This is a genomic window from Duganella sp. GW821-FHT01E12, from assembly GCF_059422325.1.
This window is the reverse complement of sequence record NZ_JBWKWR010000001.1, coordinates 1,014,140-1,070,529: the sequence shown is the minus strand read 5'-3', so window position 1 is coordinate 1,070,529 and position 56,390 is coordinate 1,014,140. Positions and strand designations below refer to the sequence as shown.

The window sequence follows — 56,390 nt, the reverse complement described above, 5'->3', positions numbered from 1 at the left end:
CCGAACAGCCAGCCGCCGTGCGGCGTGGCGCCGCCCAGCAGTTCGCCGGCGGCTGCGGCGTCCAGCCAGCGCACGTATTCGTCGGGATAGCCCCATGCCGCCACCACGTCCCGCTGCACCGTCGCGTGCTCGGCGTCGCGCGCCAGTTGCAGCACGCCGCAGCTGGCGCCGTCGAACACGCGGCCCACACCGCCCAGCCGCCGCCACTCGCGCAGCGCGAAGGTGTAGGCGGCGCGGCTCAGGCGCGTGGGGATGTTGTCGTCCTTCGACAGCAGCGGCATGAAGATGCCGGCCAGGTTGCCGGACGCCTCCTGCGCCGGCGCCGCGTGGCGTTCGATCAGCGTGACCTCCCAGCCGCTGGCGCACAGGCGTTGGCTGGCCGCCGATCCGGCCACGCCGGCGCCGATCACGATCGCGCGGCGCACCGGTTCCGCTGGCGGCGCGGCTTGCGGCTTGCGGCTTTGGTAGACCGCGTTGATGTCGCGCGTGGCGTCGATGGCCTTGCAGGCGAAACCTGCCGCCGTCAGCGCCCACGCCAGTTCCTCGTCCGGCGCCTGCGCGTGCAGGGTGGCGCCCAGCACGGCCAATTTCGCCAGCCCGCGCGCATGCGCTGCGGGGAACGACGCGGCGACATGGAAGGCATCGACCCGCGCGGCGATCTGCGGCAGCACGGCGTCCAGCGCGCCGGCCAGCAGGTCCAGCGTGACGCGGCCGTCGTCGAGCAGGATGCGGTGGAAGCCCGGCACGTCCAGCGGCCACAGGGCGCGCAGCTGCGGGTCGGCGATGATGTCAGCGCTGGGGACGCGCGGCGTCACCGCCAGGTAGTGCAGCACGCCCAGCGGCGGCAAGGCGCGCCACTCGGCCATGAAGCGTTCGCCGTGGCCGAAATCGGTGTCCAGCACCACGCGCCGCGTCATCGCTTGCGCGCCCGGCAGAAGCAGTCCGGCGCATGGTCGTTCACCATGCCGATGCCCTGCATGTAGGCGTAGATGATGGTCGAGCCGACGAACTTGAAACCCAGCTTGGCCAGGTCCTTGGAAATGCGATCCGACAGCCCGGTCTTGGCCGGACGCGGCCCCTCGGCGGCATCGAGCGGCTTGCCGCCGACGTAGGCCCACAGCCACTGGTCCAGCGTGGTGCCGCTGGCGCGCAGGCGCAGGTAGGCCTGCGCGTTGGTGATGGCCGCCGCCACCTTCAGGCGGTTGCGCACGATGCCGGCATCGGCCAGCAGCGCGGCCACCTTGTCGGCGTCGTAGGCGGCGATCTTCTCCGCGTCCCACTGGTCGAAGGCGGCGCGGTAGTTCTCGCGCTTGTTGAGGATCGTCTCCCAGCTCAAGCCAGCCTGCGCGCCCTCCAGGTTCAGCATCTCGAACAGACGGCGCTCGTCGTGGCAAGGCACGCCCCATTCCTTGTCGTGGTATTCGAGGTAGAGTGGATTGGCGGGATTGGCCCAGCTGCAGCGCGTCTTGGTCATGGCGGAGTGAGATCGGGGAGAAGCCGACAGTATAGCAAGCGGTGGGCTATCATATGGGCCCCTCACCTCGACGGAGCTTGGCATGCAATTCGAAGCGAAGATTGAATGGAACCGCAACGGGCAGGACTTTCTGGGGCAGCGCTACAGCCGCGCCCACGCATGGCAGTTCGACGGCGGCGCCACCGTGCCCGCCTCGTCGTCGCCGCTGTCGGTGCCGCTGCCGATGTCGGACGCCGCCGCCGTCGATCCCGAGGAGGCGCTGGTGGCCGCCACCTCCAGCTGCCACATGCTGTTCTTCCTGTCGATCGCCGCCAAGCGGGGGCACACGGTCGACAGTTATCGCGACCACGCCGTCGGCCAGATGGGCAAGAACGCAGCGGGGAAAATGGCGATGACGCGCATCGCGCTGCGGCCGGTGATCGCCTTCGCCGGCACCGCGCCGCCGGGCGCCGACGAGCTGGAAGCCATCCACCACGAGGCGCACGACAAGTGCTACATCGCCAATACGCTCAACTGCGAGGTGGTGGTCGAAGCGGTCTAGGTTTCGAGGTCGCTGGACAGGCCCACGCGGCGGCGCTCGCCGCCCAGCACCAGCGGCCCGGTCAGATTGCTGACCAGCCGCACCTCGCCGTCCGCCACCGCCTGGTCCAGCTGCTGCATCAGGCGCGGGAAGATGCCGTCCGGGCGCGTGGCGGCGGTGCTGTACAGCGCCGCCCAGGCATTGCGGCCGGAGCGCTTGGCGATGTACAGCCCCTGGTCGGCCAGCTCCACCACCTGCGACCATGACAGCAAGCGCGGTTGCTCCGTCAGGAAGGGGAAGCAGGCAAACCCGATCGAACAGGTCTTGGACAGGCGCGCGCCATCCGGCAGCAGGAAATCGCGGTCGGCCACGGCGCGGCGCATGCGCTCGGCCACCACATGGGCCTCGTCGCGGTGCGTGGCGCGCGCCAGCACCAGGAATTCCTCGCCGCCCCAGCGGATCACATAGTCCGATTCGCGGAACACTTCGCGCAGGCGCTCCTGCATCTGCACCAGGATGGAATCGCCGGCCGCATGGCCGTAACGGTCGTTGACCTCCTTGAAGTGGTCCAGGTCGACCATGAAGAACACCAGGTCGTTGGGCGCCAGCAGGTCGCACTCGGTCAGCTCGCGATGCTGGCAGGTGTCGTAGCCGCGCAGGCTCATGGCCACGTCGGCGTCGACGTTCTGCAGGAAGAAGCGGCGGTTGCGCAGGCCGGTCAGCTGGTCGGTCAGGCTGACCTCCTCCAGCGCCTTGTAGGCCTGCTCCAGTTCCAGGTTCTTTTCCAGCAGCTGCTCCTGGGTCGCGCTCAGGGTCTTGAGCGTGGCCGCCACCTGGCGGTAGGCGCTGGCGTTGTCGAGCGCGATCGCGCCGTAGGCGCACAGCGTGCGGAAGATCAGCCGTTCGCGCTCGCCGTAGGCGCGTTCGTGCAGCGACTGCACCGTCATCACGCCCAGCACGCGCTCGCCCACGCGCAGCGGCGCGAAGATCAGGCTCAGGGTCGGCAGCGTGCCGGGGATCAGGTTGGGCGTGAGGTCGGCCTCGCCCAGTTCGAGCAGGATCTCGCGCCGCTCGCGCACGCAGCGCGCCGAGTTGGCGTTCGGGTCCGACAGCGGCACCCGCACCGGCGGCACCGGATTGCCGGCCTCCACGCCGAAGGCGCAGGCCAGCCACTCGCCGCCCGGCTCCAGCAGGAACACCGAGAAGTGCGTGGCGTCGAGCAGGCCGTGCACGTGGCGGTCCAGCGCGCGGAACACCGCCGCCGCGTCCAGGTGGGCGGTGATCTCCTGGCCGATGGCGCTCAGGTGCTCCAGCGTGGCGCTGGTCTGCTGCAGCACCTCGGCGCGCTGGGCCTCGGCGGCGGCCAGCTGGCGGTGGTGCTCGCCCTCGGTCTGCGCGCGCTCGGTCTGGTACTGCACCTGCATCGCGATGGCGCGGTTGGTGGCCTGCTGGCTGTGGGTTTGGTCGCGCGCGGCGCTGGCCTGCAGCGCGATCGCGTAGGCGCGCGCGTGGTCGCCGATGGCCGCGTACTCGCGCGCGGTGGCGTCGAGCAGCGCACCGGGCACGGTGTAGCCCTCGATGGTGGCGGCGATCTCCAGCGCCAGCTGCAGGTAGTGCAGCACCGGATTGGCCGCCTTCATGTCGGCCGGCGGCGGCAGCCGGTGGCGCGCGTGGATGTCGGCCAGCACATTGAGCGCGGCGATCTGGCTGGAGGCGTCGGCGTGTTCGCGCGCCAGCGCCAGCGCGCCCTGCGCGGCGGCCAGCGCCTCCTCGGGCCGCGCCAGGTGCGACAGCGCGTGCGCCTGGCCGCGCCGCGCGCTGCTGCGGAAGTCGGTCTGGCCCAGCGCGTCGCCGCGCGAGGCCAGGCGGGTGAAGCTCTCCAGCGCGGCCGCGTGGTTGCCCAGGTCCAGCGCCAGGTCGCCCTGGTATTCCAGCGCCACCGCGTAGGCGCGCGAGCCGGACAAGGGCGCCAAGGTGTGGAGCGCCTCGCGCAGCAGCGTCTGCGCCGCCTCGCGCTGGCCCAGCTGGCGCAGCGTTTCGGCCGTCTGCATCAGGCACATGCCGATGCTCAGCGGCCAGCCGGTGGGGCGCGCCAGATCCAGGCCGCGCTGCATCCAGTCCAGCGCCGCCTCGTGCGCGTTCAGGCTGGTGAAGCCGTTGCCGATGTTGGTGGCGACGATGATGGCGCGCCGTATCTGCCCGGTCGCCAGCGCGGTTTCGTAGCTGAGCATGAGGTGGCCGATGGCGCGGCCGTAGTCGCTGCGCTGGAAGGCGCAGGTGCCGAAGAAGTCGCTGATCCAGCCGGCCGCGACCGGCGGGACGTCGCTCAGGTCGGTGCCGAAGCGCCCGCTCCAGCGCTGCTGCGCGGCCTTCCAGTCGCAAAAGGTGTCGCAGATGCCGGAGGCGGCGTCGATGACGTCGATGCGCACCGGGTCGCCGGCGGCGCGGGCGGCCAGCGCGGCCTGCTCCAGCCAGCGGTCGCCGGCGCTGCTGCTGCCGCGGTCGTTGGACACCCAGGCCAGCACCCAGCAGGCGTCGGCGCGCACGCGGTTGGCCCTGGCCGGCAGCGCGGCGGCCTGCTCCAACAGCTGCAGGGCTTGTTCGGCCTGGTATTGGGCGGGATCGAGCCGGCCGTTCAGCCATTCGGCCTCGGCGCCGATCAGCAGCAGGCGGGCGCGCTGCAGCGCGGCCTCGGCCTCGGGCAGCACGGCCAGCAGCGGCGCGAGCTCGGCGGCCAGGATTTGCGCACGCGACGGGTCGCGCTGGCGCAGATGCCAGGCCAGCGCCGACAACAGGGGCAGACGCGACGAGCCTTGCGCTTCAGACAACTCCGCCTGCCAGCGCGCCAGCTCCACATCGTGCGCAAACATATTCACCAAATAACTTCCCTTTACTGTGTGCTACCCGCTCCCGGTCGGAGCGGCAGGCGCCATTGCCTTAGCGCATGTAGGCGCTGTTACAGCATTATTCCACAGTTTACGGACTGCCCTGCCAGCCCTTTTTAAGTCCCTGAAATCAAAGGGATTTTAGTTCCCAGTGGAAATTATTTTAACCCAGAGAAATGTTGCGGCGTGCCGACAGCCGTGGCTCGCGGTTTGGGCGTAGGATGGCAAGGTTCGCCGATCGGAAATTTATTTTACGGTCGAGGGAATAATCCGGTCGTACCTTACGTATACGCAATGACAGCGCCGCTTTGCGCCGCCGTTCCACCCAACCGTAAAGGACCCATGCCATGAAGATCGCCATCCGCCTGTCCACCCTCGTCGCCGCCGCGCTGCTGGCCGGCGCCGCCCACGCCGACACCGTCATGAAAAAAGACGGCATCCTGGTCAACTCGGCCGGCATGACCGTGTACACCTTCGACAAGGACGCGGCCGGCGGCGGCACCAGCGCCTGCAACGGCCCGTGCAGCGAGAACTGGCCGGCCGTGGCGCCGTCCACCAGCGTGGCCCCGCCGTATTCCGTGATCACCCGCGAGGACGGCGCCAAGCAGCTGGCCTACAAGGGCAAGCCGCTGTACCTGTTCAAGAAGGACGCCAAGCCGGGCGACCGCAACGGCGACAACTTCAAGGACATCTGGCACGTGGTCAAGGACTAAGCGCCGCCCATGCAAGACGAGCGCGACCGCCTGATCGCCTGCATCCCGCGCCTGCGCCGCTATGCGCGGGCGCTGCTGGGCGGCCGCGCCGACGCCGACGACCTGGTGCAGGACACCGTCGAGCGCGGCTGGGACAGGCTGGCCAGCTGGCGGCGCGGCAGCGACATGCGCGCCTGGCTGTTCGGCATCATGCACAATCTGCACGCGGACCAGCAGCGCCGGCCGGCGCTGGCCACCGAGCCGCTGGACGACGCGCTGGCGCCGGCCATGGCCGACACCACCTCGCACGGCCTGGCCCTGCGCGACATGGACAAGGCGCTGCGACAGCTGCCGCCGGAACAGCGCGAGGTGCTGCTGATGGTGGCGCTGGAAGAGATGCGCTACGACGAGGTGGCGGCCGCCCTCGATATTCCGCTCGGCACGGTGATGTCGCGCCTGTCCCGCGCCCGCGAGCGGCTGCGCCTGATCCTGCAGGGCCAGCCCCTGCCCTCCACGCTGAAGGTCGTCAAATGAATCGCCCTGTTACCGAAGCCGAACTGCAAGCCTGGGTCGACGGCCGCCTGCCGCCCGAACGGCGCGGCGCGGTCGACGACCACCTGGCCCGGCATCCGGCCGACGCGGCGCGGCTGCAAGCCTACCGCGAGCACGGCGCCGCGCTGCGCGCGCTGTACCAGCCGGTGCTGGAGCAGCCGGTGCCGCCGGCCCTGACCGCGCGCATGACGCCGCCCGTCCAGCGCCAAGGCTGGCGCGGCTGGCTGGCCCCGGGCCCCGGCCCGGCCTGGCCGCCGGCGCTGCGCGCGACCGCCATGCTGGCGCTGAGCGTGGCCGCCGGCGGCGCCGGCTGGCTGCTGCGCGGCGCCGCCGGCGACGACGGCGCCCTGGGCGCCAACGCCGGCCTGGCCGCGCTGCCGCGCCGCGCCGCGCTGGCGCACGTGGTCTACACGCCGGAGATCCGCCACCCGGTCGAGGTGGGCGCCGACCAGCAGGCGCACCTGGTGGCCTGGCTGTCGAAACGGCTGGGGGCGCAACTGAAGCCGCCGCAGCTGGCGGCGCTGGGCTACGCGCTGGAGGGGGGCAGGCTGCTGCCCGGCCAGAGCGGGCCGGTGGCGCAGTTCATGTACCGCGACGGCGCCGGCGCGCGCCTGACGCTGTACGTGTCGACCGAACAGACCCACAACCAGGAAACCGGCTTCCGTTTCGCGCAGGAGGGGCAGGTGGGGGTGTTTTACTGGATAGACGGGCGCTTCGGCTACGCCCTGTCCGGCAACCTGGACAAGGCGGCGCTGGCCACCTTGTCCAGCGCCGTCTATGCCCAGCTGGAACCGGCGCAGTGAACGCTTACGAAGCGTGCTTGCTGATCTCGATCAGGCGCGTGCGCATGACGTCGGTGGCGGCGGGGCCGGGCGCGAACATATAGTCCTCGTCGTTGATGGCCAGGCCGCTGTTGGCGTCGACCAGCACCTGGTCGGCCGGCTTGCCGGTCTCGCGGCTGACCACCAGCAGGCTGGCGCCCTCCGGTGCCAGGTGGTCGTTGCCCCAGGCGATGAAGGCCAGCAGCACCGGCTTGAAGGCGCGGCCGGACTTGGTCAGCACGTACTCGTAGCGCGGCGGACGGGCGCTGTACTGGCGGCGCTCCATCAAGCCCCCTTCGACCAGGCCGGCCAGGCGGCGGGTCAGCATATTGGGGGCGATCTTCAGGCTCTTTTCAAATTCGTCAAACCGCGACAGGCCGTAGAACGCATCGCGCAGGATCAAGATACTCCACCACTCCCCCACCTTCCCCAGGCTGCGGGCGATAGGGCAAGGCATACGGCCAAAATCGGTATGTTTCATTTTTCGACTCCTCGGTTCCAGGGTTAGCACATCAGAGCGGACTTGCTGCACCCGCGTCACGGCTGAATTCATTATTATCTATCCAAGAAACATGTGCTTTTGCTATAGGAGACTACAGTTTTGATTGCGTAGAAATCTATTAAAAAAATTGTGAACATAGGAAAAATATGCAACAGCCTTGCAAGCCGGACGGACCAATCCCGTACCGCCGCCTGTGTCGCGGCGGCGGCTAAATCTATTAAAAATTTTTAAAAGATAGGCATAATGCTCACAGGCGTGATAAAACCTTATCAACCCGGTATCGAAGGTGGGACCATGACTGCCAGCGACACACAACAGAGCATCTTGATCGTGGACGACTCCGCGTTCGAACAGCGCATGCTGGTCGACCTGCTGAGCGAACTGCCGTACAAGGTGTCGGTGGCCGTCAACGGCCTGCAAGGCTACCAGCTGGCGCTGGCCCAGCATCCCGACCTGATCCTGCTCGACGTGCGCATGCCCAATATGGACGGCTACACCGCCTGCCGCCTGCTCAAGGCCAATCCCGTCACCGAGGACATCCCCATCATCTTCCTCAGCGGCGCCGACGCCGACGAGGAGCGCATCATGGGCCTGTCGATCGGCGGCGTGGATTTCGTCGCCAAGCCGTTTTCGCCGGGCGAGCTGGCGGCGCGCATCCAGGTCCACCTGAAGCTGGCCCGGCGCGCCAGCCGCCAGCGCGCGGCCCCGGCCGCCGCGCCGGCGCCGGCCCTGGGCCGTCCGGCCGAGGCCGATCCCGACGCGGTGCTGGTCAACGCCGCCAGGCGCCTGATCGCCGACAACCTGGCCTCGCTGCCCGGCCTGGCCGAGATCGCCCGCAGCGTCGGCACCTACCGCGAGAAGCTGTCGCAGGTGTTCCGCGAGCACACCGGCATGACGGTGTTCGCCTACATCCGCGAGGCGCGCATCCGGCGCGGCGAGGAGCTGCTGCGCGACACCGACATCGACGTGCAGGACATCGCCCTGATGATAGGCTTTAACAACGCCGGCAATTTCGCCACCGCCTTCCGCGAGCGCCTGGGCGTGACGCCGAGCGCCTTCCGGCTGTCGATCCAGCATAAAAAAACGCCGCACGGCTGAGGCCGGCGGCGTGGTCGGGCGAGGCGGGCGCCCGTCAGCGCAGGCGGAATACCGCCACCACGCCGGCCAGCTTGGCGGCCTGGTCCTGCAGCGAACCGGCCGCGGCGGCGGCCTGCTCGACCAGCGCGGCGTTCTGCTGGGTCACCTCGTCCATCTGCACGATGGCCTGGTTGACCTCCTCGATGCCGGTGCTCTGCTCGCTGCTGGCGGCGGAGATCTCCGCCACCACGTCGCTGACCCGGCGCACGCTGGCCACCACCTGCTCCATCGTGCTGCCGGCCTGCTGCACCAGCGCCGTGCCGTTGTCGACCTGCTGCACCGAATCGTCGATCAGGCCCTTGATCTCCCTGGCCGCCGCCGCGCTGCGCTGGGCCAGGTTGCGCACCTCGGACGCCACCACCGCGAAGCCGCGGCCCTGCTCGCCCGCGCGCGCCGCCTCCACCGCCGCGTTCAGCGCCAGGATGTTGGTCTGGAAGGCGATGCCGTCGATGACGGAGATGATGTCGACGATCTTGCGCGACGAGGCGCTGATCGATTCCATGGTGGCGATCACCTCGCCCACCACCTTGCCGCCGTCGGCCGCCGTGCCGGACGCCGACTGCGCCAGCTGGTTGGCCTGGCGCGCGTTGTCGGCGTTCTGCTTGACGGTCGAGGTCAGCTCCTCCATCGCCGACGCGGTCTGCTCCAGCGAGCTGGCCTGGCCCTCGGTGCGGGCCGACAGGTCCAGGTTGCCGCTGGCGATCTGCGCCGACGCCGTGGCGATGGTGTCGGTGCCGCCGCGCACCTCGCCCACCACCCGCAGCAGGCTGTCGTTCATGGCCTTGAGCGAATGCATCAGCTGGCCCGTCTCGTCCTTGCCGTGGCTGACGATGTGGCCGGTCAGGTCGCCCTCGGCCACGCGGCGGGCGATGCCCACCGCCTCCTCCAGCGGCCCGGCCACGATGCGCGCCACCATGGTCGCCAGCACGCCGCTGACCACGATCAGCAGCGCCAGCGTGCCCAGCACCATCTTGCGCGACATCGCATAGGTGTCGGAGGCCGACTTGTCGGCGGCGGCGCTGCCGTCGTCGTTGATCTTGACCAGCGCGTCGAGCTGCTCGTTGACCTGCCGGAACAGCTTGTTGGAGCCGGCGCGGAACAGCGCGCGCGCCTCGTCCTTCTTGCCCTCGCGCGACAGCGCCGCCAGCTTGTTGCTGGTGGCCAGGTAATCGTCGAGCGACTTCTGCAGCTCGGCGTAGATGCGCTTCTCGTCCGGCTCGGACACCAGCGCCGCGTACGACGCCTGCTGTTTGCGCAGGGTGTCCAGGCGGGTCGCCATCGACTTCTCGGTGGCGACCATTTCAGCGTCTTCGGCCAGCAGGATGTGGGTGGCCTCGGAGATGCGGTAGCGCGACAGCGAGGCCTGCATCTGCCCCAGGTAGCGCACCGCCGGCAGCCAGTTGGTGGCGATGTCGGTCGACGCCTGGTTCACCCGCGCCAGCTGGCTGAGCGTGAACACGCCCAGCACGCAGGTCAGCGCGATCACCACACCAAACGATACGATCAGCTTCTTGCCGATTCTTAAATCATAAAACCATTGCATGGTATCTCCTCAGGTCATTCCTTATGGAAATATCATCATAGATCGGGTGCCGGTGAATGTCACCCTTTCATTGCATGCAGGGTGGCGGGCTCGCCGGCCCGGCGCATCTGGCGCTGCCAGAAAAACCACGACACCAGCGCGTTGACCCAGTAGGCCGCGTACAGCAAGGCGGTCAGGCGCAGGCCGCGGCTGGCGTACAGCGGCACCGAGATGGTGTTGACCAGCAGCCAGAACGGCCAGGTGTCGAGGCGCCGCCCCATCAGCAGCAGCTGGGCCACGATGCTGAACATCAGCACCGCCGAATCGATGAAGGGCGCGTAGGCGTTGGTGTAGGCCTGCAGCATCAGCCCGTAGCCGACGGTGGCCGCGGCGCCGACCCCGACCATCCAGCCCAGCGCGCCCAGCCTGGCGCGGCTGATCGGCAGCGCGCCGCCGGCGTCGCCGCGCAGCCAGCGCAGCCAGCCGATCAGACAGGTGACGATGAAGAACAGCTGCAGCGCCACGTCGGCGTACAGCTTGACGCTGTAGAACAGCGCGGCGAACATCGCGCAGCCCAGCACGCCCAGCCACCACGAATGCACGTTGTTGCGTCCGGCCAGGACGATGGAGACCGTCATGACGGCGTTGGCGGCGATTTCAAGGGATGAGGTCAACAGGGGCTTCCAGTCCGGCGCTTGGTGGTGCTAGTTGCGGCAGTCCGCCGGCAGCACGCGGGCGGGGATGTCTTCGCTGCCGCAGTGCCAGGCAACGCGCTTATTCTCGTCCAGCCTGGGCGTGAACGCAATAGCCTTGCCGCGATAGCCGGGGTCGGACGGGAACACGCGCACCACGCCGTTGCCCGGATCGACGGTGATCTCCTGCACCACGTGGCTGGGATCGTCCATCGCATAGCCGGCCTGCGCCAGCGTGACCGGGCTGCGGCCGTTGGCGTAGATGTAGCGCTCGACCGCCGCCGCCGCGTCCTGGCCGACGCCGGCCGCCTGGGCCATGCGGGCGCGCGCCAGGTAGTCGTTGTAGGCCGGCAGCGCCACCGCCGCCAGCATGCCGACCAGCGCCGCCACGGCGACCAGCGAACCGAGGCCGCCGCCGCCCAGGCGCGGCACGCACAGCGCCAGCGCATAGGCCAGGCCGTGGCGGGCCGGCGGGTTGGCCTCGTGGCCGGCCGCCAGCGCCCTGACCGCCGCCATGCGCTTGACCAGCCACGGCCGGTCGCCCACCAGCTCGTGGAACGACATCCAGAATCCGGACGCGGCGCGCGCCTGGTCGGCATACGCCGCCGTGTTCATCTGGCGCCAGCGCTGGCCGCCGGCCGCCAGCGCGGCCAGTCCGTGCTGGGCGCTCTGGAGGTCGTCGCAGGCGTGGAAGCCGTGGCGGTCGCAGGTGTACTCGCGGGCGCGCGCATACGCCGCGCCCAGCAGCGGCATCAGCGCGGCCGGCGCCAGCAGCGCCGACCAGCGCAGGTGGCGCCGCTTGATATGGCCGAGCTCATGGCCGATGTGAAAATTGATCGCGTCCGGCTGCGCCGCCAGCGCCTCGACCAGGTCGGCGTCCAGCACGATGATGTCGGCGCCGAGGAAGCGGGTGGCGCAGCTGTTAAAGCGCCCGCCCGCCCGCAGCAGATAGGCTTCCGGCGCGGCGTCCAGCGCCAGCCGCTGGCGGCACAGCTCGACGCGCTGGTGCAGGTCGGGAAACTGCCGCGGCGTGATGCGCACCGCCGTGCCGCGCAGCCGGGACGCCAGCGACGCTTGCGCCAGGCACCAGGACAGCAGGAGCAGCAGCAGATAGGCCAGCGCCAGGCCCCGGATGGCCAGCAGCAGCGCGGCCCAGATCAGCAGCGCCACCGCCAGCATGATGCCGAACAAGGCACTTTCGTTCTTATAAACCAGTTCCACCGCGCTCCCGGATAAAAAGTTTCCACGCGGCTATTTTAATGGCTGGTTTGAGAAAAACATAACTATTTATGATAACTTTACACCGGCATCCATCTGTAACACGGCTTGCAGCTCGGCCAGATCGAGCGGCTTGACCAGATGGGCGGCGAAGCCGGCCTGGCGGCTGCGCGCCTTGTCGCGCGGCTGGCCGTAGCCCGACAGCGCGACCAGCTTGACGCCGGCGCCGCCGGGCAGGCGGCGCAGGTGGGCGGCCAGCTCGTAGCCGTCCATGCCCGGCAGGCCGATGTCGAGGATGGCCACCTGCGGCATGGCGGCGGCGGCGGCGGCGATGGCCTCGGCCGGATCGTAGGCCACGGCGGCGCGGTAATCCAGCACGCCCAGCAGCTCGCTGAGCGCGTCGGCGGCGTCCCGGTTGTCGTCCACCACCAGCACGCTGGCGCCGGCGCGCTGCGCTGCGGCCGCCTCGGCCGCCCCGGCGGCATCGGCCGCCAGCGCGTCCGGCAGCGTGACGGTGAAGGTGCTGCCGCGTCCTTCGCCGTCGCTGTGGGCGCTGACCGTGCCGCCGTGCATCTGCACCAGGTTGCGCACCAGCGCCAGCCCGATGCCCAGCCCACCCCGGGCGCGGTCCAGCTGGCGCTTGCCCTGCACGAACAGGTCGAAGACATGCGGCAGCAGGGCCGGCCCGATGCCGCAGCCGTCGTCCGTCACCTGGATCTGGATGGCCTGCTGCTGCAGCCGGGTGTTGAGCGTGATGTGGCCGCCGGCCGGCGTGTAGCGCGCCGCGTTGCTCAGCAGATTGGACACCACCTGCGCCAGCCGCGCCGGATCGCCATGCCAGCGCACGGCCGGCACCTCGACCAGCAGGTGGTGGCGCTTTTGCTCCAGCAGGGGGCTGGCCATGTCGACCGCCCGGTAGATCACGTCCGACAGCAGCACCGATTGCTTGCGCAGCTCCACCCTGCCGCTGGCGATGCGCGAGACGTCGAGCAGATCGTCGACCAGCCGCACCAGGTGCTCGACCTGGCGCTCGATCACGGCCTGCTCCTGGCCGGTGTCGGCGCCGCGCAGCTTCATCAGCTTGAGCGCGGTGACGATGGGCGCCAGCGGATTGCGCAGCTCGTGCCCCAGCAGCGCCAGGAATTCATCCTTGATGCGCGCCGACAGGTGGAGGTCGACGTTCAGGCGTGCGCTTTCGGCCATCGCCAGCGCCAGCGCGCGGTCGCTTTCGAGCCGGCTCAGCGCGGCGCACACGGCGCCGGTGATCTGTTCCAGGAACTGGCGGTAGGCGTGGTCCAGCGGCAGGCGCGGCGACAGGCGGAACGCCAGCGCCAGCTCGGCGCACAGTTGCAGCTCGGCGCCGTGGATGACGACCTGGCCGCCGTCGGCGCCGGCCAGGTCCGCCGCCGCGCCGCGCTGCATCCGCACCCCGGCCAGGTCGTGCGGATGGTCGGCCGCCCACAGCGCCAGGCAGTCGGCCACCTGCGACGCGTCGCCGCAGTCCAGCAGGCTGCGCGCCAGCCGGTCCAGCGCCTGGCGGCGGCGCGCGGCCAGCACCTGGGCGGTGGTCTCGGTGCACACGGCCAGCACTCCGCCCACGCGGTCGTGGTCGTCGAACACCGGGGTGTAGGCGTAGCTCCAGTAGACGTCTTCGATGCGGCCGTTGCGCCACACCGGCAGCAGATGGTCGGCATGCCATTGCGGCTCGCCGCCGCCCAGCACGCGCTCGATCTGCGGGCCGATCGCGGCCCAGTGCTCCTGCCAGCACGCCGGCCCGGCCTGGCCCAGCGCGGCCGGATGGCGGCCCTCGCCGAAACACGGCACGGCGGCGTCGTTGTAGATTTGCGCCAGCTGCTCGCCCCACCACAGGAACATCGGCTGGGCCGCGTGCAGCACCAGGCCGACCGCGGTGCGCAGCGAGGCCGGCCAGTCGGCCACCGCGCCCAGCGGCGTGTGTTCCCATGCGTGGCGCCGCACCATGTCGCGCATCGGCGTGCCGGCGCCGATGAAGCGCCAGGCGGGTTCGCACATGACGGGGGACAGGGCGGGGAAAGATTGCGCCGGCATAAAGATTCCAGATGCAGAAAGCCAGAGTGTAGCAACTGTGCCGTACAGCGGCGCACAATAGCGCGCCGGCGCGGAAGCGGGCTTGACATTCCCGTTGCATCTGGCAAATTGTAGCCATAGAACTAGAAAGGGTTACGCCATGCAAGCGCGTTGCATCGGTTCCGTCATGGCGTTCATGGTCGCCTCCGCGTTGCCGGCGGGGGCCGCGCCATGCCAGATGAAGATGGCGCTGGAACAATGGCCGCCCTATGTGTACACCAGGCCCAACGGCCCGCCGTCCGGGCTGGACCTGGAGCTGACGCAGGCGATCTTCAAGGAGGCCGGCTGTGTGCTGCAACTGATGCCCGAGCTGCCGACCGCGCGCCGCCAGCGCGAATTCGAACAGGGCGGGCTGGACTTGCTGCTGGCCGCGTCCGACACCGCCGAGCGGCGCAAGTACGCGCGCTTCAGCCTGGCCTACCGTTATGAATCGGTGAGCGTGTTCACCCGCGCCGCCAACCTGGCGCGCTACCGCGGCGTGCGCAGCGTCGATGCGCTGGCCGGAAAAAAACTGTCGCTGCTGGCGCCCAAGCTGGGCTGGTATGGCGCGGCCTACGCGCGGGTGCAGCCGCAGCTGCTCGAAGCGGGCCTGCTGAGCACCTTCCACAGCTTCCAGCAAGGCTTGCGCATGCTGGACGCCGGGCGGGCCGAGCTGATCCTCGGCGACACCGCCGCCCTGCGCCACGAGGCGCGGGAACAGGGCATCGCCATCGCGCCGCTGCCGTTCACGGTGTTGCGCGCGCCGGTGCATCTGATGCTCAACAAGCACAGCACGACCCAGGCCGAGCTCGACCTGCTCAACGGCGCCATCGAGCGCCTGGAGAGGCAAGGCGTGCTGGCGGAAATCCGCAGCCGCTACGGCGTGTCGTAGGCGCCGCGCCGGGGGCGGCTATTCGCGTTTGCCTTCCTGGTTCGGATCGTGGCGCGCGGCCTCGCGATGCGGCGGCGCTTTGGGCTGCGCTTGCGGCGGCGCATGCGCCTCGGCCTGCGGATGCGGCGCCGGTTGCGGATGGACTTGCGCTTGCGGCGGCGGCGCAGGCTGTGGCCGGGCCTCGGCCTGCGGGTGCGGCGCCGGCTGCGGACGAGCCTCCACCTGCGGACGTGGCGCCGGTTGCGGATGGGCTTGCGCTTGCGGCGGCGCTGCCGGCTGCGAACGAGCCTCGGCCTGCGGATGCGGCGCCGGCTGCGGACGAGCCTCGGCTTGCGGGTGTGGCGCCGGTTGCGGATGGACCAGCGCTTGCGGCGGCGCTGCCGGCTGCGAACGAGCCTCGGCCTGCGGATGCGGCGCAGGACGCGCTTCCATCGGCCCATGCTGCGCGGCAGGCGGCTGCGCCTCAGGCCGTGGAGGCTGTGGCTGTGGCTGTAGCTGCGGCCTCGGTTGCGGATGCAAGGCGGCCTGCGGAGGGATCTGCGCCGGATTCGCGGGCCGCGCCGTCAGCGGCATGACCGGCGGCGCTGGCTGCGTGGCCGGCCCCGGAGCATGCGCCCCGCCCTGCTGCGCCAGGCGCGGCGGTGCGGCCGGCACCGGCAGCGTCGGCCGCGCCGCGTGCGCCATGCGCAACTGCGCGGAGGCCTGCGCAGCGTCCCGCAGCGGCGCGCCACCGCGCGCCACCGGCGGCGCAGCAGCCACCGCGGGCGCGGTCTTCGCCACCACCGGCCGCGCCAGGATGGCCGGCGCCGGACGCGGGCCGGCATGCCCGCCAAGCGGCGCCGGATGCGGCGGCACCGCCGGCGCGGCGGCCAGCCGCGCGGCCGCCAGGGCTTGCGGCGCCACCCGCACCGCGTTCTGCCGCACCGGCTGCGCCTGGGCGAACGCCGCGCTCGGCATCGCCGTCACCGCCTGGCGGTTCACATAACGGACGTTGTTGATCTGGACGTTGTTGTAGACGTTGGTGATCTGCGTCTTGTTGATCACCGTGTTGCTGGTATTGATGTTGGTGACATAAGCCGGACTGGCCCGGTACGACGGCCGGTACACCTCGCGCGGCCCCAGCGGGAACCAGGCCACGCCGGGATTGCGGTCGGCCAGCATCAGCGTCGCCGCGCCCACGAACACCACCAGCGCCGGCGCGTACACCGGCCGCTGCACCACCGGCCCCGGCACCCAGCCCCAGCCGGCCGGCGTCTGCGCCCAGCGGCCGTAGTGCGACACCGCGAACCCCCAGGGCGCGTCGTCGACCCAGGTCCAGCCCCAGGGATCGACCCAGGCCCAGTGGCCGTCGCGATACGGGGCCCAGTCCGGCGCCACCCGCGCCGGCATCCACACATGGCCGTAGCCCGGCACGTCGCGCCAGTCGCCATTGTCGTCCAGGTCCTCGTAGCCGACCACGTCGCTCGACACATAGCGCGCCGCCACCGGATGCTCCAGCCGGCGGTCGCGCTGCGCCGCCCAGCGGTCGAAGTCGTCGGCCGGCGGCAGCTGGTTCACGCTGAAATCCTGCAGGCCGGTGCCGGTGAAGCGATAGGCCTGGCCGGGATCGACCAGGTAGGACGTGTTGTCGCCATACGCCTCGCCCTGGCCGTCGATCACCGCCACCTCGGTGGCGTTGCCGGAGGCGTCCACCTGCAGCCGGTAGTGGCCCGGCTTGCGGATGCTGAACGCCAGGTTGGGCGTGTCGATCTCCAGCACCTCGCCCGGACGCAGCTGGCGCACGCGCAGGTTCAGCCGCCCTTGCGACAGCTGCAGCTGGGTGGTGCTGTCGTTGGCGTTGAGCAGCGTGACCAGCGTCTCGCCGCCCATGCGCACGGCGGCCGGGCCGGCCTGCACCTCGTCGCGCGCGCCGGCCGCGGTCCACAGGCGGTCGCCCGCCACCAGCGGACGGTTGATGCCGGCCGTTTGCCAGTCGTCGGCGCCGGCGGCGGCATAGCTCACGGGACCGGCGACATAGGCCAGGCGCGCCACGCGCGCCGGCGGGTCGGCCAGCGCGGCGCCGCTGTACCAGCAGGCGGCGCCACCCAGCGCCAGCAGGAATCGGGATCGGAGGTGCATGATGGACTCGCATAAAATCAGCAATGAGCCCAACATAAACCATCGGCGCGGCGGCCACCGTTCGCTGCCGCACATCCGCGCGCGGCGCGCCCTCGCTGCCGCAAGCCGAGGGCGCGGCCGATGCCGGTTCAGGAACGGCGCTGCTTGCGGCGCGCGGTCCAGCCCAGCAGCGCCAGGCCGGCGCCCAGCATGGCATAGGCGGACGGCTCCGGCACCACGCTGCCGATCGCTTCGAACTCGGACACGGCGAAGTGGTTGTCGCCGTCGCCGGCGGCGCCGCTGATCATGAAGGCCGTGGCCACCACCGGCGCGCCCAGCACCGTGCTGCCGTTGTCCATGCCCCACGAGCGGTTCGGCATCATCACCGCCAGGTCGTGCCAGACGTTGGCCAGGTCGCGGTACTGGATGCGGTAGTCGTTGTCGTTGTCGGCCTGGATGTTCAGCTGCTTCACCAGCGCGGCCTGGTTGAGGGTGATGGTCACAGCATCGGCGCCATAGTCGCCGGTCCAGAACACCGTGCCCAGGTTCCACTGCGTCTGGACCGGCAGGTAGACGCCGTCCGTTACCGTCGACGGCAGGGCCGGCGCGCCGGGACCCCAGCTGCCGCCATCCCAGAATCCGCTGCCGGTCAGGGAGACGCCGCCGCCCAGGGCGACATTGGTATCGGCTACGGCGGAGCCGGCACAGGCCAGGCAGGCCAGCGCAATCGCGAGTGTCTTCATCTCTTCTCCTTAAGCAATATAAGATTGATAAGATAAAAAATCAGGATAGCACCAGCTCGCTTTTGTGCAAGCCGGGCTTGTCTCGCGTGCGCGACAGTGGGCGCCGGCCGCGGATCAGGATGTCATGGCGGCGCGCTGCGTGAACAGGCGCACGCCGAACACCGGCCCGGCGCTGTGGCCCGGCTCCGGATCGAAGCGCACCAGCACGCTGTCCTTGCCGTGGGTGATGCGCTCCGGCACCGGATATTCCTCGTCGACAAACACGCCCGGATGGCCGCCATCGAGCTTGACGCGGGCGATCCGTTCGCCGTCGACGCTGATGTGGAAATCGCGGTTGCTTTCCTCGCCCCAGTAGCTGGCCTGCAGCAGCAGCGGGCCGTCGGCGCACTTCATGCGGAAGCTGAAGTAGCCGCCGGTGCGGGCGTCGCGGCCGTTGCGGCCGCGGTAGGCAACCGGATAGGAGATCGCCGACTGCAGGTCGTGGTCGCGCTCCGGCTGCATCTCGCCCAGGTGCATCACATCCACCGAGCGCGCGGCCAGGTCCTTGAGGCGCGCCTCCTCCTTGCGGAAGGTCACCTCCGACGCCGCCCATTCGGCCTCGGTGTAGACGTTGAAGTACACCGCCGCGCGCCGCTCGTACTGCGAAAAGAACGGCGTGAACTTCATGTCGCCGGGGCGGCCGCTGCCCACGCTGCGGTACACGGCCCGGTCCTTGTCCGCCGCCGCGAACGAGGCCAGCACGTCGGCGCCCACCAGCGCCGGCGCCAGTCCGCCGAACGGCTTGTCGGCCGCGCCCAGGTCCGCCGCCAGCACCATCGGGCCGCGCAGCAGCGCCACCACATGGTCGTTGCCGGCCGCCGCCTCCAGCCGCAGCGCCAGCGGCAGCGACAGGCGCACGCTGTCGCCCGCGCGCCAGCGCCGGCGTATCAGCAGGTAGCCCTTTTGTTTGCTGGCGGTCTGCGGTTTGCCGTTGACCAGCAACGTATGCCCGCCGGCCCACGACGGCACGCGCAAGGCCAGCGTGAACTGGCGCGGCCCCGCCAGCCGGCGCACCTTCAGCTCGATCTCGCCCTCGTAGGGATAGCGCGTGTTCAGCTCCAGCCGCGCGGCCTGCCACTCCAACGTCGACGGGATGTAGAGATTGACGAACAGCGTGTCGCCGTTCTCCCAGTAGATCGAATCGCCATGCTTGGCGTGGCTCTCCATGCCGGACAGGACGCAGCACCAGAAGTCGTTGTCCTCGCTGGAGTATTCGCGCGCCATGCCCGACATCAGCGGCGTCATGTAGGTGAACATGCCGGTGCGCGGGTTCTGGTGCGCGAGGATGTGGTTCAGGTGGGTGCGCTCGTAGTAGTCGAAGTAGGCGGCGTCCGGCGCCCAGCTGTAGAGATGGCGCGTCATCTTCAGCATGTTGTAGCTGGCGCAGGCCTCGCAGGTCTGCTCGGTGATGTGGGCGGCGATGCTGTCCGGCGCGGAGAAGTATTCGCGGTCGCCGTTGCCGCCGATGACGTAGCTGTGGTGCTGCGTGACGCGCCTCCAGAAGAAGTCCACGGCGTCGGCGTCGCTGCGGCGGCCGGTCAGTTCGCTCAGGCGCGCGAGGCCGATCAGTTTGGGGATCTGCGTGTTGGCGTGCAGATTGGCCAGTTCGTCGCGGCCCTGCGTCAGCGGCGCCAGCACCTTGGTGTGGTACAGCCGCCGCGCCAGCAGCAGCCAGCGCTGGTCGCCGGTGCGCGCATAGAGTTCGGCGAAGCTTTCGTTGATGCCGCCATGCTCGCAGGCCAGCACCTGCTGCACCTGCTCGTCGCTGAGCGCGGCGAACACCTGGTCGATATAGCCCGCCAGGCCCAGCGCCACCGGCAGCGCCTGGGCGTTGCCGGCATGGGTCTGCGCGTCGAACAGGCCGGCGAACACCTTGTGCCAGTTGTACAGCGGCACCCAGCAGCCATTCAGGTCGAAGCCCGCCGACTTGATCTCGCCGCGCACGATCTCGGGGAAGATCTCCTTGCCATCGACCACCGTGCCGTCCGCGCGCTTGCGCATGAAGCCTGCCACGTAGCCGTCGCCATGCGCCTGCTGCACGCGCGCCAGCTCGGCCACGATGTAGTCGATGCGCGGCCTCAGCGCCGCATTGCCGGTTTGCGCGTGCATCAGCGACAGCGCGGACAGATAGTGGCCCAGTCCCTCGCCCGCGATGGTGTCGGACTCCCAGCCGCCGTAGATGGCGCCCTTGGTCGGCAGGCCGGCGAAGCGGTGATAGTTGTGCAGGAAGCGGTCGGCGCTCAGGCGCAGCAGGTAGGCCTGGTTGGCCTGCAGCGCGTCGGCGTAGAGCGAGGGCAGCAGGCGGACGGACGACAGCGGCAGCGCCTGCGCGGTGGATGGAAAACCGGCGGCGGCCGTGTCCGCGCTGACGGCGCCGGGCCAGCCCGAAAGCAGTCCCAGTCCGGCGGCGCCCTGTAGTAGCTGTCGACGATGCATGCTTACCCCATGATGGATGGCCATCCTCTAATGTACGTGCGGGGCCGGCCGCCGTCTTGTGGCGGCGCCGCTAAAAGGATGACGAAATCTGCACAATCGGGCGCTCACCAGCCCATTTTCCGGCGGATGAAGGCGGTCAGCTGCGCGGCGTTGGCCTGGTGCTGCTTGATGCGCGGATGGCCGCCGAAGCCGGTCCACGGGAACACGATGGTATCGATCCGCTGGTCGCCGCCCTGCCGCAGCTGGTCCACCGCCGTGCGGACGTAGCCCGGCCACTTGGAGCCTTCCTGCACCGCGTCCATGCTGCCCAGCGCGCACACGATGTAGGCCTGCGGATACAGTGCGCGGATCTTCTGCACGAAGCCGCGGTAGGCCTGCACGCGCTGCGCATCGTCTGGCGCCGGCGACAGGCGATGCTCGCGGTCGATCAGCCAGCGGTCGTTCTGGAACAGGTTGATGACCACCACGTCCGGCGTCCACGAGCGGAAGTCCCAGCGGGTGTCGTTGTTGCCGACGGCGCTCAGCTGGTCGTAGAAATCCGGCATGGTGAACGGGAACCAGCTGATCATCACGCCGATGCCGCTTTGCGAGATGATGTGCGCCTCCGCGTCCAGCGCGCGCGCCGTGATGGACGAATAGGACATGAAGTTGTTCTTGTCCTTCAGCAGATGATCGGGCCCGTCGTCCGGCGACTCGTTGCCCATGCCGGTGGTGATGGAGTCGCCGAAGAACTCGATGCGGCGCTGCTTGGGCGCCGGCGGCGGCAGCAGCTTGCCGCCGTCCGCCAGCTCCAGTCCCTGGAAGACGGTGCCGCCCTCCTCGCCCTCGGTGCGCTTGGTGATCAGGAAGCGGTGCGGGCCCGGGCCCAGGCCGCTGGCCACCGCGTAGCTCTTGCCGCCCTGCGCGGCCTCGATGACGGCCGCCGGCCTGGCCAGGTCGCCGTCGATGAAGACGTTGAAGAAGTTCTTGCCCAACTGGTCGTCCAGCTTGACCGTCAGGCTGGCGCCGGTGAAGTTCCCTTCGATGCTGGTGCCGGGCCACGACAACATGGGCCGCGCGCGGTCGGCAAAATCGATGCGCCCGGTGTAGCGCAACTGCGCATCGTCCGGTGCAACCGCCACCCCGGCAAACGCCTGCCCGGCCAACAACAAGGCCGCCAATCCTGCTCTGAACTTCATCAATACGTCTCCTGTCCGATACTCGTCAAATCGAGCTGTACCGGAATAGTAAACGATTAACCGACCATCAATCTATAGAAACAGATGCCTCAGGCATGTGCGGGGCGGGGTCTATTTTTTCGGCTTTTACTAAAACCCGCTAACCACTACTACCCAATGCTAACCATCGATATTTCGTGCGACTCCGCGCTATTTTCAGAACTAAAAAATACTAATCGCCGCTAACCCGCCCGGCCGAAGGCGCCCGGTAATCCGTGAAGAACAAAAAACACCGGGCCAGAATCGAGCCCTACGAGAACTTGGTGAAATCCGGCTTGCGCTTCTCGAAGAAGGCGGTGAACGCTTCCTTGGCTTCCGGCGCGGCCAGCATGGCGCCGAAGAATTTGTTTTCGGCGGCGATGGCTTCCGTCACCGGAGCTTTGCGCGCGGCCTTCATCAGCTGCTTGGTGGCGCGGATCGAGCTGGCCGGCAGGGCGACCAGCTTGGCGGCCTGGCCTTCGGCGAAGGCACGCAATTCGGCGGCGGGAACGATCTTCGATACCAGACCCATCTCCAGCGCTTCCTGCGCCAGGAAGGCTTCGCCCAGCATCAGCTTCTCGGCGGCGCGCGGGTAGCCGGCGATCTGCGTCAGCAGCAGGCTGGACGCGAACTCAGGGCACAGGCCCAGCTGCACGAACGGCATCGAGAACTTGGCGTTGTCGGCAGCGTAGACCAGGTCGCAATGCATCAGCAGCGTGGTGCCGATGCCCACCGCCGCGCCGGCCACGGCCGCCACCACCGGCTTGGTCGAACCGCTCAGCGCCATCATGAACTTGTACACCGAACGCTCCTCGATGCCCGAGCCGTCGGCCGGACGCGAGGTCTTCATGAAGTCTTCCAGGTCGTTACCGGCGGTGAAGATCTCCGGCTTGCCGACGATCAGGATGGCGCGCACGGCGGCGTCCTGCTCCGCGTCGTTGATGGCGTCGGCCATGCTCTGGTACATCGCCGAGGTGATCGCGTTCTTGCGCTCCGGGCGGTTGAATTCCAGCGTCAGCACGCCGTTGGTCTTGCTGCTCAAAATATCCATGTGATCTCCAAATGATTAAAGGGCGCCGTGGTTGAACCGCAGCGCCCTTCTTTATGATTCCGTGCTCAGTTTACACGCGTTCGATAATGCCCGCAGCACCCATGCCGGCGCCGACGCACATCGTCACCATGCCGTACTTCAGGTTGTTGCGGCGCAGTGCGTGCACCACGGTCGCGGCGCGGATCGCGCCGGTCGCGCCCAGCGGGTGGCCCAGGGCGATCGCGCCGCCCATCGGGTTGACCTTGGCCGGATCCAGACCCAGGTCGCCGATGACGGCCAGCGCTTGTGCAGCGAACGCTTCGTTCAGTTCGATCCAGTCCAGCTGGTCCTGGGTGATGCCGGCGGCCTTGCACGCATCAGGAATCGCGAACTTGGGACCGATGCCCATGATTTCCGGCGGCACGCCCTTGACGGCGAACGACGAGAACTTGGCCAGCGGGGTCAGGTTGTGCTCGCGCAGGAATTTCTCCGACACGACCAGCAGCGCGCCGGCGCCGTCGGACATCTGCGACGAGTTGGCGGCGGTGACCGAACCCTTGGCCGCGAACACAGGCTTCAGCTTGCCCAGCGATTCCACGGTCGAATCGCCACGCGCGCCTTCGTCGGTGTCGACGGTGCGGGTCTTGATCTTGATCTCGCCGGTCGCCAGGTCGGGCGTGCGGGTGATAATCTCGACCGGGGTGGTCTCGTCCTTGAAGAAACCGGCCTGCTGCGCGGCGATGGCGCGGCGGTGCGATTCCACGGCGAACGCGTCCTGCGCTTCGCGCGAGATCTTCCATTGGGTCGCCACTTTTTCAGCGGTCAGGCCCATGCCGTAGGCCATGCCGACGTTGTCGTCGGTGAACATGTTCAGGTTCATCGATGGGTGGTGGCCCATCATCGGCACCATCGACATCGACTCGACGCCGCCGGCGATCATCGCATCGGCCTCGCCCACGCGGATGCGGTCGGCGGCCATGGCCAGCGCGGTGATGCCCGATGCGCAGTAGCGGTTGACGGTGACGCCGCCGATGGTCTTAGGCAGGCCGGCCAGCAGCACCGCCTGACGGGCGATGTTGAAGCCCTGTTCCGCTTCCGGGAACGAGCAGCCGATGATGGCGTCGGTGATAAGCGCCGGGTCCAGACCAGGCGCCTGCGCCAGGGCCGATTGCAGCACGCGCACCAGCAGGTCGTCCGGGCGGGTCTTGTTGAACATGCCGCGCGGCGCCTTGCCGATCGGGGTGCGGGTGGCAGAGACGATGTATGCGTCTTGAATTTGTTTGCTCATTTTGTTCTTTCGAAAATTTTTGATCGAAGACTTAGCGGGACGATTACGCCCGCTTCTCGGATAAATACCAATCCACTTGAACCTGTGCGGCCAGCGTGCCGGCGGCGTCGAAGATGTCGACCTCCACCGGGAACGCCACCTTGCCCTGCTCTTTCAGCTCGGCCTTCAGCGCGGCCAGATCGCCAGGGACGCGGCCTTCGGCGCGGGTGGCGCCCTTGGCTACTTTCTGGTACTGGATGCGCGATTCCTTGGCGACCGGCCGCAAGCCCAGGATCAGCTCCGCGAAGCCGCCAGCCATGGCCGCGCCGGAAGCCGTTTCGGCCAGCGTGAACAAGGCCCCGGCGTGCTGCGTGCCCAGGTGGTTGTTGAGCTTCGGGTCCTCCGGCATCGACACTTTCGAAGTGCCGCTGCCGATCTCGTCGATCCTGATCCCCAGCAGGCGCACGAAGGGCAAGGTGTCCATCATTTGTTGCTTGATACGGTCATACACCATGCTCGGCCTCACGCGCAGTAGAACTTTAAAGACAAGTTTCAGGATCGACATACCGATTAATTGCGGACTGGCTTACCGGTCTGCATCATGCCCATGATGCGTTCCTGGGTCTTCGGATGGTTCAGCAGTTCCAGGAAGGCTTTACGCTCCATGTCCAGGAACCACTGCTCGTTCACGAACGAACCCTGGTCGATATCGCCGCCCGACACGATCTCGGCGATCATCTCGCCCAGCTTGAAGTCGTGCGCGGAGATGAAGCCGCCGTCGCGCATATTGACCAGCTGCGCCTTGATGGTGCCGTAGCCGTAGCGGCCGGTCACCTGCACCGGGGTCTTCAGCGGCGGACGATAGCCCTTGTCGAACATGGCGCGCGCTTCCACCTTGGCCACGTGCAGCAGCTCGTAAGGGTTGAACACGATCACGTCGTCTTCCTTCAGGTAGCCCATGGCCTGCGCTTCCAGTGCCGACTTCGACACGTTGGCGGTGGCGGCGTTGGTGAAGCCGGCTTTCAGGAATTGCAGGATGTCGTTGCCCTTGGCTTCCTTGAATGCGCGCACTGCCGCTTCCTTCAGGCCGCCGCCGGCAGGGATCAGGCCCACGCCCACTTCCACCAGGCCGATGTAGGATTCGATCGAGGCCACGCGCTTCGACGCGTGCAGCGCCATTTCGCAGCCGCCGCCCAGCGCCAGGCCAGCCACAGCAGCCACCACCGGCACGTTCGAATATTTCATCGCCATGAAGGTGTCTTGCAGTTCGCGGATGATCGGGTCGACCGCCTTGGCGCCGCCCTGCATGAACGCAGGCAGTGCCGATTGCAGGTCGGCGCCGGCCGAGAACGCGCCGCCGTCGGCCGCGTCCGCGCTCCAGATCACCAGACCCTTGAAGTTCTTCTCGGCTTCGGCCAGTGCCTTCTTGAAGCCGGCGATCACGCCAGGGCTGATCACGTGCATCTTGGTCTTCAGCGAGATCACCAGCACGTCGTCGCCCGAGTGCCACAGGCGCACGTCGTCGTCTTCATGCACGGTGGTGCCGGCGGTGCGGCCGTCGATCGCGCCGCTGCCCAGCACCGGCGCGCGGAACGCCTGGCGGTCGTACACGGCCAGCGACGAGCGCGGCACGAACGATTTCGACACTGCGGACCACGAACCTTCGGCGGTGTGGACGCCGCCTTTTTCAGCGACCGGACCTTCGAACACCCAGGCCGGCAGCGGTGCGTTGCACAGCGCGTGGCCGGCTTCGATGTCTTCCTTGACCCACTGGGCCACTTGCGACCAGCCGGCCGCCTGCCACGTTTCGAACGGGCCGACGTTCCAGCCGAAGCCCCAGCGCATGGCGAAGTCGATGTCGCGCGCGTTGTCGGCCACGGTGTCCAGGTGGATCGCGATGTAGTGGAAAGCGTCGCGGAAGATCGCCCACAGGAACTGGCCTTGTGGGTTGGTCGATTCGCGCAGGGCCTTCATCTTCTTGACCGGATCTTTTTCCTTCAGGATGCGGGCGACGATGTCGGCAGCCTTGGCGCCGCCTGCCACGTATTCACCGGTGGCGAAGTCCAGGCGCTGGATTTCCTTGCCCACTTTTTTGTAGAAGCCGGCGCCGGTCTTCTGGCCCAGCGCGCCTTTTTCCACCAGGCCAGCCAGCACGGCCGGGGTCTTGTAGACGGCGGCGAACGGATCGTTCGGCAGGTAGTCCTGCATGGTCTTGATCACATGGCCCATGGTGTCCAGGCCGACCACGTCCGCGGTGCGGAAGGTGCCCGACTTGGCGCGGCCCAGCTTGGAACCGGTCAGGTCGTCGACCACGTCGCACGACAGGCCGAATTTCTCGGCTTCGTGCACGATCGCCAGGATGCCGAACACACCGACGCGGTTGGCGATGAAGTTAGGCGTGTCTTTCGCGCGGACCACGCCCTTGCCCAGGGTGGTGGTCAGGAAGCCTTCCAGCTGGTCGGAAATTTCCGGCTTGGTGAACTCGGTCGGGATGATCTCGACCAGGTGCATATAGCGCGGCGGGTTGAAGAAGTGCACGCCGCAGTAGCGCGATTTCAGGTCGGCGTCGAAGCCTTCGGACAGCTTGGTGATCGACAGGCCCGAGGTGTTCGAGGCGAAGATCGCGTTGGCGCCGATGTGCGGAGCGACCTTCTTGTACAGGTCGTGCTTCCAGTCCATGCGCTCGGCGATGGCTTCGATGATCAGGTCGCACTCGGCCAGCTTGGCCAGGTCGTCCTCGTAGTTGGCCACTTCGATCAGCGCGGCGTGGTCCTTGTTGCCCAGTGGTGCAGGCGACAGCTTCTTCAGGTTCTCGATGGCGCGCAGCACGATGCCGTTCTTCGGACCTTCTTTTGCAGGCAAGTCGAACAGTACGACTGGCACTTTGGCGTTGACGCAATGAGCGGCGATTTGCGCGCCCATCACGCCGGCGCCCAGCACGGCTACTTTTTTAACGATGAAATTGGTCATGTCGTTTCCTCTAGGTTCTTAGAACAGGTCGGCGTCGAGTGCCATCAGGTTGGCGGAACCCGAACGAGCCTGGCGAATCAGGGTTGCAGTTTCTGGCTGCAGGCGCGCGAAGTAGAAGCGCGCCGTGGCCAGCTTGGCTTTGTAGAAATTGTCGCCGCTGTCTTCTTTGGCCAGGGCGATTTTCGCCATCTGTGCGAAGAAGTAGCTGTACACCATGTGGCCGACCACGCGCAGGTAAGGCACGCATGCCGCGCCCACTTCGTCCGGATTCTGGAAGGCTTTCATGCCGATTTCCATGGTCAGCTTGGTGACCTTGTCGCCCAGGTCGCCCAGCGGGGTGACGAATTCGCTCATCGCCTCGTCGGTGCCGTTCTCTTCCACGAAGGCCTTGATCTTCTCGCCGAACTTGCGCAGCTTGGCGCCGTTGTCGCCCAGGATCTTGCGGCCCAGCAGGTCCAGCGACTGGATGGTGTTGGTGCCTTCGTAGATCAGGTTGATGCGGGCGTCGCGCACATACTGCTCCATGCCCCACTCCGAGATGTAGCCGTGGCCGCCGAACACTTGCATCGCTTCCGAGGTGGCGATCCAGGCGTTGTCGGTGATGAAGGCCTTGACGATAGGGGTCAGCAGCGCGACTTCGTCGGCCGCTTCCTTGCGCACTTCTTCGTCAGGGTGGTGCAGTTCGCGGTCGATCTGCAGCGCGACGTAGGAGGTGAAGGCGCGCGCGCCCTCGGCGTAGGCCTTGCCGGTCAACAGCATGCGGCGCACGTCGGGGTGGACGATGATCGGATCGGCCGGCTGGTCGGGGTTCTTCACGCCCGACAGCGAACGCATCTGGATGCGGTCCTTGGCGTAGATCAGCGCGTTCTGGTAGGCGATCTCGGTCAGGCCCAGCGACTGCATGCCCACGCCCAGACGGGCCGCGTTCATGAACACGAACATGGCGTTCAGGCCCTTGTTCGGCTGGCCGATGATCCAGCCACGGGCGCCGTCCAGGTTCATCTGGCAGGTCGAGTTGCCGTGGATGCCCATCTTCTCTTCGATGGCGCCGCAGGTGATCGGATTGCGTTCGCCGACCGAGCCGTCTTCCTTCGGCAGGTACTTAGGCACCAGGAACAGCGAGATGCCTTTCGAGCCTTCCGGCGCGTCCGGCACGCGGGCCAGCACCAGGTGCAGGATGTTTTCCGACATGTCATGCTCACCGGCCGAGATGAAGATCTTGTTGCCGGTGATCAGCCAGGAGCCGTCGGCCTGTGGCAGCGCCTTCGAGCGCAGCATGCCCAGGTCGGTGCCGCAGTGCGGTTCGGTCAGGCACATGGTGCCGGTCCATTCGCCCGACACCAGCTTAGGCAGGTAGACTTTCTTTTGTTCGTCGGTGCCGTGTTCCTTCAGGCACTCGTAGGCGCCGTGCGACAGGCCGGGGTACATGGTCCACGCCTGGTTGGCCGAGTTCAGCATCTCGTAGAACGAGTTGTTCAGCACCACCGGCAGGCCCTGGCCGCCGAATTCAGGATCGCAGGCCAGCGCCGCCCAGCCGCCTTCGACGTACTGCTTGTACGCTTCCTTGAAGCCCTTGGGCGTGGTCACGGTGTGGGTCGTGGCGTCGTGCTTGCAGCCTTCGCGGTCGCCCGAGTGGTTCAGCGGGAACAGCACCTCGGCGGTGAACTTGCCGCCTTCTTCCAGCACCTGATTGATGATGTCGGCATCGACTTCGGAATAGTCCGGCAGCGATTTCAGTTCCTCTTCCACCTTCAGGAACTCGTGCAGAACGAATTGCATATCCCGGATTGGCGCGACGTATTGACCCATGATTTTCTCCTGATGACTTTTGTAGTGACTACGATGTGAATTAGTGTGTTTTACGTTATTGCTGCGCCACCACCGCGGACGGCGATTGCGGATTGCGGTACGTTTCGATCAAGCGTTCGAAGCCGACGCCGGCCCGGCCCAGGCTGCCCGGTATGCGCAGGAAGCGCGCATCGTGGTGCAATGCCAGGATCAGGCCGTACATTTCGTACACCAGCTGCTGCGGATCGGTGTCGGCCTTGAGGTCGCCGCATTCGATGCACTGCTTCACGCAGCGCAGCAGCGCGCCCTGCCAGGCGCCGACCATCGCCATCAGCTCTTCGCGGATCGGACCTGGTCGGTCGTCATACTCCACCGCGCCGCTGATGTAGATGCAGCCCGAGGCCACCTCCACGCTGACCCGCTTGACCCAGCGCGCAAACATCGACTTGAGCCGCTGGATGCCGCGCGCTTCCTTCACGCTGGGGAAAAACACTTCCTGTTCGAAACGATGGTGGTACAGCTTGAGGACTTCCAACTGCAAATCTTCGCGCGAGCCGAAGTGCGCGAACACGCCGGACTTGCTCATGTTCATCTTATCCGCGAGCAATCCGATGGTCAGGCCTTCCAGACCATCACGGCTGGCCAGGTCCAGCGCCACATCCAGGATTGCCGCGCGGGTCAGTTCGCCTTTGCGCATAAATTTAGTTGAGGTATTAATAAGATTGCGTCCCAAGGTAACATTCATGGAGGAGAAAAGAGTATTCTGCTCCAGTTGAATTTACTCCGTGTGAAAAGAATTGCGAACGCTCGTACTATTATCCAGCGAGGGGTAAATGTCAAACAGTACCGTTAGAGGTGGCGTTCTATTGTTGGGGAGCAACGAGAGCTGTTGCCGCAGGGGACTTCGGGCGGCAACAGCGTGGGCTTATGGCAGGGGGCGGAGCTGGATGGACACGGGCGCGCCCAAGCGGGCGGCGAAGGCGGTGACGCGGCGCTGCCAGGCGGCAGCGTCGCCCACCTCGCCCGACCAGCTGGCGATGGCGCCCACGTAATAGCGCAGCGGCTGGCCGGGGCGCAGCGGCGCCAGGATCAGCTCGTTGGCGGCGTCGGCCGCGTAGGCCGGCTCGCCTGACGGCAGCACGATGGCCACGCCGAAATCGCCGGCGCTGCGCTGGGTCACCCACTGCGTCAGCGCGCGTGCCGCCGGCAGCGGCGTGGCCGCCACCTTGGGCTCCTGCTGCGCGTAGGCCGGAGTTTTGTTGAGGCCGATGGCGGCGGTCAGGCTTGCCGGGCCGCCGAAGCTGAAGGTGCTGTCGATCTGGTCGAAGTCGTGTCCGGCGTCGACGGTGAAGCGCTTCACTTCCGAGACCTTGGCTCCGGCGGCGTCCCAGGCGTCGTAGCTCAGCTCGAAGATGGCGCGGATCGGGCCGTTGGCGATGACTTTCCACTTGGCGTAGTTGCGGCTGGTGTAGAGCTGCTTGCCGTCCCATATGCCGGTACCGCCGGCGCCGCGCGTGGTGCCCACGCCGTACATGTCCAGTCCCTCGCCCTCGTCCTTGTGGTAATGGTCGTGGCCCTTGTTGTACCAGCGGTCCACGATGGGATAGCGCACCCGCTTGAACCAGATGTCCAGCCCGCTCGTCACCAGCACCTCCTTGCCGCTGCCCTGCGTGTCGGGCGCGGCCAGCGCCTGGCCGTAGGTGCGGTGGGCGATGCGGTCGTTTTCCCACGCGAAGTCGTCCAGCCGCTCCGGCACGTAGCGGGCGTAGGCCTGCACCGGGAACGGCGGCGCCACGGCATCGCTCTTCTCCACCGTGAAGCTGGCGCTGTGCTCGCCGGCGGCGAAGTCGTGCTGGAAGATCAGCTCGCCGTAGGCGATGCCCTTGCCTTGCGGGTCCTTGGCTTCCGGCGCTACGTTGGTCACCTGGTACGGCAAGCTGTGGCCGGCCGCGTCCCGCACGGTCAGGCGCTGCAGCAGCGCGCCCGGCAGGGCCTGGTTGACCTGGGCCCACGGGATGGCGATGGTTTCGGCCGACCGCGCCGCGTCGAGCTCGTGAGTGGCCGTGACGGCCAGCCGTTCCGCCGCGCCGGCGGATGTGCCGGCCAAGGTCGGGAGCAATGCGAGCAAAAGTATGTAGCGTGGGCGCATGTCAGTATTTCACCGGATAGTCTTTGGGGAATTGGCGGCCCGAGTAGGCCAGCTTCTGGGTCCAGTCCTGCGCCGGCGCGGTCCAGTAGGCGTCGTTCTCTGGCAGGCCCAGCGACAGGAAACCTTCGGAGGCGATGTACATGCTGCCGTTGTTGGAGTACCAGTCGCCCAGCTCCGGATGGTGGCCGACGAAGCCGATGTTGAGGAAGCCGTCGCGGGTGAAGTTGCTCGGGCCCGACCACACCGTCTGGTGCACGGCGTGCAGCGCGGCCCGCACCTGCCCCGCCGGCAGGCTGGCCGGCAGCTGCTTGCGCCAGGCCAGCAGGCCCAGCGGCTGGAACACGGCGGTGCGGTAGGTCAGCGAGCGGCCTATCGGCGGGTAGGTGCCGGTCGGCGAGATGAAGCGCTCCAGGTGTTCGCAATAGCGCTGCGTGCGCTGCAGCGCCTGCGCCAGCAGCTCCTCCGGCTTGGCGTTCCAGAACGGTCCCTTGCAGCGCACCAGCACCTCCAGGATCTCCAGCAGCATCGGGTACATCACGTACGAGCAGTAGTAGTCAAAGTGGAAGGACTCGCCGTCCTTGATCCAGCCGTCGCCCACGTACCACTCGTTGATCTTGCGGATGGCCAGGTTCATGCGCAGCGGATCGGCCTCCTCGCCGATGGACAGCAGCCACGCCTCGTTCATCGCGGCGAACAGCAGCCAGTTGATGTACGGCGGCTCGATCCGCCGCAGGCTCTTGATCTCGGCGATGATGCGCTGCTTGGTGACGCGGTCCAGCGGCTCCCACAGCGCCTGCGGCGCGCGCATCAGCGCGTTGGTGAAGTAGGCCGAATCGACCAGCGTCTGGCCCGGCCCCTTCCACAGCAGGTAGTCCGGGTTCTTCGGGTCGACCGAGTTGGTGTAGCTTTGCAGCGCCAGCTGACGCAGGCGGTGGCGCGTCTTGCCCTCGGCCGTGCCGTCGTCAGGCAGCGCCAGCCAGGGCGCCGCGCCGGCGATCAGGCGGCCGAAGCACTCAAGGTAGGCCACGCCGGAGTCGCGGCCGTCCCACGTCGGGCTCAGTTCGAGCGGGAAGTTTTTCTTCAGCTTGCCCTGCGCCATATTCGACAGCACCGGCTCGGCCATCTGCTGCAACAGGCCGGCCATGTAGGCGCGCTCGCCGCCGGCGGCCGGCGCGCTGTCGGCGGCGGCTGCGGCGCCGGCGTTCATCAAACCGGGGGCGGCCAGCACCGCCTGCATAAAGTTGCGACGTTCCATCGTGTCTCCTTATTTTTGATCGAGCAAGCGTACCAGTTCCGCCGACGCCAGCAGGAAAGCGCCGACGCCGAAATCGGCGGTCGAATTCTGGTCCACCACCTGGCCTGGTATCGCGCGGTCACCGATCGGCTGGACGTAGCCGACCCGGCCGTCAGGTTGCAGCGCCACCTTGCTCAGGTAATGCCAGCCCTTGCGCACCACCGGCAGGTATTCGTCACGCGCCAGCACTCCGTGGTTGATGCCCCACAGGTAGCCGTAGGTGAAGAAGGCGGTGCCGCTGGTCTCAGGCCCCGGCGCGTGTTGCGGATCGAGCAGGCTGCGGGTCCAGTAGCCTTCCGGTTGCTGGGCGCGCTTGAGCGCCTGCGCCATGTCCTTGAAGCGGGCCACGTACTCGGCGCGATGCGGATCGTCGGCCGGCAGTTCATCCAGCACGCGGGCCAGCGCGGCGAACACCCAGCCGTCGCCGCGCGACCAGAAGTCCTTCTTGCCGTTGACGCTGGCGTGCGCGGGATAGACGTACTTGGCGTCGCGGTAGTACAGGTGTTCGACCGGGTCGTACATGATGCGGTTAGCGTACTCGAAATACTGGTGCAGCTTTTCCAGGTAGCGGCGGTCGCCTGTCACACCGTACAGCTTGGTCATCACCGGCATCACCATGTACAGGCCGTCGGACCACCACCAGTAATCGTCACGCGCGGTGCCCATCTCGTATTCCATCACCTCGCGGGCGCGGGCGATCTTGCGCGGATCGGGGGCCAGCTTGTACAGGTCGGTGTAGGTCTGGAAGCAGATCTGCCAGTCGCCGAACAGCACGTGATCGTCGGTCTCGCCGTAAGTGTGTTGCCAGCGGCTCTTGTCCGGCGAGCGGGCGCCCATCCACTGGTTGTGCTCGGCCCAGGCTTCGGCGTAGCGCCGGTAGGCCTCGTTGTGCGTGACCTGGTAGGCCGCCATATTCCCCGTCTGGTAGGCCGCCACGTGCCAGAACGCCCACTGCTGCACAGGGGTGCTGCGCTGCCAGTGTCCGTTGACCTGGTCGATGATGGCGACCACCTCCGCCCTGCTGGCGTCGATGGCGGCGCCGTCCTTTGCCGGCGTGGCGCAGCCGCCCAGTGTGACGGCCAGCAGCAACAGCAATCCTTGCGCGTATTTTTTTAGGTTCATGGTGTCATTTAAAAAAGGGCCGAAGGCGCGGGACCGCCACCTTCGGCATAAATGCCCGGAACCATGACGTGGCTCCGGTCTGGAGTGCTCGGGTCATCACAACATCATTCAAGGCTTCCACTGCCACACCTGCACCGGCGACGACGCACCGGCGGACGCGCCCTCGCCGTCCAGCTGCGGCACGTCCTGCACGAACAGGTGCAGCTCGCCGCGTCGCCGCCACAGCTCGGTGTCGAACGACGGTTCCCACGCGCCCACCGGCGCCGTGCCGAGATCGCGCACGGTCCAGCGCGGCTGGTGCAGGTCGGCGATGGTGGCCACCGAGACCTTGTTGCCGCGTTCGGCGTCGCGGAACACCAGCAGGGCGCGCTGATGGTCCACCATGATCTGCGGCCGCGAAATCGGTATCGCCTTCGTGCCGAGACCGCCCAGCGAGAACGGCGTGCGGCGGAAATCCAGATCGAGTTGCCGCCAGGCGCCGCCGTCGCGGTACAGCAGGTGGTACTGCGGCACCGTCGAGCCGGACACTCGCCAGTAGCTGGCGATCACCGGCTCGCCGTCGGCGCCCGCCGCCATCGAGGTCTGGTTGATCAGCTCGCTGTTCTGCGGGATGTGCGCGGCGTACTCGGCACTGCTCGCGGTGATCGGCAGCGCGTAGCGTTCGCCGCCGCTGTGCTCCCACGTCAGGCCGCCGTCGCGCGAGCGGGCGTAGGCCATGTCGTGGTTGCTCGCCACGTCCGGCGATTCGCGCCACACCCACGACAGGTGGATGACGCCGGCGCCATCGACGAAGGCTTGCCAGTAGGCGCTACGCTGCCCTTCCCCGTCGATCAGCTTGCTGTGCAGCCGGGTCCAGCTGGCGCTCGCCACATCGTAGCGGTTCATCACCAGGTTGCCGTGGCCGGAGCCACCGTCGCGGTACAGGAACAGCAGGCCGCCGTCCGGGCAGCGGAAGAACTCGGGATAGGTGGCCGAGTCCTCGTCCCTGCCCAGCATCTGCGTTTCCGGCCCCAGCTCCAGCGCGCCGGGCCGCGTGCCGCGTGCGTAGCGCAGGCGCTGGTTGTGCGCGTCCCACGCCAGGTGCAGGTAGCCGGCGCCGTCCATCATGATGCTGATGCTGTTGTGCGCGTCGGCCGCGTTGCCGCGATACGGCGTGCGCCGCAGCGTCCAGCGCGTGCCGCCCAGCTTGCGCTTGCCCAGCACCACGGCCGCGTCCTTGTCGTAGAAGGCGATGTACTGCGTGCCGCCGTCCGACACCAGCGAGTTCTTGCGGAACACCACGGCGTTGACCGAATTGTTGGCCCAGCCCGGCGCGACGTCGACCACGCGCGCGGGACCGGCCCACGCGGCGCAGGCCACGCAGGCCAGCAGCACTAGCAGATGCTTAGAACTTGCCACGCAATCCAACCTTGATGGTGCGGCCGTCGTACTTGGCGTAGTCCATGCGCGTCTTCTTGCCGCTGCCGTACTGGCCGCTGGCGTCCTCGAAGTAGTCGTAGGCCAGCGTGTTGGACAGGTTCATGCCGTCGATGCGCAGCTCCAGTTGCTCGTTGATCTTGTAGCTGACGTTGGCGTCCAGGTAGCCGCGTCCCGCGTGCCAGCGGATCAGGTCGTCGCCGAGGTTGCGCGGATTGTCCGAGTGCAGCGAGCGGCCCTTGTAGTTGTAGGACATGCGCAGCGCCAGCGGTCCACGCTCGTAGTAGGCGGTGGTGCTGTAGGCATACTTGGGCACCGAGTTGACCTCGATCTCCTTGCCGGCGTTGGTGATCCACTTGGCGCTGTTGAACGGATCGATATGCGTGTAGCTGGCCAGCGCGCCGAAGCCCTTGAACGGTTCCGGCAGGAAGGTGAACGCCTGCTGGTAGGCCAGCTCGTAACCCTTCAGCGTCTGCTCGCCGGCGTTGGTGTAGCTGCGCAGGGTCATCGGCAGGTTGGGATCGACGTGGCCATTGGCATCCTGGAAGATCGCGCCCAGCGCCGTGTCCGGCAAGCCCAGCGCGCCGAAGGTGGTGTTGGTGGTGTTGGCCACGGTGGCGTCGGTCAGCTTCTTCCTGAACACGGCGCCCGACAGCAGGCTGCCCGGCTGGAAGTACCACTCCAGGCTGGTGTCCAGGTTCTTCGATTGCTGCGGCTTCAGGCTGGCGTTGCCGGCGGTGGCCGAGTTGTCGAAGGGATTCGGGATGACGGTCTGCGCCGCGATGATCGACAGCGAGGCCCGGCTCACGGTCTTGCCCCACGAGGCGCGCCACATCAGGTTCTCGGTCAGGTCCAGCGCCGCGCTGAAGGCCGGCAGCACGTTGCTGTAGGTGCCCTGCTCGTGGTTGGCGGCGTAGGTGAGGCTGGCGCCCTGCTGCTTGAAGTTGTCGATGCCGGTCTCGGTGCGCGAGTAGCGCACGCCGGCGTTGAAGCGCAGCTCATGGCCGCCGACCTCGCCCTTGAAGTCGGACTGGATGAAGCCGGTCGACACCTTCTCCGTCGCGCTGAAGCTCTGCGCCGGCGTGAACGTGGCCTCGGTGTTGTAGGCCAGCGGATCGAAGGCCGAGTAGGTCGAAGAGCGGGTGAAGGTGCCCCAGGCGTGCGGCCAGCCGGCGCCCATGTCGAGGTTGTCGACCGGCAGCGAGGTGGTCATCAGCCCGCGCATGCCGGCGTTGCCCAGGCCGTTGAGCTTGGCCGTGGCGGCGGCCGTGCCGTTGCGCTTGGCGATGCCCTTGGTGGTCTCCACGTACACCACGCCGGTCTTCAGGTGGCCGGTCCAGTCGCCGGGCAGGTCGTAGTCCCAGTCGGCCACCAGCCGGCCCTGCTTGCCCTTGTCGGTCTCGCGGGTCCAGGTGGTGCCGACGCCGAAGCCCTGGTAGTTGTTCAGGTCGGTGTAGCTGGTGGTGGACGACAGCGATGGATAGACGTGGTCGCTGCCGTAGTCGATGGTGGAGTCGACGCCGAAGATCTGGCCCGACAGCGTGTCCTGGTAAGTGAGCGCGTTGCTGTTGTTGGCGCTCAGCTGGCCGGTCAGCGCCAGCTTGCTGGTGGCGGCCCAGCGGCCGTTCAAGGCGGCGTAGCCGAACTTGGTCTCGTCCTCGCTGTAGGTGACGCCGCTGCTGTACGAGGTGTTGCCGAAAGTGCCGGTCAGCAGGTTGGAATCGGGATCGATGTGCACGTTCAGCGGCACCAGGCCGTTGTGGCCGTTCTGGCCGGCCGGCGCGGCGCGGTTGGTGGTCTTGCTGTTGCGGATCAGCAGGCCCATGTACATCTCGTCGCGGTGGTTGCTCAGCTTGGAGCCCAGCACGTCCAGGCTCAGGTTCAGGTCGGCCGTCTTGTATTGCAGCGACGACACCAGGCCGTCGCGGGTGCGCTCGTTGGCCGAGCCGTAGAAGCGGTAGATGCGCGGCAGCAGTGCGTTGTCGATCTGGCTGCGGGTGTAGCCGCTCAGGTTGGCGCGCGGATCGTCATAGTCCAGCTGCATCGCGAAGTTGCCCTTGACCGGGTTCTGGCTGCCGCGCGCCGAGCTGTTGTAGCCGCCGGTGGCCTCGAAGCCGGAGCGGTTGTTGGTGCTGGCCGAATGCGAGACGCCGGCCAGGAAGCCCCAGTTTCCCCAAGTGTTGGAGTACAGCGCGAAGCCCATCGGGTCGGCGTTCTTGGACATGGTGTTGTACGCCTCGGACACGGCGTAGCGGATGGTGCGCTTGGGATTGTCGAACGGACGCGGCGTCTGCAGGTCCACCACGCCGCCCAGGCCGCCTTCGCTCAACTCGGCCAGCGGCGACTTGTAGAAATCGACCCGGCCGAACAGTTCCGACGCGAACACGTCGTAGTTGAAGCCGCGCGCCGCGCTGCCGATGGTGCTGGTGGAGGTGGTGTTGACCGGCGCGCCGTTGAGCGTGGTCACCGAGTATTCGGTCGGCAGGCCGCGGATCGAGATGCGCTGGCCCTCGGCCGAGCTCTCGTCGCGGTTGAGGATGATGCCGGGCACCCGCTGCAGCGATTCAGCGATGTTCGCCTCGGGGAACTTGCCGATGTCCTCGGCCACGATGGAATCGCGCACGCCGATCGCCTGCTGCTTCAGGTTCAAGGCTTTCTGCAGGCTGGAGCGGAAGCCGGTGACCACCACCGTGGTCGGCTCGGCGGCGGCGCCCTCTGCCGGCGCGGCCGGCGCGGCCGCCTGCTGGGCGGCGGCGTCGTTGCCGTAGGCCGCTGCCAATGCCAGCGGCAGCAGCGTGGCGAGTAATTTTTTATGCATTATTTCCCCCGTTGTTGTGTGCAACAATCTAAAGATTCACTGTGTAGTTTTTTTCACGGCGCGCCGGTGTCTCCCGAAAAGCGCGCCACGTTGCCTGATTTTTCGGCATGTGGTCACGTTACCACCCCTTAAACTCATCGTACAACTGAAATCTTCAACGGCCACAGCGGATGTGGTATCGTAACCACATGACAAAAGCCAGCAAACTTAGCGAAGTGGCGAAAATCGCCGGGGTCTCGCCGATCACCGCCTCGCGGGCGATCCGCGGCAATGGTTACGTGTCGGAAGCGGCGCGCACGCGCGTGCTGGCCGCCGCCGCGCAGCTGAACTACACGCCCGACATGCTGGCGCGCCGCATGCGCGGCGACAAAAGCAAACTGATCGGCGTATTCGTCAACCACTACGGCTCGCTGGTGCTGCACGAGATCACCAAGGCCATCAGCGACGAGGCGCGGCGCCAGGGCTACGACATCCTGCTGTACAACGCCGAGCGCTTCGACCTGCCCAGCCGCATGGAGACCTGCGCCATGCTGAGCCAGCTGTGCGCCGGCCTGGTGCTGCTGTTGCCGAACGCGGCCGACGGCTACCTCGACGTGCTCGAGCGCCAGCGCCTGCCCTGCGTGTTCGTCGGCTTCGACGCGCGCCCGGTCGAGCTGCCGGTGGTGGTGGTGGAAAACCGCCTCGGCGCCCGCACCGCCGTCGAGCACCTGCTGTCGCTGGGCCACCGCCGCATCGCCTTCATCGGCGGCACGGCCGGCACCGGCCAGGGCGCCGAGCGGCTCAAGGGCTACAACGACGCCCTGCTGGCGGCCGGCGTCACGCCCGATCCGGCGCTGGCGGTGGACGGCAACTTCTCGCAGACGGGCGGCTACGCGGCCACCGAGAAACTACTGTCGCTGGCGGCGCCGCCGACCGCCATCTTCGCCGCCAACGACGAGACCGGCTTTGGCGCGATCGACGCCATCCACAGCCGCGGCCTGAAGGTGCCGGACGATATCTCGGTGATCGGCTTCGACGATATCGCGACGTCCAGCTTTGTGCATCCGCCGCTGACCACGATGCGCCAGCCCAACGCCGAGATGGCGGTGCGCACCGTCAGCGAGCTGCTGGCGCAGATAGAGGGCGGCGAGGTGCGGGCCAAGCGCATCGGCTTCCCGATGGACCTGGTGCAACGCAGCTCCACCGGGCCGCTGCGCCGGCCGGACTGATGAACAAGGGCGGCGCCGTGGCCGGACAGCGCGCCGCCTGGGGCGTGGCCTCGGCCGGCCTGCTGGCGGTGCTGTTCTGGCTGCTGGTGGGCGACCTGGCGATCTCGATCCGCGAACGGGCCGCGCTGCCCAGCGGCCTGGAACTGCTGCGCCGCAACGGCGCCTCCGACACCACCACCTCGCTCCTGATGTCGACCGTGCCGGCGCTGCTGAGCGTGCTGCTGGTGCCGCTGCTCGGCTATCACTCGGATCGCTTGCGCAGCCGCTGGGGCCGGCGCCGGCCCTTCCTGCTGGTGGTGGCGCCGGCCGGCTGCGCCGCCATGCTGGGCCTGGCCTGCTCGCCCACGCTGGGGGCGCTGGCCGACGCCGCGCTGGGCGCCTGGTCGCCGGGCCGCCGGCCGTGCAACCTGGCCGCCTTCAGCCTGTTCTGGACCGTCTTCGAATGCGCCGGCATCAGCGCCGTGTCGCTGTTCACCGGCCTGGTCAACGATGTCGTGCCGCAGGGCTTGCTGGGGCGCTTCTACGCCGCCTTCCGCATCGTCGGGCTGGGCGTGGGCATAGGCTACAACACCTGGGTGTTCGCGCTGACCGACCTGTATCTGGGCCAGATCCTGGTGGCCATCGGCCTGGTGTTCGGCGTGGCGCTGCTGCTGGTGTGCCTGATGGTCAAGGAAGCGCCCGGCGCCGCCGCCGACGCCCCTCCCCGCCCGGCCGGCTGGCGCGCGCTGGCCGTGCCGCGCGCCCACGTGCTGGCCTGCTTCGCCCACCGCCCCTTCCTGTGGGCGGTGGCGGCCTTCATGCTGGCCAGCGTCACCTTCAGTCCGTTCAACACCTTTTACCAGTACTACGCCCACCTGTCCGGCATCCCGAAGGCGACGCTGGGTACGCTGACGGCGTACGGCTACGCGGTGTCGATCGCCTCCGCCTTCGGCATCGGCTGGCTGGTGGACCACTATGGCGCGCTGCGCGTGTCCAGCCTGATCATGGGCGCGTATGGCTGCGCCGCCGCGCTCGGCTACCTGAGCCTGGGCAACCCGGCCTGCTTCCCGTGGTTCTACCTGGCCCATGTGGTGGTGTCCGGCGCCTGGTTCACGGCGGCGGCGTCGATGCCGATGGCGCTGTTTCCCAAGGCCCGCTTCGTGCAGTACAACTCGACCAAGGACTTGATGGTCGTGCTGGGCAATATCGTGGTCAGCGGCGCGCAGGGGCCGGTGCTCGACCTGTCCGGCCACGACTACCGCCTGACCCTGCTCAGCGGCGCCGTGTTCGCGCTGCTGTGCCTGCTCTGCCTGGCGCGCCTGCGGCCGCGGCCCTAGTCGTAGCCGCCCGCCTTGCCCAGCTGGCGCCGGTCGCGCTTGGTGGGGCGGCCCTTGAAGTCCGCGCTCGGTTCGCGGAACATGCGGCGGTTCTCGGCCACGGCGGCGCGGCGCGCCACGCTGGCGTCGGTTTCCTCGTACAGGTTGCGGGCGATGGGCGCGGCGGCCCGCACGTCGGACAGGTTCATCACGTCGACCTCCCAGCGATCCGAACCGTTGTCGATGTCCAGCGTGTCGCCGATGCGCAGCGCGCGCGCCGGCTTGACCTTGTCGCCGCCCAGCTTGACCTTGCCGCTGTCGACCGCCTCGGTGGCCAGCGAGCGGGTCTTAAAGAAGCGCGCGGCCCACAACCATTTGTCCAGTCTGACACTCTCGCTCAAGCGTATTTCTCCACTGCGAAGACCCGCATCGCCATCTTGTACGCGAAAAACGCGATCTCGTAGCCGATGCGGCGGAAGCGGCCGACGTGCTTGATGTCGGCCGGGTTGATCACCACGCCCTCGGCGATGGCGGCCTCGATGTGCCGGCGCAGGTTGTGCGCGAACACCTCGTCCTTGATCACCACGTTCGCTTCCTGGTTCAAAAACAGGCTCAAGCCATCCACATTGCTTGAACCCACGGTGGCCCAGTCGTCGTCCACCACGGCCACCTTGGCGTGCAACTGGGTCTTGTGATATTCCACCACTTTGACGCCGGCCGCCAGCAGTTTCGGATAGAAGGAATGCGCGACCGCGTCCTGCAGCCAGATCTCGCCGACGCCGATCAACAGCGTGACCTCGACGCCGCGCTGGGCGGCGGCGGCCAGCGCGTGGCGGAACTTGGCGCCCGGCGCGAAATACGGATTGGCCAGCAGCACGCTCTTGCGCGCGCGCCCCAGCGCCTGCAGGTAGGCGCGCTGGATGGTGCGGCGGTTGCGGAAATTGTCGCGCACCACAAAGCCGGCCTGCACCATGTTTTGCGCCGCGATCTTGTTCACCTTGCGCATGTCGCGGAACAGGCCGATCCGCTTGATGATGCCCAGCTTGCCCAGCCGGCGCCACTGGGTCAGCGCCTCCAGGTGGATGGACGCCACCAGCGGCCCGCGCACCTGCACCGCGAAATCCCAGCGCGGCGCGGCCAGCTCGATGGAGTGGTTGTGGTCGCAGAACATGTCGTCGTTGATGTTGATGCCGCCCACGTAGGCCACCTCGCGGTCGGCCACGCAGATCTTGCGGTGGGTGCGGGTGACGCCGCGCTTGAACCACGGATTGAACACCCGGTGTTCGACGCCGGCCTCGACCAGCTGCAGGTGCATGCTGTTGACCTGGCGCCGGCCGGTGCCCCACCAGTCGGTGATCATGCGCACCTGCACGCCGCGCCGGGCCGCGTTCATCAGCGCCGCCAGCACCGCCTGGCCGGTGTCGTCGCCGGCGAAGATGTAGGTCTCGAAATACACTTCGTAGCTGGCGGCGTCGATGGCGGCTATCAGCGCCGGAAAGAAGTCGGCGCCCGTGTGGAGCAAGGTGACTTCATTATCGGCGAGGAAATTAACTGTGCGCATGGCTGGATTCTACCCTTGAGTTCCCGAATACGGCGCGAAACAAGTCTATGAAAATTTGCAAGCCCTGGGCGACAGCGCGTCGCCGCTGCGCCAAGCACTCAGGCCAGCGCCAGGCCGGCGACGATGGGCGCGTGGTCGGACAGCTTGGCCCACAGGCTGCCGTGCATCACCTCGGCCGTCTCGACCCGGAAGCCGCGCACGTAGATGCGGTCCAGCCGGAAGAACGGCAGCGCGGCCGGAAAGGTGCGGGCCGGGGTGACGCTGGCCTTGCGGCGCAGTGTGCGCACCAGCTCGTCGAGGGTGGAGTTGGAACCGATCTGGTCGAAGGCCTCGACCACGCCGAGCGCGTTGCGCAGCTCGCCGCCGAGGGTGTTGCGCCAGTCGTTGAAATCGCCGGCGATGATGACCGGCTCGCCGTCCGGCGCCGACGCCCGCACGGCCGAGATCAGCGCCTGGGTCTGGCGGCGCCGTCCCGCCTCGAACAACCCCAGGTGGACCACGTAGCAATGCACCGCGCCCTTGGGCGTGTTGAGCACGCAGTGCAGGATGCCGCGCTGCTCGTAGGCGTGGTCGGAGACGTCGTGGTTGGCCATGTTGGCGATCGGGAAGGCGCTCAGCAGCGCGTTGCCGTGGTGGCCGTGGTCGTACACCGCGTTCATGCCGTAGGCGGCGTGGGCATGGCGCGACTCGCCGGCGAAATACTCGTGCTGCGCCGCGGCCGGCCAGTGCTTGTGGCCCAGGTGTTCGGCGCCGTACTTGGCCGCGTTCAGGTCGTGCTTGCCCTGCACCTCCTGCAGGAACACCACGTCGGCGTCGAACAGGCCGATCGCCTGCTTGAGCGCCAGCACCCGCGGCTCGCTGCGGATGGCGGACACGCCCTTGTGGATGTTGTAGGTCGCGACTCGGATTTTCATCCGTCTATTCTAACCCTGAGTCCGGGATCGCGGCGTATGCTGCCGCACACAAGGCAGTCCGCTCAGGCGTAGGCCCAAGCGTGCTCTACCGTACCGGTGCCGACCAGCACCACTTCCTGCGCCCCTGCCGCGGCGGCGCCCGACAGCGAGGCCGCCGTCTGGATCACCGTCGATTCGTAGGCCAGCACATTGGTCGCCTGGGTGACGCCGTCGAGCATCGTGCGCGCGGTCGCCGAGGCCGCGTGGCCGACATAGCTGGATTGTTCGGCCGGCGTATCGAGCAGCGCCGTGAAGTTGGCGGCCACCACCAGCCGGCTGTTGACCAGCGCGGCGTCCAGCAAGCCCTGCGGCGTGGCCGTGGTTTCGGCGCCGGCCATGATGCCTAGCGCCGCGATGCCGCGCGACCAACCCGCATCCAGCGCGCCGGACCAGAAGTTCAAGCCGCCGATGGCCGGCGCGCGGCTCAGCAGGTGCGCATAAATCGCGGTGACGAAGTCCTGGTTGCTGCCGTGGTAAAGCGCGGCCGACTCGGTGCTGTTGCCGAAGCTGTCGACCAGGGCCTTGATGGTGGCGTCGGTGTTGTAGGCGCTGACGAAGGCGGAGGTCGAGGTCGGCGCGTGGGCGGCGATCAGCAGGTTGGCCACCGCGTTCAATCCGCCTGGATCGGCCGGACGGCCGAAGTAAGCCACGTAGATTTTCTGCGCCAGCGCGACATACGGAGCCCGCCCGGGATCGTCGTCCACGCTGGCCAGGTTCAGCGACATGGTGCCGTCGGCAAAGCTCAGGCGCTCGATATTGCTCAGCGTATCGCTCAGGCCCGGATCGCTGCGCGAAGTCACCGAATAGCCGGCGCCGCTGGCGGCCACCGCGTAACTGCTGAAGGCGCCCGTGTAGACCGCGGTGTCGATGCCGGCGCCGCCGTCGATGATGTTGTGGCCGCCGTTGCCCTGCAGGTGGTTGCTGCCGCTGTTGCCGATCAGCGTGTCGTCGCCGCTGCCGCCGATGGCGTTCTCGATCACCGTGCCGTAGGCGATGGCCAGGTTGTCGGTGCCGTCGTAGGTGCCCACCGGCGGATCGGTCTGCCAGTTGATGCCGGCGCCGGTGTCGGACGGGATATGGATGGACGAGAAATGCCCCTGCTGCAGGTCGATCAGCGAGCCGTTGCTGAAGTTGGCGATCGAGATGGTGTCGTTGCCGCCCGCGTCCCAGATGGTGGTCAGGAACGGCGTGGACGGGTCGAAGGTGTAGGTGTCGTTGCCGGTGTGGTAGGTGGTGTTGGCGCCGTACAGGTATTGCATCGCCGCGATATCGTCCAGCATCGGCGAGTTCGGCACCACCGTGTAGGATTTCCACGAGGCCGAATTGGCGCTCTGGGTGACGTCGACGAACAGGCTGTGCGGCGCGTCGTCGTAGGCCATCAGCGAATACTTGCGGGTGGCGCGCGCGGGATCGACCGGGAAATCTTCGAACGGATGCTTGAGGCCCAAGGCGTGGCCCAGCTCGTGGACCAGCGACATGTAGTTGTACGAACCCACCGACCAGTCACTATTGCTGAGGGCGCCGTCCGGGTCGGTGCTGATCCAGACGTCGCCGCCGGACGGGTAGTAACTGCTGGGGAAACTGGCCCAGCCCCAGGCGCCGCCGCCGGTGCTGGTGCTCTCGCTGGCCGAAGTCCAGGTCAGGCGGATATCGCCGACCGAGGTGATGGTGTCGGCCACCAGCACCGGCTTGACGTTGGCGACATTGGCCCAGGCTTGCAGGGCCGACTGCGCTGCGGCCTGCTGGGTCGCATCGAGCCCGTAGTGCTGGCTGGCATGGGGTTCGTCCAGATCGGAATAGCTGGTGCCGCCCGGCCCGCTGAAGACCGCCGAGCCGGTGGAAAACGGGAAGCTGTAGGTGACCGTGGCGCCGGTGCCGGCGCCGCCGCCCCATTTGTAGCCGCTCAACAAGGCGTCGATGGTCAATGTGCCGCTGTCGCTCACGAAGGTGGCGGGGCTGGACGTGGTGGGGCTGGTCATGCTGGTTCTCCTGGAGCTGGCCGTCAGGCGGGCCTATATCTTGATTCTATGCAGAAATAATCGCGATGAACAGGAAACCCGCAACTGAAAAGTTATGCCGTGTGGCAATGTTTCTTCAATTGTAATATAGCTTCGGCGTTGGAGGAAGAGAAGCAGCGGTCGGCCGCCTCCAGCCAGGGCAGCCAGACGTGGTTCAGGTGCTCGCGCGGGGCCAGCGTGATGGCGATGTCGCGCGGCACTTCGACGCTGAACACGTGCTCGGTGTTTTCCGTCACGCCGGGTGCGTAGCGGTGGCGCCACACCGGGTAGATGGTGTAGACGTTGGACAGCCGCCAGTCGCGCAGCACGATGTGCTGGCCGTCGGCGACGATGCCGGTTTCCTCGAACAGTTCGCGGCGCGCGGTGTCGAGCAGCGGCTCGTCGGGCGCGTCCAGCGAGCCGGTCACCGACTGCCAGTAGCCGGGCCGGTCGGCGCGCTCGATCAGCAGCACCTGCAGGTCGGCCGTGTGGATCACCACCAGCACCGACTCGGGAATCTTGTAAGGCTTCATGGTTCGGATAAAAGAAAAGGCGCCGTAGCGCCCTTTCCATTGCAAAGATTTAGCTTGCCACTTTCGGCTCGGCGGCGCGCAGACGGATGTGCAGCTCTTTCAACTGCTTCTCGTCCACTTCCGACGGCGCCTGGGTCAGCAGGCACTGGGCGCGCTGGGTTTTCGGGAAGGCGATCACGTCGCGGATCGAATCGGACTTGGTCATCAAGGTCACGATACGGTCCAGGCCGAACGCCAGGCCGCCGTGCGGCGGCGCGCCGTATTGCAGCGCGTCGAGCAGGAAGCCGAACTTCAGGCGGGCTTCGTCGGCGTCGATCTTGAGCGCGCGGAACACCTTCGACTGCACTTCCTCGCGGTGGATACGGATCGAACCGCCGCCCAGTTCCCAGCCGTTCAAGACCATGTCGTAGGCCTTGGCGATGCAAGCGCCCGGATTGGTTTCCAGCATGTCTTCGTGGCCGTCTTTCGGCGCGGTGAACGGATGGTGGGTCGCGGTCCAGCGATCCGACTCTTCGTCGTATTCGAACATCGGGAAGTCCACCACCCACAGCGGCGACCAGACGTCGTCGAACAGGCCGGCCTTCTTGCCGAATTCCGAATGGCCGATCTTGACGCGCAGCGCGCCGATCGCATCGTTGACCACCTTGGCCTTGTCGGCGCCGAAGAAGATCAGGTCGCCGTCCTCGGCGCCGGTCAGTTCCAGCACCTTGGCCAGCGCGGCGTCGTGCAGGTTCTTGACGATAGGCGATTGCAGGCCGTCGCGGCCCTTGGCCTTCTCGTTGACCTTGATGTAGGCCAGGCCACGCGCGCCGTAGATGGCGACGAACTGGGTGTAGGCGTCGATTTCCGAGCGTGGCATGTCGCCGCCCTTCGGCACGCGCAGACCCACCACACGGCCGTTAGGCATGTTGGCGGCGCCCGAGAACACCTTGAAGTCGACATCCTTCATCACCTCGGTCAGGTCGGTGAAGGCCAGCTTGACGCGCATGTCCGGCTTGTCCGAACCGTACTTGCCCATCGCTTCGGCGTAGTCCATCACCGGGAAGGGGTTGGGCAGTTCGACGTTCATGGTGTTGCGGAACACCTTGCGGATCATGTCCTCGAACAGGTCGCGGATTTCCTGTTCGGTCAGGAACGAGGTCTCGCAGTCGATCTGGGTGAATTCCGGCTGGCGGTCGGCGCGCAGGTCTTCGTCGCGGAAGCACTTGGTGATCTGGTAGTAGCGGTCGAAGTTGGCCACCATCAGCAGCTGCTTGAACAGCTGCGGCGATTGCGGCAGCGCGAAGAAGTTGCCGGCGTTGACGCGCGACGGCACCAGGTAGTCGCGCGCGCCTTCCGGGGTCGACTTGGTCAGCATCGGGGTCTCGATGTCGATGAAGCCCAGCTCGTCGAGGTACTTGCGCACTTCCATCGTGACCTTGTAGCGCAGGCGCAGGTTGTTCTGCATCTGCGGACGGCGCAGGTCCAGCACACGGTGGGTCAGGCGGGTGGTCTCGGACAGGTTGTCGTCGTCCAGCTGGAACGGCACGGCCACGGAGGCGTTCAGCACTTCCAGCTGCGAGCAGACCACTTCGATCTTGCCCGACTTCAGGTTGGCGTTGACGGTGCCGGCCAGGCGGTCCTTGACCACGCCGGTGACGCGCAGGCAGAACTCGTTACGCACGGCTTCGGCGGCCTTGAATACTTCGGCCTGCTCCGGATTGCACACGATCTGCACCAGGCCTTCGCGGTCGCGCAGGTCGATGAAGATCACGCCACCGTGGTCGCGGCGACGATGTACCCAGCCGCACAGGCTGACAGTTTGGCCGAGCAGCGCTTCAGTGGTGAGGCCGCAGTAGTGAGTACGCATTGAGGACATGTTTATTTCTCGGTTCAGGTTAGGTTACTCAGTTAATCTTTTATTTGCTGGCGGTCTCGATGGCCTTGGGCGTCTCTTCCGGCGCCACCACACCCATCGACACGATGTACTTCAGGGCCGCGTCCACGGACATGTCGAGCTCGACCACGTCCTTGCGCGCCATCATCAGGAAAAAGCCCGACGTCGGGTTCGGCGTGGTCGGGATGTAGACGCTGACATAGTCGCCCACCAGATGGTTCTTGACGTCGCCGCCGGGGGTGCCGGTGAGGAAGGCGATGGTGTAGGAGTTCTGGTGCGGATACGGGATCAGCACCGCCTTGCGGAAGGCGTTGCCGGACGACGAGAACAGCGTGTCGGACACCTGCTTGACGCTGGAATACAGCGAACTGACGACCGGAATGCGGGTCAGCAGTTTTTCCCACAGCTTGACCACGTAGTTGCCGACCAGGTTGTTGGTCAGCAGGCCGGTCACGAACACGATGAGCACCGTCAGCAGCGTGCCCAGGCCGGGAATATCGAAGCCGATCAGGGTACGCGGCTGCCAGCGCTCCGGCACGAACAGCAGGGACTGGTCCATGGTGCTGATGACCAGGTTCAGCACCCAGGCGGTAATCGCCAGGGGCACCAGGATCAGCAAGCCGGTAATGAAATATTTACGCATCGATTACTCTTGAAGTGGGTGTGGCTGCGTTGGATACGCGTTTCAGTCCGACTTCGTGCCGGTGGCCGGCGCGGCAGGCGCGGCGGCCGGCGTTTCCGTCGGTGCAGGCGTCGCCGGCCCGGTCGCGGTGCCGGTCGCCGGCGGCGTGCCGCCGCGGAAATCGGTCACGTACCAGCCCGAACCCTTCAACTGGAAGCCGGCTGCGGTCAATTGTTTCTTAAACGTTTCTTTGCCGCACGACAGGCAAACAGTCAGCTGCGGGTCGGAAATCTTCTGCAAGACATCCTTGGCAAAACCACATGCCTCGCAGCGGTAGGCGTAGATCGGCATCTATTACTCCGCAAAAATCATCAAAACCCTGAATTATAAAGCTTTTTGCCGGCAAGCTGCCTGTTTCCGATGGACAAGGACCGTCAGGCGCCGATTTCGCCCCGGCGGCGCCAGACCATCCAGCGTTCCTTGCCCGCGAACACGGGGATGGAATCGCCGACGGCCTCATCGGCCACGCACTCGAAACCGGCCTGCAGCAAGGCGTCCAGCTCGGGGCGCGTGATGCCGAACGGCGGGCCCTTGGGGGCGTCGTCGAAGAAGAAGTAGCCGGCCAGCAGCGCGCCCGGCGCCAGCAAGTCCGCCCAGCGCGCCGCCACCTGCGGCCGCATCGCGCGCGGCAGGGCGCACAGGAAGGCGCGCTCGTAGATCAGTTGCAGCGGCCGTTGCGGCTGCCAGGCGAAGAAATCGGCCTCGACCACGCGCGCCGCGTGCGGGCCGGCCGCCGCCTTGCCGGCCGCCACCGCCGCCGGCGAGAAATCGATGGCCGTCGCGTCCCAGCCGGCGTCGGCCAGGAAAGCCAGCTCGTAGGCCGCGCCGCAGCCCGGGATCAAGGTGGTCAGCGGCGCGCTGGCGGCGGCGAACGCGCGCAGCGCCTGCGGCACGCCGCCCCGGTCCCAGGGCGTGAAGCGGCGCTCGAAGCGCTCGTCCCAGAACGCCGGCGACATCGGATCGCGCTGTGTAAAGTCCACCATGGTCAGACGAAGTGATGCCAGCGCAGGTACAGCTGGTAGCCGGCCACGCCGAGGCCGAAGGCGCCGGCAAAGTAGATCACCAGGCTCAGCAGGCGGTTGGTGCGCTGCTGTTCGTGGATCAGCACCTTGATCAGCTCGGCGTTGTCGGATGGCTTCTCGCCCTGCTGCTCCAGCGCGCGGTGCAGCAGGCGCGGCAGCTGCGGCAGCACGTGGGTGTAGCGCGGCGCCTCCGCCTTCAGGCGCTGCCACATGCCCTGCCAACCGACCTGCTCAGCCATCCAGTTCTCCAGGTAGGGCTTGGCGGTCTTCCACAGGTCCAGGTCGGGATCGAGCTGGCGGCCCAGGCCTTCGATGTTGAGCAGCGTCTTTTGCAGCAGCACCAGCTGCGGCTGCACTTCGACGTTGAAGCGGCGCGAGGTCTGGAACAGGCGCAACAGGATCTGGCCGAAGGAAATGTCCTTCAGCGGGCGATCGAAGATCGGCTCGCAGCAGGCGCGCACGGCCGACTCCAGCTCGTCGACGCGGGTCTCCTTGGGCGCCCAGCCGGACTCGATGTGGGCCTCGGCCACGCGCTTGTAGTCGCGGCGGAAGAAGGCCAGGAAGTTCTGCGACAGGTAGTCCTTGTCGAAGTCGTTCAAGGTGCCGACGATGCCGAAGTCGAGCGCGATGTAGCGCCCGAAGCTCTGCGGGTCGATCGACACCAGGATGTTCCCCGGATGCATATCGGCGTGGAAGAAGCCGTCGCGGAACACCTGCGTGAAGAAGATCTCGACGCCGTCGCTGGACAGCTTTTTCAGGTCCACGCCGGCCGCCTCCAGGCGGTCGATCTGCGACACCGGGATGCCGTGCATGCGCTCCATGACGATCACGCTGTTGGAGCAGTAGTCCCAGTACATCTCCGGCACCAGCAGCAGCTTGGACTCGGCGAAGTTGCGGCGCAGCTGGCTGGCGTTGGCGGCCTCGCGCATCAGGTCCAGCTCGTCGTGCAGGTATTTGTCGAACTCGGCGACCACCTCCCTCGGCTTCAAGCGCTTGCTGTCGGCCCAGATGCGGCCTATCCACTCGGCCGCGATGTGCATCAGCGCGACGTCCTCGTCGATGGACTTCTTCATGCCGGGACGCAGCACCTTGACCGCCACCTGCTTGCCATCCTTGAGCGTGGCGAAGTGCACCTGCGCGATCGAGGCCGACGCCACCGGCGTGCGCTCGAAGCTGGCGAACAGCTGGTCGGGATGGGCGCCCAGCGACTTGCGGATCTGCGCGATGGCCAGGTCGGAATCGAACGGCGGCACGCGGTCCTGCAGGCGCGACAGTTCCTCGACCAGGTCGGCCGGGATCAGGTCGCGGCGGGTCGACAGCACCTGGCCGAACTTGACGAAGATCGGGCCCAGGTCTTCCAGCGCCATGCGCAGGCGCACGCCGCGCGGCGCCGACAGGTCGCGCCAGAAGAACACGGTGTCGATCAGCTTGGCGATGCGCGGCTTTTTCAGGCCGGAGATGGCGATCTCGTCGAGGCCGTACTGCACCGATACCCGCAGAATCTTCAGCAGGCGTAAGAATTTCAACATCATTTTTTGGAGTCCAGTTTCTGTTCCAGTTTGGCCAGGCGCTTGGCGGCGCGTTCGACGTCGTCGCGCAGGCGCACCACGTCGGCCGAGAAGGCTTCCACCGTTTGCGGGCGGATCAGCACGGGTTTTTCATCGAGCAGGAATTCGGCGACGTTCTCGGCCAGCTTCTGGTGGCCGTTGCGGATCGCCTCGAACGCGGCGCGCGCGCCGGACACCATGCGCACGGCGGCGATCGGGCCCACCACTTTTTCCAGGTCGTGCTCGGCTTCCCAGCGCAGCGACTTGCTCAGGTTGGAGATGGCGTTGGCGAATTCGGCGTCGCCCTCGATCTGCACGTAGGAAAAGGCGCGCTCGCGGTTCTGCGCGATCAGCGGCAGGTCGGACAGCTTGACGCGGATGGTGACGCGCGCCGGCTCCTCGGGCGGCGCGGCCTCGAGCATGCCGTCGGCCGTCACGCGCAGGCGCAGCACGACGGCGCCGGTGTCGATGGCGGCGATCTTGCCGGCGTGGCGCTGCAGTTCCCTGCGCGCCCACGGCTCCTGCGCCAGCAGGTGGTTGATGGCGGCGCTGGCCGGCGCCGCGGCGGAGAAATTCGGTGGTGTCATTCGTTTACCGTGAAAACAAAAACCGCAAAACAAAACCGCCCGGAAATACGGGCGGTCTTGATCTTACCAGCTTGCCGCGAATTTACGGCAATTACGCAAGTTGTTGGATCCCGGCCAGCATCCAGCCGGATGCGCCGGACACCGGCTTGGACAGGTTCCACACCTCGTTGAACGGCTCGGCCAGCGCGTCCGGCGCGGGCTTGATGGTGCCGGTGAACTTGACGCTGGCCAGGTAGTCGTGGTCGCCGGTCTCGATGCCCAGCAGCTCGGCGTCGATGGTGACGACGTCGGTGTAATCCTTCTGCGCGCCGCGCTCGCTGATCTGCATCTTCAGCTCGGCGAACACCTCGGGGGTGGTGAATTCGCGGATGTCGGCCGAATCGCCCTTGTCCCAGGCCGCCTGCAGGCGGATGAAATTGCTCTTGGCCACGCGCAGGAAGGACGGCGCGTCGAAGTCGGCCGGCACACCCCACGGCGTGTGGGCGACCGGCGCGGCGGCCTGCTGCACCGGCTCGGGCTGCAGGTGCGAGCCGATCTCCGGCGTGCCGCCCTGCGGCATCGCGTACACATTGTTGCCGCCCCGGTTGCCGCCGAACGCGGCCGGTGCTGGCTGCGCGCGGCCACGGATCAGGCGCACGATGAGGAACACCACGCCGCCCAGCAGCGCCAGCATGATCAACGAACCGAACAGGCCGCCCATGGCGCCGCCCAGGCCGAAGTGCGAGAACAAGGCGCCGATGCCCAGGCCCAGCAACGCGCCGCCCAGAATGCCCTTCCACGGGCTGGCCGGCTTGGGCGGGATCGCGGCCGGCGGCGCGGCCGGCGCCGGCGCGGGTGCGGCCTGGCGCGGCGCCTGCTGAGGCGCGGCGGCCGGCGGCATGCGGCTGACGTTTTGCGATTGACGTCCGATCGAGCGGCCGCCGCCCATCGGACGGGCGCTCGCCTCGGCCAACATCGACAGCGCGGAGACGGCCAGTACGGCGCCGATCAGGATTTTCTTGATGTACATGCTACTCCTCAGACTACAGTTTGATACCGGTGTGTAAAGCGGCCACACCTGCCGTCAGGTTGTAATAGGTGACGCGTTCCAGGCCCGCCTCCTCCATCATGGTCTTCAGCGTTTCCTGGTCCGGGTGCATGCGGATCGATTCGGCCAGGTAGCGATAGCTTTCGGCGTCGCCGGCGATCTTCTGGCCCATCCACGGCAGCACCTTGAACGAATAGATGTCGTAGGGCTTTTGCAGCGGTTCCGCCACCTTGGAGAATTCCAGCACCAGCAGCTTGCCGCCCGGCTTGAGCACGCGGCGCATTTCCGCCAGCGCCTGGTCCTTGTGGGTCATGTTGCGCAGGCCGAAGGCGACGCTGACACGGTCGAAATAATTGTCCGGGAACGGCAGCTTCTCGGCGTCGCACAACAAGGTGGGGGTCAACAGGCCGCGATTCAAGAGGCGGTCGCGGCCGACGCGCAGCATCGACTCGTTGATGTCGGTGAGCCAGACTTCGCCGGTCGGGCCGGCTTGTTTGGCGAACACCTTGGCCAGGTCGCCGGTGCCGCCGGCGATGTCCAGGCACTTGAAACCGGGACGCACGGCGGCGTTGGCAATGGTGAAGGTCTTCCACAGGCGGTGCAGGCCGGCCGACATGACGTCGTTCATGATGTCGTACTTGGCGGCGACAGAATGGAAAACCTTGGCGACTTCGCGGACCTTCTGGTCTTCCGCGACGGTTTTGTAACCGAAGTGAGTGGTATTGGTCATGATAGGCAGGCCTGTTAGTTTGCCTGCATTATACAAGACGCTACTGCGCCGGCAGGTGGCGCCACTCCAGTCCCAGCGCGGCCCGCTTGGGGAAGCCCTTCCACAGGCCGGGATCGGGCTTGATGGTGCCGTCCGCGCCCAGCGGCGGCAGGTCCAGGTAGGGCTGGAACGGCTGCTGCTTGAGGTGGATGCCGAGGAAGGCCGTGACGAAATGCTGGTTGATGTTGTTGATGCGGCGGCTGTCCCACACCGGCTCGGCATAGGACATGAAGTCGTCGAAATTGCCCAGCATGGCCGGCGACGGCGGGTTGGGCGCCGAGTTGTGGCGGCCGCCCTGGTAGGTCAGCAGGTAGCGGTCGGCGTGGATGGCGCCGTCGAACAGGCGCAGCACGCCGTCATGGTAGCCGGCCACGTCGTCCTGGTCGCCGCTGACGAACAGCATGGGCGTGCGCACGCCGGCCAGGCCGGCCGGCTCCCACACCTTGTGCGCGCCGCCCCACGGCGCGAACGCCACCACCGCCTTGATGCGCGGATCGCGCCGCGCCTCGTACTGCGCGTTGCCCTGCTGGTTGACGGCCAGCTTGCCGCCGGGGACGAACGCCACCGCCGCCGGGCCGACGCCGGCGCCCACCGTGTTGAGCGCGCCGTAGCCGCCCATCGAGTAGCCGACCAGGGCGGTGCTGTCGGCGTCGACCAGGCCGGACAGGAAGTGGCCGCTGCCCGGCTTGCCCCACGCGGCCACGGTTTGCAGCACGAACAGGTCGTCCTGGGCGCGGTTCAGCAGCGTGCTGGCGAAGCCGGCCTTGTCGGCGCGGGTCGATTCGGGATGGTCGATCGCCACCACGATGTAGCCTTTGGAGGCGAGGTTCTCGGTCAGGTAGCTCATCTGCATGCGCGAGCCGGGATAGCCGTGCGAGACGATCACCAGCGGATAGCCGCCAGCCGGCGCGGTGGCGGCCGGGGCCTGCGGGGCGGCGTCGCGCGCGGCGCGGCCGTTGAAGGTGAACGGGGTGTTGGGGCGGGCCGGGTCGTTCGGGCCGGAGCCGAGCACATCGGTATAAACCGTATGTTCTTTTTGGCCGGGCTGGAGCTGGGCCGGATACCAGATTTCGAGCGTCAGCTTGCGGCTGTAGCGCGGGTTGGGATTGGTGTCGCTGTAGTGCAGGATGTCGAGCTGGTCCGCATGCTCGGCCGTCAGCGTGCGCACGCCGACCGGCAGCTGGCCGCGCGCAGCCAGTTCCGGCGCATCGGGCCGCGCATCGCCGAAGTATTCCTGGGCGCTTAAAGGCGCGGCGACCAAGGCCAGCGCCAGCATCAACCCTTTGCAAACATCCCTCATGCCAACTCCCATCAAACGAAACCGCCAACTATCGCACGGCGCTGTGACAGCTTGATGAAATCCGTTTGATTTAGCCGAAACCGCAGCCAACTGGACGGGCTAATCTGGCTGGAGCCATCAGAGGTCCCATCATGTCTCCAACCATCTATCTCGATACGTCCGTCATTCTGCACTTGACCGATCCGCCAAGTCCCAATCCGGTCACCCGTGCCTGCCAGCAGTTGACGCAGCTCTGGTGGCATACCCGCCGCGTGCCGGGCACGACTTATGTCTCCGATCAGGTCGCCGATGAATTGGAACAAGGCGATCCGCTACGACTAGCGATGCGCTTAAAAACAATTGCGCCTTTGATCCGTCTGCGCGACAGCGCTCAGATTAAGAGCCTCGCTGAACTTCTGATTTTGGGCGGTGGTCTAAAGGCTGTGGCGGGCGGCCCCTCTCAGCACATCGCTTACGCCGCGCACAACCGCAATGATATTTTACTTACCTGGAATTGCCAGGACATTGCTAACGCGACCAAGCTGCCGCTGCTTCGCTTTCTGATGGTGGCAAACGACTTGATCCTGCCAGAACTTGTAACGCCTTTTGAGCTAATGGAGAACAGTCATGAAAATTTATGGCAAGGAGATCCCGGCCGATTTGGAATTTCCTGAACTGGATAAGCAAACCAAATCGGAAATAGACGAGCTACATGCGCAAATGCTGCGCGATGAGCAAAGACGGGCGGAATTCAGGGAGCGTCACAGGGATTGGTGCAGCCAGTCTTTGACATCGGAAGAAGTGTGGCAGCATATGCATCCGGGCGCCGGGCCACGGCCCGCACCCAGTGTGAACGTGGATGCACTCAGGAAGTTCTCACCACGCCTGCGCGCCATCTTTGCCTACATCTATCGCGAAGAGATCACTGACTGACTCAATGCTTGTGGCCGCAGCCCTTGTGGTTCTGCGCACCCGGGCCGGTCAGCGTGACGCCAGTTTCGCGGCCGCTGTCGCCTTCGAAGCCTGATGCGTGCAGGCGGTCCATGTAGTTGGCCCACAAGGCGTCTTTCTCGTTGCCCAGCTTGTACAAGTAGTCCCAGGTGTACAAGCCCGTGTTGTGGCCGTCCGTGAAGGTCGGCTGTACCGCGTAGTTGCCCACAGGGTCCATCGCAGCGATGCCCACTTCGCGCTTGCCCACTTGCAGCACCTCCTGCCCTTCCCCGTGGCCCTTCACCTCGGCCGACGGCGAATACACGCGCAGCAGTTCGAACGGAATCGAGAACGAGGCGCCGTCGTCGAATTCGATGTCCAGCACTTTGGATTTGTTGTGGACGGTCAGGCCGGTCGGTTGCTTGCTCATGATTTATGCTTTCAAACGTTCGATGATCGCGGCGTGCAGGGCCGGCAGTAGCGCGCGGCGCGCGGCCAGCACTTCCGGCGCCGACGCGCGCTGTGCGACAGCCCAGGTCGGATTCGGGAAGTGCGCGTCGTCCACGTAGCGCGGTATCACATGCCAGTGCACATGCGGCGTCATATTGCCAAAGCTGGCCAGGTTGATCTTTTCAGGCGCCATCACCGCGCGCTGTGCGGACTCGACCGCCCACACCACCTCCATCACGCGGCCGCGTTCAGCCGGCGACAGGTCGGTCATTTCCTTGACGTGGGCGTTCCACACCACGCGGGTGAAGCCCGGATACTCGGCCTCGTCCACGGCGACCACCGACAGCTGATGATCGCCCCAGACCAGCGCCGCGCCCGGCGCCGCCAGCAGCTTGCACAGGTCGCAGGCCATTACACCAGCACCCGCTCGATGCCGCCGTCGTTGGCGCGCTTGACGTAGTCGGCCATCCAGTTCTCGCCCAGCAGGTGCTTGGCGATCTCGACCACGATGTAGTCCGCCGTCGTGCCCGCGTCCTCGCCGTAGCGCGACACACCGCCCAGGCAGGCCGGGCAGCTAGTCAGAATCTTCACCTCGCCGTCGAAGCCGTCGGCGCGCAGCTTGTCCGCGCCCTTGATGACTTCCTCTTCCTTGCGGAAGCGCACCTGCGTCGAGATGTCGGGACGCGCGATCATCAGCGTGCCCGAATCGCCGCAGCAGCGATCGTTCTTCTCGATCTTGACGTTGTCGTGCGTCTGGATCAGCGAGTTGACGGTCTTGGTAGCCTCCTGCATCTTCATCGGCGTGTGGCAAGGCTCGTGGTACATATAGCGCGTGCCGGTCACGCCTTCCAGCTTGACCTGCTTCTCCATCAGGTACTCATGGATGTCCATGATGCGGCAGCCGGGGAAGATCTTGTCGAACTCGTAGGTCGCCAGCTGGTCGTAGCAGGTGCCGCACGAGACCAGCACGGTCTTGATGTCCAGATAGTTGAGCGTGTTGGCCATGCGGTGGAACAGCACGCGGTTATCGGTCATCATCTTCTCGGCCTTGTCGTACTCGCCCGAGCCGCGCTGCGGATAGCCGCAGCACAGGTAGCCCGGCGGCAGCACGGTCTGCACGCCCACTTCCCACAGCATGGCCTGCGTGGCCAGGCCCACCTGCGAGAACAGGCGTTCCGAGCCGCAGCCCGGGAAGTAGAACACCGCTTCCGTATCGGCGTTGGTGGCCTTGGGATTGCGGATGATAGGAATGACCTTGTCGTCCTCGATGTCCAACAGGGCGCGCGCCGTCTTCTTCGGCAGGCCGCCCGGCATCTT

At 67.0% G+C, this 56,390-nt stretch carries 50 protein-coding genes (2 of these 50 running past the window's edge); 10 read left to right on the top strand and 40 right to left on the bottom strand.

Translation table 11 applies throughout. From position 1 onward, the window contains the following. Positions 1–917: the 5' portion of an FAD-dependent 5-carboxymethylaminomethyl-2-thiouridine(34) oxidoreductase MnmC1 gene (gene mnmC1, locus AC07WS_RS04615; protein WP_494727902.1), read on the bottom strand. It extends 829 nt beyond the left edge of the window; only the first 917 of its 1,746 coding nucleotides appear in the window; the start codon lies at positions 915–917; its stop codon lies off the left edge, out of view. Next, positions 914–1,474 carry a DNA-3-methyladenine glycosylase I gene (locus AC07WS_RS04610; RefSeq protein WP_494727901.1) on the bottom strand — a complete coding sequence of 187 codons (561 nt, stop codon included), beginning with the start codon at positions 1,472–1,474 and terminating at the stop codon, positions 914–916. Before AC07WS_RS04610 ends, mnmC1 begins: the two co-directional genes overlap by 4 nt. 82 nt (positions 1,475–1,556) lie before the next feature. Here AC07WS_RS04610 and AC07WS_RS04605 point away from each other — a divergent pair, with 82 nt between their 5' ends. Beyond that, positions 1,557–2,015, top strand: coding sequence for an OsmC family protein (locus tag AC07WS_RS04605; protein WP_494727900.1), 459 nt, complete (start codon positions 1,557–1,559; stop codon positions 2,013–2,015). On the opposite strand, the gene AC07WS_RS04600 is transcribed toward AC07WS_RS04605, so the two are convergent. Further along, a complete protein-coding gene (locus AC07WS_RS04600; protein ID WP_494727899.1) occupies positions 2,012–4,864 on the bottom strand; it encodes a diguanylate cyclase in 2,853 nt (950 codons plus the stop codon). The genes AC07WS_RS04605 and AC07WS_RS04600 overlap by 4 nt on opposite strands. A gap of 362 nt (positions 4,865–5,226) precedes the next feature. On the opposite strand from AC07WS_RS04600, the gene AC07WS_RS04595 reads away from it, so the two are divergent. Genes AC07WS_RS04595 through AC07WS_RS04585 form a run of 3 tightly spaced genes read left to right on the top strand, consistent with a single transcriptional unit; the run spans position 5,227 to position 6,926 of the window. Further along, positions 5,227–5,592 carry a COG4315 family predicted lipoprotein gene (locus tag AC07WS_RS04595; protein WP_494727898.1) on the top strand — a complete coding sequence of 122 codons (366 nt, stop codon included), beginning with the start codon at positions 5,227–5,229 and terminating at the stop codon, positions 5,590–5,592. Positions 5,593–5,601: 9 nt separating this feature from the next. Then, a complete protein-coding gene (locus tag AC07WS_RS04590; protein ID WP_494727897.1) occupies positions 5,602–6,105 on the top strand; it encodes an RNA polymerase sigma factor in 504 nt (167 codons plus the stop codon). Beyond that, positions 6,102–6,926: an anti-sigma factor family protein gene (locus AC07WS_RS04585; protein ID WP_494727896.1), complete on the top strand. Its 825-nt coding sequence runs from the start codon at positions 6,102–6,104 to the stop codon at positions 6,924–6,926. Before AC07WS_RS04590 ends, AC07WS_RS04585 begins: the two co-directional genes overlap by 4 nt. 4 nt (positions 6,927–6,930) lie before the next feature. On the opposite strand, the gene AC07WS_RS04580 is transcribed toward AC07WS_RS04585, so the two are convergent. Further along, entirely contained in the window at positions 6,931–7,425 is a 495-nt protein-coding gene (locus tag AC07WS_RS04580; RefSeq protein WP_494727895.1) for a winged helix-turn-helix transcriptional regulator, read from the bottom strand. Positions 7,426–7,740: 315 nt separating this feature from the next. Between AC07WS_RS04580 and AC07WS_RS04575 the strand changes: the two genes are divergently transcribed. Beyond that, positions 7,741–8,544: a response regulator transcription factor gene (locus AC07WS_RS04575; RefSeq protein WP_494727894.1), complete on the top strand. Its 804-nt coding sequence runs from the start codon at positions 7,741–7,743 to the stop codon at positions 8,542–8,544. Positions 8,545–8,578: 34 nt separating this feature from the next. On the opposite strand, the gene AC07WS_RS04570 is transcribed toward AC07WS_RS04575, so the two are convergent. From AC07WS_RS04570 to AC07WS_RS04555, 4 genes are all read right to left on the bottom strand, one after another. Further along, on the bottom strand, positions 8,579–10,126 hold the full coding sequence (locus tag AC07WS_RS04570; protein WP_494727893.1) for a methyl-accepting chemotaxis protein: 1,548 nt from the start codon (positions 10,124–10,126) through the stop codon (positions 8,579–8,581). Positions 10,127–10,185: 59 nt separating this feature from the next. Continuing rightward, on the bottom strand, positions 10,186–10,779 hold the full coding sequence (gene pnuC, locus AC07WS_RS04565; protein WP_494727892.1) for a nicotinamide riboside transporter PnuC: 594 nt from the start codon (positions 10,777–10,779) through the stop codon (positions 10,186–10,188). 30 nt (positions 10,780–10,809) lie between these two features. Further along, positions 10,810–12,018, bottom strand: a complete 1,209-nt coding sequence (locus AC07WS_RS04560) for a M48 family metalloprotease (protein WP_494727891.1) — start codon at positions 12,016–12,018, stop codon at positions 10,810–10,812. Positions 12,019–12,084: 66 nt separating this feature from the next. Continuing rightward, positions 12,085–14,082 carry a hybrid sensor histidine kinase/response regulator gene (locus tag AC07WS_RS04555; protein ID WP_494727890.1) on the bottom strand — a complete coding sequence of 666 codons (1,998 nt, stop codon included), beginning with the start codon at positions 14,080–14,082 and terminating at the stop codon, positions 12,085–12,087. A 139-nt stretch (positions 14,083–14,221) separates the two neighbouring features. Here AC07WS_RS04555 and AC07WS_RS04550 point away from each other — a divergent pair, with 139 nt between their 5' ends. Beyond that, on the top strand, positions 14,222–14,992 hold the full coding sequence (locus tag AC07WS_RS04550; protein ID WP_494727889.1) for a substrate-binding periplasmic protein: 771 nt from the start codon (positions 14,222–14,224) through the stop codon (positions 14,990–14,992). 18 nt (positions 14,993–15,010) lie between these two features. On the opposite strand, the gene AC07WS_RS04545 is transcribed toward AC07WS_RS04550, so the two are convergent. The 15 genes from AC07WS_RS04545 to AC07WS_RS04475 form a co-directional block, all read right to left on the bottom strand. Next, positions 15,011–17,110 (bottom strand): DUF6600 domain-containing protein, encoded by a 2,100-nt coding sequence (locus tag AC07WS_RS04545; protein WP_494727888.1) that lies wholly within the window; start codon positions 17,108–17,110, stop codon positions 15,011–15,013. 128 nt (positions 17,111–17,238) lie between these two features. Continuing rightward, positions 17,239–17,832 carry a PEP-CTERM sorting domain-containing protein gene (locus tag AC07WS_RS04540; RefSeq protein WP_494727887.1) on the bottom strand — a complete coding sequence of 198 codons (594 nt, stop codon included), beginning with the start codon at positions 17,830–17,832 and terminating at the stop codon, positions 17,239–17,241. A gap of 114 nt (positions 17,833–17,946) precedes the next feature. Then, a complete protein-coding gene (locus tag AC07WS_RS04535) occupies positions 17,947–20,307 on the bottom strand; it encodes a beta-L-arabinofuranosidase domain-containing protein (protein ID WP_494727886.1) in 2,361 nt (786 codons plus the stop codon). A gap of 104 nt (positions 20,308–20,411) precedes the next feature. After that, positions 20,412–21,485: an SGNH/GDSL hydrolase family protein gene (locus tag AC07WS_RS04530; RefSeq protein WP_494727885.1), complete on the bottom strand. Its 1,074-nt coding sequence runs from the start codon at positions 21,483–21,485 to the stop codon at positions 20,412–20,414. A gap of 289 nt (positions 21,486–21,774) precedes the next feature. Beyond that, positions 21,775–22,554 (bottom strand): enoyl-CoA hydratase, encoded by a 780-nt coding sequence (locus tag AC07WS_RS04525; RefSeq protein WP_494727884.1) that lies wholly within the window; start codon positions 22,552–22,554, stop codon positions 21,775–21,777. A 70-nt stretch (positions 22,555–22,624) separates the two neighbouring features. Further along, the gene (locus AC07WS_RS04520; RefSeq protein WP_494727883.1) at positions 22,625–23,821 is read right to left on the bottom strand and encodes an acetyl-CoA C-acyltransferase; all 1,197 of its coding nucleotides are present in this window, start codon (positions 23,819–23,821) and stop codon (positions 22,625–22,627) included. A gap of 43 nt (positions 23,822–23,864) precedes the next feature. After that, positions 23,865–24,314, bottom strand: a complete 450-nt coding sequence (locus AC07WS_RS04515; RefSeq protein ID WP_026334897.1) for a PaaI family thioesterase — start codon at positions 24,312–24,314, stop codon at positions 23,865–23,867. A gap of 56 nt (positions 24,315–24,370) precedes the next feature. Then, positions 24,371–26,770, bottom strand: coding sequence for a 3-hydroxyacyl-CoA dehydrogenase/enoyl-CoA hydratase family protein (locus AC07WS_RS04510; RefSeq protein ID WP_494727882.1), 2,400 nt, complete (start codon positions 26,768–26,770; stop codon positions 24,371–24,373). Between the two features lie 18 nt (positions 26,771–26,788). After that, positions 26,789–28,579 carry an acyl-CoA dehydrogenase C-terminal domain-containing protein gene (locus tag AC07WS_RS04505; RefSeq protein WP_494727881.1) on the bottom strand — a complete coding sequence of 597 codons (1,791 nt, stop codon included), beginning with the start codon at positions 28,577–28,579 and terminating at the stop codon, positions 26,789–26,791. A gap of 55 nt (positions 28,580–28,634) precedes the next feature. Further along, positions 28,635–29,255, bottom strand: coding sequence for a TetR/AcrR family transcriptional regulator (locus AC07WS_RS04500; RefSeq protein WP_494727880.1), 621 nt, complete (start codon positions 29,253–29,255; stop codon positions 28,635–28,637). 228 nt (positions 29,256–29,483) lie between these two features. Then, the gene (locus AC07WS_RS04495) at positions 29,484–30,686 is read right to left on the bottom strand and encodes a DUF4861 family protein (protein WP_494727879.1); all 1,203 of its coding nucleotides are present in this window, start codon (positions 30,684–30,686) and stop codon (positions 29,484–29,486) included. Between the two features lie 22 nt (positions 30,687–30,708). Further along, the gene (locus AC07WS_RS04490; RefSeq protein WP_494727878.1) at positions 30,709–31,962 is read right to left on the bottom strand and encodes a DUF2264 domain-containing protein; all 1,254 of its coding nucleotides are present in this window, start codon (positions 31,960–31,962) and stop codon (positions 30,709–30,711) included. A 9-nt stretch (positions 31,963–31,971) separates the two neighbouring features. Then, on the bottom strand, positions 31,972–33,123 hold the full coding sequence (locus AC07WS_RS04485) for a glycoside hydrolase family 88/105 protein (protein ID WP_494727877.1): 1,152 nt from the start codon (positions 33,121–33,123) through the stop codon (positions 31,972–31,974). A gap of 108 nt (positions 33,124–33,231) precedes the next feature. Beyond that, on the bottom strand, positions 33,232–34,521 hold the full coding sequence (locus tag AC07WS_RS04480; protein ID WP_494727876.1) for a BNR repeat-containing protein: 1,290 nt from the start codon (positions 34,519–34,521) through the stop codon (positions 33,232–33,234). Further along, positions 34,508–37,357: a TonB-dependent receptor gene (locus AC07WS_RS04475; protein WP_494727875.1), complete on the bottom strand. Its 2,850-nt coding sequence runs from the start codon at positions 37,355–37,357 to the stop codon at positions 34,508–34,510. Before AC07WS_RS04475 ends, AC07WS_RS04480 begins: the two co-directional genes overlap by 14 nt. A gap of 188 nt (positions 37,358–37,545) precedes the next feature. Here AC07WS_RS04475 and AC07WS_RS04470 point away from each other — a divergent pair, with 188 nt between their 5' ends. Together AC07WS_RS04470 and AC07WS_RS04465 are read left to right on the top strand one after the other, a co-directional pair. Beyond that, positions 37,546–38,565 (top strand): LacI family DNA-binding transcriptional regulator, encoded by a 1,020-nt coding sequence (locus AC07WS_RS04470; protein ID WP_494727874.1) that lies wholly within the window; start codon positions 37,546–37,548, stop codon positions 38,563–38,565. After that, entirely contained in the window at positions 38,565–39,881 is a 1,317-nt protein-coding gene (locus AC07WS_RS04465; protein WP_494727873.1) for an MFS transporter, read from the top strand. Before AC07WS_RS04470 ends, AC07WS_RS04465 begins: the two co-directional genes overlap by 1 nt. On the opposite strand, the gene AC07WS_RS04460 is transcribed toward AC07WS_RS04465, so the two are convergent. The 14 genes from AC07WS_RS04460 to AC07WS_RS04395 all read right to left on the bottom strand — a co-directional run bounded on the left by AC07WS_RS04460 (position 39,878) and on the right by AC07WS_RS04395 (position 53,714). Further along, the gene (locus tag AC07WS_RS04460; protein WP_494727872.1) at positions 39,878–40,261 is read right to left on the bottom strand and encodes an RNA-binding S4 domain-containing protein; all 384 of its coding nucleotides are present in this window, start codon (positions 40,259–40,261) and stop codon (positions 39,878–39,880) included. The genes AC07WS_RS04465 and AC07WS_RS04460 overlap by 4 nt on opposite strands. Then, positions 40,258–41,421 (bottom strand): cardiolipin synthase ClsB, encoded by a 1,164-nt coding sequence (gene clsB / locus AC07WS_RS04455; protein WP_494727871.1) that lies wholly within the window; start codon positions 41,419–41,421, stop codon positions 40,258–40,260. The genes AC07WS_RS04460 and clsB overlap by 4 nt, the downstream gene beginning before the upstream one ends. A gap of 98 nt (positions 41,422–41,519) precedes the next feature. Further along, positions 41,520–42,335: an endonuclease/exonuclease/phosphatase family protein gene (locus tag AC07WS_RS04450; RefSeq protein ID WP_494727870.1), complete on the bottom strand. Its 816-nt coding sequence runs from the start codon at positions 42,333–42,335 to the stop codon at positions 41,520–41,522. A gap of 62 nt (positions 42,336–42,397) precedes the next feature. Continuing rightward, the gene (locus AC07WS_RS04445; RefSeq protein WP_494727869.1) at positions 42,398–44,353 is read right to left on the bottom strand and encodes a M10 family metallopeptidase C-terminal domain-containing protein; all 1,956 of its coding nucleotides are present in this window, start codon (positions 44,351–44,353) and stop codon (positions 42,398–42,400) included. Positions 44,354–44,445: 92 nt separating this feature from the next. Further along, entirely contained in the window at positions 44,446–44,904 is a 459-nt protein-coding gene (gene nudB / locus AC07WS_RS04440; protein WP_494727868.1) for a dihydroneopterin triphosphate diphosphatase, read from the bottom strand. A 49-nt stretch (positions 44,905–44,953) separates the two neighbouring features. Then, entirely contained in the window at positions 44,954–46,753 is a 1,800-nt protein-coding gene (gene aspS, locus AC07WS_RS04435; RefSeq protein WP_494728048.1) for an aspartate--tRNA ligase, read from the bottom strand. Between the two features lie 49 nt (positions 46,754–46,802). Then, entirely contained in the window at positions 46,803–47,423 is a 621-nt protein-coding gene (locus AC07WS_RS04430; RefSeq protein ID WP_494727867.1) for a DUF502 domain-containing protein, read from the bottom strand. A 42-nt stretch (positions 47,424–47,465) separates the two neighbouring features. Beyond that, complete coding sequence (locus tag AC07WS_RS04425) at positions 47,466–47,753, bottom strand: FmdB family zinc ribbon protein (RefSeq protein WP_117014377.1); 288 nt, start codon at positions 47,751–47,753, stop codon at positions 47,466–47,468. An 83-nt stretch (positions 47,754–47,836) separates the two neighbouring features. Next, a complete protein-coding gene (locus AC07WS_RS04420; protein ID WP_494727866.1) occupies positions 47,837–48,445 on the bottom strand; it encodes a methyltransferase domain-containing protein in 609 nt (202 codons plus the stop codon). A gap of 2 nt (positions 48,446–48,447) precedes the next feature. Next, complete coding sequence (ubiB, locus tag AC07WS_RS04415) at positions 48,448–50,016, bottom strand: ubiquinone biosynthesis regulatory protein kinase UbiB (protein ID WP_494727865.1); 1,569 nt, start codon at positions 50,014–50,016, stop codon at positions 48,448–48,450. After that, complete coding sequence (locus tag AC07WS_RS04410; protein WP_494727864.1) at positions 50,013–50,618, bottom strand: ubiquinone biosynthesis accessory factor UbiJ; 606 nt, start codon at positions 50,616–50,618, stop codon at positions 50,013–50,015. Before AC07WS_RS04410 ends, ubiB begins: the two co-directional genes overlap by 4 nt. 91 nt (positions 50,619–50,709) lie before the next feature. After that, a complete protein-coding gene (locus AC07WS_RS04405) occupies positions 50,710–51,627 on the bottom strand; it encodes a Tim44 domain-containing protein (protein WP_494727863.1) in 918 nt (305 codons plus the stop codon). A gap of 13 nt (positions 51,628–51,640) precedes the next feature. Further along, positions 51,641–52,375, bottom strand: a complete 735-nt coding sequence (gene ubiE, locus AC07WS_RS04400) for a bifunctional demethylmenaquinone methyltransferase/2-methoxy-6-polyprenyl-1,4-benzoquinol methylase UbiE (RefSeq protein WP_494727862.1) — start codon at positions 52,373–52,375, stop codon at positions 51,641–51,643. Between the two features lie 40 nt (positions 52,376–52,415). Continuing rightward, positions 52,416–53,714: an alpha/beta hydrolase family protein gene (locus AC07WS_RS04395; protein WP_494727861.1), complete on the bottom strand. Its 1,299-nt coding sequence runs from the start codon at positions 53,712–53,714 to the stop codon at positions 52,416–52,418. A gap of 131 nt (positions 53,715–53,845) precedes the next feature. Between AC07WS_RS04395 and AC07WS_RS04390 the strand changes: the two genes are divergently transcribed. Together AC07WS_RS04390 and AC07WS_RS04385 are read left to right on the top strand one after the other, a co-directional pair. Further along, on the top strand, positions 53,846–54,367 hold the full coding sequence (locus AC07WS_RS04390; RefSeq protein ID WP_494727860.1) for a PIN domain-containing protein: 522 nt from the start codon (positions 53,846–53,848) through the stop codon (positions 54,365–54,367). Then, positions 54,321–54,626 carry a hypothetical protein gene (locus AC07WS_RS04385; RefSeq protein WP_494727859.1) on the top strand — a complete coding sequence of 102 codons (306 nt, stop codon included), beginning with the start codon at positions 54,321–54,323 and terminating at the stop codon, positions 54,624–54,626. The genes AC07WS_RS04390 and AC07WS_RS04385 overlap by 47 nt, the downstream gene beginning before the upstream one ends. A gap of 1 nt (position 54,627) precedes the next feature. On the opposite strand, the gene AC07WS_RS04380 is transcribed toward AC07WS_RS04385, so the two are convergent. The 3 genes in view from AC07WS_RS04380 to AC07WS_RS04370 are tightly spaced (at most 3 nt apart) and all read right to left on the bottom strand, a layout consistent with a single transcriptional unit that may run on beyond the window. Beyond that, the gene (locus AC07WS_RS04380; RefSeq protein ID WP_494727858.1) at positions 54,628–55,053 is read right to left on the bottom strand and encodes a gamma-butyrobetaine hydroxylase family protein; all 426 of its coding nucleotides are present in this window, start codon (positions 55,051–55,053) and stop codon (positions 54,628–54,630) included. 3 nt (positions 55,054–55,056) lie between these two features. Then, a complete protein-coding gene (locus tag AC07WS_RS04375) occupies positions 55,057–55,485 on the bottom strand; it encodes an HIT family protein (protein ID WP_494727857.1) in 429 nt (142 codons plus the stop codon). Beyond that, on the bottom strand, positions 55,485–56,390 hold the 3' end of the coding sequence (locus AC07WS_RS04370) for a DUF3683 domain-containing protein (protein WP_494727856.1). It continues 3,102 nt past the right edge of the window; 906 of the gene's 4,008 nt are visible here — the last part of the coding sequence; its start codon lies off the right edge, out of view; the stop codon is at positions 55,485–55,487. Before AC07WS_RS04370 ends, AC07WS_RS04375 begins: the two co-directional genes overlap by 1 nt.

Bases quoted from the DNA above. Each gene is read 5' to 3' on its own strand.
- AC07WS_RS04570 (WP_494727893.1), bottom strand. From the start codon at position 10,126: ATGCAATGGTTTTATGATTTAAGAATCGGCAAGAAGCTGATCGTATCG.
- AC07WS_RS04465 (WP_494727873.1), top strand. From the start codon at position 38,565: ATGAACAAGGGCGGCGCCGTGGCCGGACAGCGCGCCGCCTGGGGCGTG.
- AC07WS_RS04405 (WP_494727863.1), bottom strand. From the start codon at position 51,627: ATGTACATCAAGAAAATCCTGATCGGCGCCGTACTGGCCGTCTCCGCG.
- AC07WS_RS04445 (WP_494727869.1), bottom strand. From the start codon at position 44,353: ATGACCAGCCCCACCACGTCCAGCCCCGCCACCTTCGTGAGCGACAGC.
- AC07WS_RS04610 (WP_494727901.1), bottom strand. From the start codon at position 1,474: ATGACCAAGACGCGCTGCAGCTGGGCCAATCCCGCCAATCCACTCTAC.
- AC07WS_RS04575 (WP_494727894.1), top strand. From the start codon at position 7,741: ATGACTGCCAGCGACACACAACAGAGCATCTTGATCGTGGACGACTCC.
- AC07WS_RS04520 (WP_494727883.1), bottom strand. From the start codon at position 23,821: ATGAGCAAACAAATTCAAGACGCATACATCGTCTCTGCCACCCGCACC.
- AC07WS_RS04420 (WP_494727866.1), bottom strand. From the start codon at position 48,445: ATGGTGGACTTTACACAGCGCGATCCGATGTCGCCGGCGTTCTGGGAC.
- AC07WS_RS04470 (WP_494727874.1), top strand. From the start codon at position 37,546: ATGACAAAAGCCAGCAAACTTAGCGAAGTGGCGAAAATCGCCGGGGTC.
- AC07WS_RS04530 (WP_494727885.1), bottom strand. From the start codon at position 21,485: ATGAAGTTCAGAGCAGGATTGGCGGCCTTGTTGTTGGCCGGGCAGGCG.
- ubiE (WP_494727862.1), bottom strand. From the start codon at position 52,375: ATGACCAATACCACTCACTTCGGTTACAAAACCGTCGCGGAAGACCAG.
- AC07WS_RS04590 (WP_494727897.1), top strand. From the start codon at position 5,602: ATGCAAGACGAGCGCGACCGCCTGATCGCCTGCATCCCGCGCCTGCGC.
- AC07WS_RS04505 (WP_494727881.1), bottom strand. From the start codon at position 28,579: ATGGGTCAATACGTCGCGCCAATCCGGGATATGCAATTCGTTCTGCAC.
- AC07WS_RS04450 (WP_494727870.1), bottom strand. From the start codon at position 42,335: ATGAAAATCCGAGTCGCGACCTACAACATCCACAAGGGCGTGTCCGCC.
- AC07WS_RS04515 (WP_026334897.1), bottom strand. From the start codon at position 24,314: ATGGTGTATGACCGTATCAAGCAACAAATGATGGACACCTTGCCCTTC.
- AC07WS_RS04605 (WP_494727900.1), top strand. From the start codon at position 1,557: ATGCAATTCGAAGCGAAGATTGAATGGAACCGCAACGGGCAGGACTTT.
- AC07WS_RS04595 (WP_494727898.1), top strand. From the start codon at position 5,227: ATGAAGATCGCCATCCGCCTGTCCACCCTCGTCGCCGCCGCGCTGCTG.
- AC07WS_RS04600 (WP_494727899.1), bottom strand. From the start codon at position 4,864: ATGTTTGCGCACGATGTGGAGCTGGCGCGCTGGCAGGCGGAGTTGTCT.
- AC07WS_RS04430 (WP_494727867.1), bottom strand. From the start codon at position 47,423: ATGCGTAAATATTTCATTACCGGCTTGCTGATCCTGGTGCCCCTGGCG.
- AC07WS_RS04385 (WP_494727859.1), top strand. From the start codon at position 54,321: ATGAAAATTTATGGCAAGGAGATCCCGGCCGATTTGGAATTTCCTGAA.
- AC07WS_RS04510 (WP_494727882.1), bottom strand. From the start codon at position 26,770: ATGACCAATTTCATCGTTAAAAAAGTAGCCGTGCTGGGCGCCGGCGTG.
- AC07WS_RS04485 (WP_494727877.1), bottom strand. From the start codon at position 33,123: ATGAACCTAAAAAAATACGCGCAAGGATTGCTGTTGCTGCTGGCCGTC.
- AC07WS_RS04475 (WP_494727875.1), bottom strand. From the start codon at position 37,357: ATGCATAAAAAATTACTCGCCACGCTGCTGCCGCTGGCATTGGCAGCG.
- AC07WS_RS04500 (WP_494727880.1), bottom strand. From the start codon at position 29,255: ATGCGCAAAGGCGAACTGACCCGCGCGGCAATCCTGGATGTGGCGCTG.
- AC07WS_RS04550 (WP_494727889.1), top strand. From the start codon at position 14,222: ATGCAAGCGCGTTGCATCGGTTCCGTCATGGCGTTCATGGTCGCCTCC.
- AC07WS_RS04380 (WP_494727858.1), bottom strand. From the start codon at position 55,053: ATGAGCAAGCAACCGACCGGCCTGACCGTCCACAACAAATCCAAAGTG.
- clsB (WP_494727871.1), bottom strand. From the start codon at position 41,421: ATGCGCACAGTTAATTTCCTCGCCGATAATGAAGTCACCTTGCTCCAC.
- AC07WS_RS04410 (WP_494727864.1), bottom strand. From the start codon at position 50,618: ATGACACCACCGAATTTCTCCGCCGCGGCGCCGGCCAGCGCCGCCATC.
- AC07WS_RS04555 (WP_494727890.1), bottom strand. From the start codon at position 14,082: ATGCCGGCGCAATCTTTCCCCGCCCTGTCCCCCGTCATGTGCGAACCC.
- AC07WS_RS04525 (WP_494727884.1), bottom strand. From the start codon at position 22,554: ATGGATATTTTGAGCAGCAAGACCAACGGCGTGCTGACGCTGGAATTC.
- AC07WS_RS04425 (WP_117014377.1), bottom strand. From the start codon at position 47,753: ATGCCGATCTACGCCTACCGCTGCGAGGCATGTGGTTTTGCCAAGGAT.
- AC07WS_RS04540 (WP_494727887.1), bottom strand. From the start codon at position 17,832: ATGAAGACACTCGCGATTGCGCTGGCCTGCCTGGCCTGTGCCGGCTCC.
- AC07WS_RS04375 (WP_494727857.1), bottom strand. From the start codon at position 55,485: ATGGCCTGCGACCTGTGCAAGCTGCTGGCGGCGCCGGGCGCGGCGCTG.
- AC07WS_RS04580 (WP_494727895.1), bottom strand. From the start codon at position 7,425: ATGAAACATACCGATTTTGGCCGTATGCCTTGCCCTATCGCCCGCAGC.
- ubiB (WP_494727865.1), bottom strand. From the start codon at position 50,016: ATGATGTTGAAATTCTTACGCCTGCTGAAGATTCTGCGGGTATCGGTG.
- AC07WS_RS04395 (WP_494727861.1), bottom strand. From the start codon at position 53,714: ATGAGGGATGTTTGCAAAGGGTTGATGCTGGCGCTGGCCTTGGTCGCC.
- AC07WS_RS04545 (WP_494727888.1), bottom strand. From the start codon at position 17,110: ATGCACCTCCGATCCCGATTCCTGCTGGCGCTGGGTGGCGCCGCCTGC.
- aspS (WP_494728048.1), bottom strand. From the start codon at position 46,753: ATGCGTACTCACTACTGCGGCCTCACCACTGAAGCGCTGCTCGGCCAA.
- AC07WS_RS04585 (WP_494727896.1), top strand. From the start codon at position 6,102: ATGAATCGCCCTGTTACCGAAGCCGAACTGCAAGCCTGGGTCGACGGC.
- AC07WS_RS04535 (WP_494727886.1), bottom strand. From the start codon at position 20,307: ATGCATCGTCGACAGCTACTACAGGGCGCCGCCGGACTGGGACTGCTT.
- AC07WS_RS04390 (WP_494727860.1), top strand. From the start codon at position 53,846: ATGTCTCCAACCATCTATCTCGATACGTCCGTCATTCTGCACTTGACC.
- AC07WS_RS04490 (WP_494727878.1), bottom strand. From the start codon at position 31,962: ATGGAACGTCGCAACTTTATGCAGGCGGTGCTGGCCGCCCCCGGTTTG.
- nudB (WP_494727868.1), bottom strand. From the start codon at position 44,904: ATGAAGCCTTACAAGATTCCCGAGTCGGTGCTGGTGGTGATCCACACG.